This is a genomic window from Pseudomonas sp. 7P_10.2_Bac1 (assembly GCF_025465935.1).
GTDB lineage: Bacteria > Pseudomonadota > Gammaproteobacteria > Pseudomonadales > Pseudomonadaceae > Aquipseudomonas.
Genome location: NZ_JANLNV010000005.1, coordinates 1 through 57509, shown reverse-complemented (window position 1 = coordinate 57509; position 57509 = coordinate 1). Strand labels below are relative to the sequence as shown.

The 57509-nt window shown below is 58.9% G+C and carries 49 protein-coding genes (1 of these 49 running past the window's edge); 26 read left to right on the top strand and 23 right to left on the bottom strand.

Annotated features, from left to right (window positions below):
- The 12 genes from NTD86_RS00810 to NTD86_RS00755 form a co-directional block, all read left to right on the top strand.
- Nucleotides 1-1214, top strand: partial view of an SrfA family protein gene (locus tag NTD86_RS00810; RefSeq protein WP_262200240.1) — the 3' portion only. It extends 190 nt beyond the left edge of the window; the window shows 1214 of its 1404 coding nt (coding positions 191-1404); its start codon lies off the left edge, out of view; it ends in the stop codon at nucleotides 1212-1214.
- A gap of 18 nt (nucleotides 1215-1232) precedes the next feature.
- Entirely contained in the window at nucleotides 1233-4280 is a 3048-nt protein-coding gene (locus tag NTD86_RS00805) for a virulence factor SrfB (protein WP_262200239.1), read from the top strand.
- Nucleotides 4277-7027 carry a putative virulence factor gene (locus NTD86_RS00800; protein ID WP_262200238.1) on the top strand — a complete coding sequence of 917 codons (2751 nt, stop codon included), beginning with the start codon at nucleotides 4277-4279 and terminating at the stop codon, nucleotides 7025-7027. Before NTD86_RS00805 ends, NTD86_RS00800 begins: the two co-directional genes overlap by 4 nt.
- Nucleotides 7028-7030: 3 nt before the next feature.
- The gene (locus NTD86_RS00795; protein ID WP_262200237.1) at nucleotides 7031-8131 is read left to right on the top strand and encodes a hypothetical protein; all 1101 of its coding nucleotides are present in this window, start codon (nucleotides 7031-7033) and stop codon (nucleotides 8129-8131) included.
- Between the two features lie 41 nt (nucleotides 8132-8172).
- Nucleotides 8173-10116: a vWA domain-containing protein gene (locus NTD86_RS00790; protein WP_262200287.1), complete on the top strand. Its 1944-nt coding sequence runs from the start codon at nucleotides 8173-8175 to the stop codon at nucleotides 10114-10116.
- Between the two features lie 10 nt (nucleotides 10117-10126).
- Nucleotides 10127-10846 (top strand): ABC transporter ATP-binding protein, encoded by a 720-nt coding sequence (locus NTD86_RS00785; protein ID WP_262200236.1) that lies wholly within the window; start codon nucleotides 10127-10129, stop codon nucleotides 10844-10846.
- Complete coding sequence (locus NTD86_RS00780; RefSeq protein WP_262200234.1) at nucleotides 10830-12053, top strand: ABC transporter permease; 1224 nt, start codon at nucleotides 10830-10832, stop codon at nucleotides 12051-12053. Before NTD86_RS00785 ends, NTD86_RS00780 begins: the two co-directional genes overlap by 17 nt.
- Nucleotides 12043-13578, top strand: a complete 1536-nt coding sequence (locus NTD86_RS00775; RefSeq protein WP_262200233.1) for a formylglycine-generating enzyme family protein — start codon at nucleotides 12043-12045, stop codon at nucleotides 13576-13578. The genes NTD86_RS00780 and NTD86_RS00775 overlap by 11 nt, the downstream gene beginning before the upstream one ends.
- A gap of 32 nt (nucleotides 13579-13610) precedes the next feature.
- A complete protein-coding gene (locus tag NTD86_RS00770; RefSeq protein WP_262200232.1) occupies nucleotides 13611-14345 on the top strand; it encodes a hypothetical protein in 735 nt (244 codons plus the stop codon).
- Between the two features lie 4 nt (nucleotides 14346-14349).
- Entirely contained in the window at nucleotides 14350-14853 is a 504-nt protein-coding gene (locus tag NTD86_RS00765) for a hypothetical protein (RefSeq protein WP_262200231.1), read from the top strand.
- Between the two features lie 62 nt (nucleotides 14854-14915).
- Nucleotides 14916-16145, top strand: a complete 1230-nt coding sequence (locus tag NTD86_RS00760) for a VWA domain-containing protein (protein WP_262200230.1) — start codon at nucleotides 14916-14918, stop codon at nucleotides 16143-16145.
- A gap of 104 nt (nucleotides 16146-16249) precedes the next feature.
- Nucleotides 16250-17743: a YifB family Mg chelatase-like AAA ATPase gene (locus NTD86_RS00755; RefSeq protein WP_262200229.1), complete on the top strand. Its 1494-nt coding sequence runs from the start codon at nucleotides 16250-16252 to the stop codon at nucleotides 17741-17743.
- 11 nt (nucleotides 17744-17754) lie between these two features.
- On the opposite strand, the gene NTD86_RS00750 is transcribed toward NTD86_RS00755, so the two are convergent.
- Nucleotides 17755-18675 (bottom strand): LysR substrate-binding domain-containing protein, encoded by a 921-nt coding sequence (locus tag NTD86_RS00750; protein ID WP_262200228.1) that lies wholly within the window; start codon nucleotides 18673-18675, stop codon nucleotides 17755-17757.
- 151 nt (nucleotides 18676-18826) lie between these two features.
- Here NTD86_RS00750 and NTD86_RS00745 point away from each other — a divergent pair, with 151 nt between their 5' ends.
- Entirely contained in the window at nucleotides 18827-20197 is a 1371-nt protein-coding gene (locus tag NTD86_RS00745) for a NorM family multidrug efflux MATE transporter (RefSeq protein WP_262200227.1), read from the top strand.
- Nucleotides 20198-20472: 275 nt separating this feature from the next.
- Here NTD86_RS00745 and NTD86_RS00740 read toward each other — a convergent pair whose 3' ends face one another.
- Nucleotides 20473-22143, bottom strand: coding sequence for a putative bifunctional diguanylate cyclase/phosphodiesterase (locus NTD86_RS00740; RefSeq protein WP_262200226.1), 1671 nt, complete (start codon nucleotides 22141-22143; stop codon nucleotides 20473-20475).
- Nucleotides 22144-22404: 261 nt separating this feature from the next.
- Here NTD86_RS00740 and rep point away from each other — a divergent pair, with 261 nt between their 5' ends.
- Together rep and NTD86_RS00730 are read left to right on the top strand one after the other, a co-directional pair.
- Nucleotides 22405-24414, top strand: coding sequence for a DNA helicase Rep (gene rep, locus NTD86_RS00735; protein ID WP_262200225.1), 2010 nt, complete (start codon nucleotides 22405-22407; stop codon nucleotides 24412-24414).
- Between the two features lie 57 nt (nucleotides 24415-24471).
- The gene (locus NTD86_RS00730) at nucleotides 24472-25044 is read left to right on the top strand and encodes a xanthine phosphoribosyltransferase (protein ID WP_262200224.1); all 573 of its coding nucleotides are present in this window, start codon (nucleotides 24472-24474) and stop codon (nucleotides 25042-25044) included.
- Nucleotides 25045-25090: 46 nt separating this feature from the next.
- On the opposite strand, the gene NTD86_RS00725 is transcribed toward NTD86_RS00730, so the two are convergent.
- From NTD86_RS00725 to dadA, 6 genes are all read right to left on the bottom strand, one after another.
- Nucleotides 25091-27028, bottom strand: a complete 1938-nt coding sequence (locus tag NTD86_RS00725; RefSeq protein ID WP_262200223.1) for an acetyl-CoA hydrolase/transferase C-terminal domain-containing protein — start codon at nucleotides 27026-27028, stop codon at nucleotides 25091-25093.
- Nucleotides 27029-27185: 157 nt separating this feature from the next.
- A complete protein-coding gene (locus tag NTD86_RS00720; RefSeq protein ID WP_262200286.1) occupies nucleotides 27186-27608 on the bottom strand; it encodes a c-type cytochrome in 423 nt (140 codons plus the stop codon).
- Nucleotides 27609-27788: 180 nt separating this feature from the next.
- The gene (locus NTD86_RS00715) at nucleotides 27789-28337 is read right to left on the bottom strand and encodes a cupin domain-containing protein (protein WP_048372525.1); all 549 of its coding nucleotides are present in this window, start codon (nucleotides 28335-28337) and stop codon (nucleotides 27789-27791) included.
- A 127-nt stretch (nucleotides 28338-28464) separates the two neighbouring features.
- Complete coding sequence (alr, locus tag NTD86_RS00710) at nucleotides 28465-29538, bottom strand: alanine racemase (protein ID WP_262200222.1); 1074 nt, start codon at nucleotides 29536-29538, stop codon at nucleotides 28465-28467.
- 100 nt (nucleotides 29539-29638) lie between these two features.
- Nucleotides 29639-29992 (bottom strand): RidA family protein, encoded by a 354-nt coding sequence (locus NTD86_RS00705; RefSeq protein ID WP_262200221.1) that lies wholly within the window; start codon nucleotides 29990-29992, stop codon nucleotides 29639-29641.
- The gene (gene dadA / locus NTD86_RS00700; RefSeq protein WP_262200220.1) at nucleotides 29964-31265 is read right to left on the bottom strand and encodes a D-amino acid dehydrogenase; all 1302 of its coding nucleotides are present in this window, start codon (nucleotides 31263-31265) and stop codon (nucleotides 29964-29966) included. Before dadA ends, NTD86_RS00705 begins: the two co-directional genes overlap by 29 nt.
- A 156-nt stretch (nucleotides 31266-31421) precedes the next feature.
- Here dadA and NTD86_RS00695 point away from each other — a divergent pair, with 156 nt between their 5' ends.
- Nucleotides 31422-31910 carry an Lrp/AsnC ligand binding domain-containing protein gene (locus NTD86_RS00695; protein WP_003437842.1) on the top strand — a complete coding sequence of 163 codons (489 nt, stop codon included), beginning with the start codon at nucleotides 31422-31424 and terminating at the stop codon, nucleotides 31908-31910.
- Nucleotides 31911-32086: 176 nt separating this feature from the next.
- Here NTD86_RS00695 and NTD86_RS00690 read toward each other — a convergent pair whose 3' ends face one another.
- Nucleotides 32087-33028, bottom strand: coding sequence for an alpha/beta hydrolase (locus tag NTD86_RS00690; RefSeq protein WP_262200219.1), 942 nt, complete (start codon nucleotides 33026-33028; stop codon nucleotides 32087-32089).
- 109 nt (nucleotides 33029-33137) lie between these two features.
- Between NTD86_RS00690 and NTD86_RS00685 the strand changes: the two genes are divergently transcribed.
- Nucleotides 33138-33731: a DUF6436 domain-containing protein gene (locus NTD86_RS00685; RefSeq protein ID WP_262200218.1), complete on the top strand. Its 594-nt coding sequence runs from the start codon at nucleotides 33138-33140 to the stop codon at nucleotides 33729-33731.
- A 106-nt stretch (nucleotides 33732-33837) separates the two neighbouring features.
- Here the strand turns inward: NTD86_RS00685 and ubiA are convergent, their stop codons facing one another.
- Together ubiA and NTD86_RS00675 are read right to left on the bottom strand one after the other, a co-directional pair.
- Entirely contained in the window at nucleotides 33838-34728 is an 891-nt protein-coding gene (gene ubiA, locus NTD86_RS00680) for a 4-hydroxybenzoate octaprenyltransferase (RefSeq protein ID WP_262200217.1), read from the bottom strand.
- The gene (locus tag NTD86_RS00675) at nucleotides 34728-35291 is read right to left on the bottom strand and encodes a chorismate--pyruvate lyase family protein (protein WP_262200216.1); all 564 of its coding nucleotides are present in this window, start codon (nucleotides 35289-35291) and stop codon (nucleotides 34728-34730) included. The genes ubiA and NTD86_RS00675 overlap by 1 nt, the downstream gene beginning before the upstream one ends.
- Before the next feature lie 201 nt (nucleotides 35292-35492).
- Between NTD86_RS00675 and NTD86_RS00670 the strand changes: the two genes are divergently transcribed.
- From NTD86_RS00670 to NTD86_RS00655, 4 genes are all read left to right on the top strand, one after another.
- On the top strand, nucleotides 35493-35660 hold the full coding sequence (locus tag NTD86_RS00670; RefSeq protein ID WP_262200215.1) for a rubredoxin: 168 nt from the start codon (nucleotides 35493-35495) through the stop codon (nucleotides 35658-35660).
- 35 nt (nucleotides 35661-35695) lie between these two features.
- The gene (locus NTD86_RS00665) at nucleotides 35696-36844 is read left to right on the top strand and encodes an NAD(P)/FAD-dependent oxidoreductase (RefSeq protein WP_315974717.1); all 1149 of its coding nucleotides are present in this window, start codon (nucleotides 35696-35698) and stop codon (nucleotides 36842-36844) included.
- 190 nt (nucleotides 36845-37034) lie between these two features.
- A complete protein-coding gene (locus NTD86_RS00660) occupies nucleotides 37035-37310 on the top strand; it encodes an HU family DNA-binding protein (RefSeq protein ID WP_055104172.1) in 276 nt (91 codons plus the stop codon).
- A gap of 198 nt (nucleotides 37311-37508) precedes the next feature.
- A complete protein-coding gene (locus tag NTD86_RS00655) occupies nucleotides 37509-37889 on the top strand; it encodes a helicase (protein ID WP_262200213.1) in 381 nt (126 codons plus the stop codon).
- A gap of 81 nt (nucleotides 37890-37970) precedes the next feature.
- On the opposite strand, the gene NTD86_RS00650 is transcribed toward NTD86_RS00655, so the two are convergent.
- The 5 genes from NTD86_RS00650 to NTD86_RS00630 all read right to left on the bottom strand — a co-directional run bounded on the left by NTD86_RS00650 (nucleotide 37971) and on the right by NTD86_RS00630 (nucleotide 42191).
- Nucleotides 37971-39200, bottom strand: coding sequence for a nucleoside recognition domain-containing protein (locus NTD86_RS00650; protein WP_262200212.1), 1230 nt, complete (start codon nucleotides 39198-39200; stop codon nucleotides 37971-37973).
- 105 nt (nucleotides 39201-39305) lie between these two features.
- Nucleotides 39306-40619: a glutamate/aspartate:proton symporter GltP gene (gene gltP, locus NTD86_RS00645; RefSeq protein ID WP_262200211.1), complete on the bottom strand. Its 1314-nt coding sequence runs from the start codon at nucleotides 40617-40619 to the stop codon at nucleotides 39306-39308.
- A gap of 560 nt (nucleotides 40620-41179) precedes the next feature.
- Nucleotides 41180-41644, bottom strand: coding sequence for an inhibitor of vertebrate lysozyme family protein (locus NTD86_RS00640; RefSeq protein ID WP_262200210.1), 465 nt, complete (start codon nucleotides 41642-41644; stop codon nucleotides 41180-41182).
- A 2-nt stretch (nucleotides 41645-41646) separates the two neighbouring features.
- Nucleotides 41647-41811, bottom strand: a complete 165-nt coding sequence (locus NTD86_RS00635) for a DUF1328 domain-containing protein (protein WP_262200209.1) — start codon at nucleotides 41809-41811, stop codon at nucleotides 41647-41649.
- 80 nt (nucleotides 41812-41891) lie between these two features.
- Complete coding sequence (locus NTD86_RS00630) at nucleotides 41892-42191, bottom strand: hypothetical protein (protein ID WP_262200208.1); 300 nt, start codon at nucleotides 42189-42191, stop codon at nucleotides 41892-41894.
- Between the two features lie 455 nt (nucleotides 42192-42646).
- Here NTD86_RS00630 and algB point away from each other — a divergent pair, with 455 nt between their 5' ends.
- On the top strand, nucleotides 42647-43993 hold the full coding sequence (algB, locus tag NTD86_RS00625; protein ID WP_262200207.1) for a sigma-54-dependent response regulator transcription factor AlgB: 1347 nt from the start codon (nucleotides 42647-42649) through the stop codon (nucleotides 43991-43993).
- A gap of 10 nt (nucleotides 43994-44003) precedes the next feature.
- Nucleotides 44004-45791, top strand: a complete 1788-nt coding sequence (locus NTD86_RS00620) for a KinB sensor domain-containing domain (protein ID WP_262200206.1) — start codon at nucleotides 44004-44006, stop codon at nucleotides 45789-45791.
- Between the two features lie 63 nt (nucleotides 45792-45854).
- On the opposite strand, the gene NTD86_RS00615 is transcribed toward NTD86_RS00620, so the two are convergent.
- The 6 genes from NTD86_RS00615 to NTD86_RS00590 all read right to left on the bottom strand — a co-directional run bounded on the left by NTD86_RS00615 (nucleotide 45855) and on the right by NTD86_RS00590 (nucleotide 51851).
- The gene (locus tag NTD86_RS00615) at nucleotides 45855-46631 is read right to left on the bottom strand and encodes an N-acetylmuramoyl-L-alanine amidase (RefSeq protein ID WP_262200205.1); all 777 of its coding nucleotides are present in this window, start codon (nucleotides 46629-46631) and stop codon (nucleotides 45855-45857) included.
- 121 nt (nucleotides 46632-46752) lie between these two features.
- On the bottom strand, nucleotides 46753-47154 hold the full coding sequence (locus tag NTD86_RS00610) for a hypothetical protein (RefSeq protein WP_262200204.1): 402 nt from the start codon (nucleotides 47152-47154) through the stop codon (nucleotides 46753-46755).
- Nucleotides 47155-47442: 288 nt separating this feature from the next.
- The gene (locus NTD86_RS00605; RefSeq protein WP_262200203.1) at nucleotides 47443-49482 is read right to left on the bottom strand and encodes a GGDEF domain-containing protein; all 2040 of its coding nucleotides are present in this window, start codon (nucleotides 49480-49482) and stop codon (nucleotides 47443-47445) included.
- Nucleotides 49479-50354, bottom strand: a complete 876-nt coding sequence (locus NTD86_RS00600) for an endonuclease/exonuclease/phosphatase family protein (protein WP_262200202.1) — start codon at nucleotides 50352-50354, stop codon at nucleotides 49479-49481. Before NTD86_RS00600 ends, NTD86_RS00605 begins: the two co-directional genes overlap by 4 nt.
- A gap of 15 nt (nucleotides 50355-50369) precedes the next feature.
- On the bottom strand, nucleotides 50370-51032 hold the full coding sequence (gene dsbA, locus NTD86_RS00595) for a thiol:disulfide interchange protein DsbA (protein ID WP_262200201.1): 663 nt from the start codon (nucleotides 51030-51032) through the stop codon (nucleotides 50370-50372).
- A gap of 198 nt (nucleotides 51033-51230) precedes the next feature.
- On the bottom strand, nucleotides 51231-51851 hold the full coding sequence (locus NTD86_RS00590; RefSeq protein ID WP_262200200.1) for a c-type cytochrome: 621 nt from the start codon (nucleotides 51849-51851) through the stop codon (nucleotides 51231-51233).
- A gap of 506 nt (nucleotides 51852-52357) precedes the next feature.
- On the opposite strand from NTD86_RS00590, the gene yihA reads away from it, so the two are divergent.
- On the top strand, nucleotides 52358-53002 hold the full coding sequence (yihA, locus tag NTD86_RS00585; protein WP_262200199.1) for a ribosome biogenesis GTP-binding protein YihA/YsxC: 645 nt from the start codon (nucleotides 52358-52360) through the stop codon (nucleotides 53000-53002).
- A gap of 306 nt (nucleotides 53003-53308) precedes the next feature.
- Here yihA and polA read toward each other — a convergent pair whose 3' ends face one another.
- A complete protein-coding gene (gene polA, locus NTD86_RS00580; RefSeq protein ID WP_262200198.1) occupies nucleotides 53309-56074 on the bottom strand; it encodes a DNA polymerase I in 2766 nt (921 codons plus the stop codon).
- Between the two features lie 74 nt (nucleotides 56075-56148).
- Between polA and NTD86_RS00575 the strand changes: the two genes are divergently transcribed.
- Both NTD86_RS00575 and NTD86_RS00570 read left to right on the top strand, forming a co-directional pair.
- Nucleotides 56149-56439 (top strand): DUF2782 domain-containing protein, encoded by a 291-nt coding sequence (locus NTD86_RS00575; RefSeq protein ID WP_048372475.1) that lies wholly within the window; start codon nucleotides 56149-56151, stop codon nucleotides 56437-56439.
- 55 nt (nucleotides 56440-56494) lie between these two features.
- Nucleotides 56495-57445, top strand: coding sequence for a homoserine kinase (locus tag NTD86_RS00570; protein ID WP_262200197.1), 951 nt, complete (start codon nucleotides 56495-56497; stop codon nucleotides 57443-57445).
- Nucleotides 57446-57509 lie beyond the last annotated feature (64 nt).

Sequence of the window (57509 nt, the reverse complement as noted above, 5' to 3'; positions counted from 1 at the left end):
TCCAGGGAGATGTCGTGCCTTGGGGCAGCGCCACCGAAGCAGAGCGCGCACCTGCCCGTGCCCAACTCGAAACCTTCAAAGCCTTTTTGGCCGAGCAAAGCACGACGCTGCTGAGTGAGGGCGCCAGTTCGCCCCTCAGTGACAAGGCGGTCTTCGCCAAGCTGCTCACGCGCGTCATCGCCTTCCCTGATGAAAGCTTTGTGTACTTGGTCAACGGTACGCCGGTACTGACCTTTTGGGGGTTCGTGCACCCCAATGCCGATCGTTTTCTAGACCCGTTGTATTGCCTCTACCCGCGCACCGAGATGCCCGCAGCTGCGCCGTTGGCGCCAGTTACCGAGCCTGTGATTGAGCCGCCGCGTGCTCCGGTAGTGGTCAAACGCCCTTGGTGGCGCTGGTTGTGGTGGTTGTTGCCCTTGCTGTTGCTACTGCTCTTGCTGTTGTTCGGGCTGCGCTTTTGCACGCCGAATGCCTCGTTGCCCGATACGTCGGGCTCCGCGTGGGAATGGCCAAAGGTTGAGGTGCCTCAGGTGCTCAAGCCGATCATGGGCAAATTCGGCCTGGGTAATGGCCTGTCAGGTCCGGGCACTGACATGGGCGGCACTCTGCCGCCCAAGACGGGCTCGGACACCGTCCCAGTATCGACTCCCAACTCGGGCGATGACGCGACTGCGCCGCCTGCACCTGCACCTGCACCCGAGCCGCTACCTGAGCCGGCCGTACCTGCGCCAGTTCCTGAACCGGCCCCCGAGCCAGTGCCCGAGCCGGCACCCGAGCCAGTGTCCGAGCCGGCCCCGCCGCCGATCCCGGACTCCGGCTCAGACAAGCCTGAGGTGCCCGGCCAGTCATTGAGCATTCCCCCTGAAGCCGTGGACGGCCAGGCGGACTTCCTCAACGGTCGCTTCCGCGCCGGTGCAGGTATTCAGGACAAAACCACCGGCAAGCCTTTGCGCCTGGAGTACCAGTTCAAAGACGGCCAAGGCCAGGTCGTGGTGCGCAAGCCCGACGGCGTCAGTTGCACAGGCCCGGTCACAGCGGCCATGCACGGCGGCAATCTGTCGATCAACAGCCTGGGCCAGGCGGCCTGCGGCGACGGCAGCCGTTACGAAATGCCAAAGGTTGATTGCCGTCAGGGTGCCAAGAGCATTGCTGACTGCAGCGGAATTTATGAAGACAAGCAATTCCCCATCTCCATGCGGCAGATGGGCGAATAAGAACGGGAAGATTTCGACATGTTGCCAGAAGTTACCCAGTTTGAAGACGTCGTAAAACTGGTCAGTGATACGGGCATCCAGTTCATGGATTTCGCCTTCCGTCAGGACCAGATAACGTCCCCCAATGGCGCCTTTACGTTGATCGATGGCGATGTGTTGTGCCGCTTGCAGGTACATACCGACGAGTCGTACTTCTACGAAATTGACCATGAGAAACGGCAAAAAGCCGAGCCGGACTTCTGGCTGCCGATCAGTAAGAGCCTCACCCTGTTGGACGGGCTTTGGCTGCCTTTGCCGTTCTTCCGCTACATGCCGCCTTACACCTTTGATCAAGGCCCGAGCAACTGGGCGCGCATGCGCTTCGTCAAACTGGCGGAGCCGGACATTGATGGCAACACGCACCGCTTGACACTGGCTCTCGACACGCGAGTGATCGGCAAAAAGAACGGCATGGCTTATCTGGCGCCCAATGACGAGGACGTCAGTTCCGGGGTGTCATTCCGTGTGGCCTCCAAACTGGCGCAAATGCGCTGGTTCCAAGATCTGCCGTGGGTCAAGGAGTGGCTGCTGGAGGCGTTCCGTGACGCCAGCGTCCGTGTCGACCGTGACCTGCTGCAAGACCAGGAAGACGAAAAACACCCGCAAGCGCATTACCTCAACCTGCTGAGCCTGCTTGAGCGGGTCGAGCAAGTCGGGCCAAACCCGGCGCAGCCGGTGATTGTGATGCCAGAGCTGACGGTGATCGCCAACGGTGCAAAGAGCCAGACCAAACCAATACCGGTCGACCTGATTCTGGACGTCGGCAACTCCCGTACCTGCGGGATCTTGATTGAGAACCAGGGCGTGGATCGCATGGGCCTCAAGAATAACTACGTGTTGGAATTACGCGACCTGCTGGCCCCGGAGCATGTCTACAACCAGCCGTTTGAAAGCCGTGTCGAATTCTCCAAAACCTCGTTTGGCAAAGATCATTTTTCGAGCAAAAGCGGGCGCCACGATGCCTTTCAATGGCCGACCATTGCTCGTGTCGGCAATGAAGCCGGGCGCCTGGCCAGTCTGCGCCGTGGCACCGAAGGCTCAACCGGCCTGTCCAGCCCCAAGCGCTACCTGTGGGATGAAAACGCCTACGATCATGGCTGGCGCTTCAACAATTCCTACATCAAAAATGACAACGAGCCCCCCGCGACCGCTGCCCCGTTTTCGCACCTGATCAACAACCTCGGTGAGGCGCTGTACAGCCTGCCCGAAGACGACCAGATGCCGGTGTTCAAGGCGCTCTATTCGCGCAGCTCGCTGATGACGTTCATGCTGGCCGAGGTCTTGACCCAGGCGCTGGCACAGATCAACAGCCCGGCCCAGCGTGCGCGCCAGGGCAAAACCGGTATCCCGCGCCAGCTCAACAGCATCACCCTGACCGTGCCGCCCGGCATGCCACAGGCTGAACGCAGCATCCTGGGCAAGCGTATGTCGCAAGCCATTGGCCTGGTCTGGAAAAGCATGGGCTGGCACAGCAGTGACGAAGATCCCTATACCGATCAAACGACGCGTCCGACCACGCCGCTGCCGCTCATCAACATTGATTGGGATGAGGCCTCGTGCGGGCAACTGGTGTACCTCTACACCGAAATTGCCGAGAACTTTGCCGGTCACCCGGAAGAGTTTTTTGCCACCCTGGCGCGCCCTGACAAAGCCGACCGCGATCGCATTACCGTGGCCAGCATTGATATTGGTGGCGGTACCACGGACCTGGTGATTACCGAGTACCGAATCGATCCGGGTGTCCGTGCTGTACACGGCATGAACGTGCACATCGTGCCCAAGCAACTGTTTCGTGACAGCTTCAAAATCGCGGGCGATGACATCCTCCTGGACATGATTCACCGCGTCGTGCTGCCGAGCCTGGAGCAAGGCTTTCGCGAGGCCAAGGTCGAGTCGCCGGACTCGTTACTGTCTCGCTTGTGCGGCAGCGAAACCATCAGCACGCAAAACGAGGTACTGCGCCAGCAACTCAACCTGCAAGTGCTGACCCCGCTGGGGCTGGCGCTGCTCAGGGCCTACGAGCAATTCGACCCGCTGGCACCGGCTGCGCCTGTAACTTACACCTACCGGCAATTGCTGACCGAAAGCGACATCAACCTCAGCGTGCTGAACTACGTCAGTGGCGCGGTGCGCCGTGACACCGGCGGCGAAGTCTTCGACCTGCTGGACACTAAAATCACCTTCAACTTGCGCGCCATTCACGACATGTTCCTCAATGACGGCGTGAACATTGGCAAGCCGCTCAGTGCGCTCTGTGAAGTGATTGCACATTACCCGTGCGACGTCTTGCTGCTGACTGGCCGGCCTTCGCGCCTGCCCGGCGTGCAGGCGTTTATCCGGCAAAACCTGCCATTGGTACCGGGGCGCATCGTACCGATGCAGAGCTACCGCACGGGTGGCTGGTACCCGTTCCACAAAAACGGCTTGATCGACGACCCGAAAAGCACCGCTGCGGTCGGCGCGATGCTCTGCCTGTTGTGCGCCAACCACAGTGTTCACGGCTTCTACTTCCGTGCCGACAAGCTGGTGCCGTACTCGACCATCAAGCACATCGGGGTCATCGACCTGGAAAACAGCATCCGCGACCGCGACGTGTTGTTCCGCGATATCCGCACCGAACGCGGTTGCATCCAGCTGGCTGGCGACAGCGAAGAAGAACAAGCGGTAACACCGGCCCTGGCCATGCCTTCGGCCATCCGCTTGGGCTTTCGTCAGTTGAGTGTCGAGCGCTGGGCGGCTTCGCCGCTGTACAGCTTGAGTTTCACCGATGAAGGCAAACGCAAAATGGCCACCGGCACCCGTGATGGCAGCGGCGCTGTCGCCAGCGTGCGCTTCAAGGTTGCGAAGAACTCCGAAACGGCCAGCGCCGGGCTGGTCAGTGACCAGCTTGAGGTGCGCAGCGTGACTTCCAACACGGCGGAGCGCCTGGACAAGAATGACGTACACCTGCAACTCAACACCCTGCTGGTGTCGAGTCTGGGGGACAACACCTATTGGCTCGACAGCGGAACAGTGAAGCACTCATGAACGAACTGACCCCGGAACAAAATGCCCTGTCTGCTCGCTGGGCAGCCGTTCATGCCGGTGCGGCCAACGCTCTGGACTGGATTGAGCAAACCCGTCCTACAGCGCCGAGCCTGGACGGTCAGGCCGATGATCTGAGCTATGACCTGCATCGTGTGCGTAACGAGGCGGCAAACCATGAGCGTGCCGCCACGCGGCCGATGACCCTCGGCTTTTTTGGCATCTCGCAAGCGGGCAAGTCGTACTTGATCCTGTCGCTGGCCGCTGGTCAGAACGAGCGCCTGGAAACCCTGATGGGCGGGCGTCGTGTCGACTTCCTCAAGCACGTCAACCCTGCCGGCGTGGGCAAGGAAGCCACGGGCCTGGTGACGCGCTTCAGCCGGCACGCCAAGCCCTCGGATGACGATCATTACCCGGTCGAACTCAAGCTGTTGGGCGAAGCCGACCTGATCAAGATTCTGGGCAACTCCTGGTTCAAGGACTTTGATCAGTCGCGGGTCACCTTTCGCATTACCGATGAGGTGATCCAGGCCGCATTGAAACCCTTCGAAGGGCGTGAAAACGGGCCTGTGCTGCCGGGCATCAGTGCCGATGATGTGGTCTCGCTGTGGGACTACTTCAAAACCAGTTTTGCCAACGCCGTGAGCCTGCTCGACCACGGCTATTGGCCGCGCGTGCTCAAGCTCGCGCCGCGCCTCACGGTAGCAGAACGCACGCAGCTGTTTTCGCTGTTGTGGGGCAACGAACAAGCGCTCAAAGACGTCTACGCCTCGCTGGCCGGCAGCCTGCACCAGTTGGGGCTGCCAGCGACTGTGTTCGCACCGCTGCACGCGTTGTTCCGCCTTGATGACAAGGGCCGTGAAGTGCAGAGCGACAGCATCATGAGCGTCGATATTCTGGCCCGATTCGGCACCGCCAAAGACCATCCGATCGACGTGAGGCCATTGCTCAACGGGCAACTGCAAACACCACGCAACGTGCTGGTGTCGCACTTGGCGGCGCTGACCTCGGAGATGACCTTTCGGCTGGTTGAAACCCCCAAAGACCCGATTGTGAATGAGGTCGACCTGCTCGACTTTCCCGGCTATCGCGGGCGCATGTCGCTGACCGATTTTTCCAAGATCAGTGATCCTTCCTTGAGCGAAGGCGATAACCCTGTGTCGCAACTGATCTTGCGCGGCAAAGTGGCGTACTTGTTCGAGCGCTACACCGACAACCAGGAAATGAACGCCCTGGTGCTGTGCACCAACTCGAACAAAGGCATTGAAATCAACGAAATCGGGCCGGTCCTGACCCGCTGGATTGAAAACACCCAAGGCGCGACTCCCAAAGAACGTGCCACCCGCAGCAGCGGTTTGATCTGGGCCATGACCATGCTCGATCTGCGGATCAATGCCATGGTCAAAATGGCACCAGGGCTGCTTCCAGACAGTTGGGGCGGGATGATCCAGTCTGCGATGACCGAGCGTTTTGGCCGCCATGACTGGCTCAATGATTGGGCCGATGGAGCACCGTTCAACAACACCTACCTGGTGCGCAAGCCCCACGAAGATTTTGTCTGTGTGGGCTACGACAGCAACCGTTTCGAAACCGGCATCCTGCCTGAGTATCAGCCGGTGCTGGATGTCATCGGCAGTGCGTTTGAAGAAGCGCCACAGGTCAAACAGCACTTCAGCCAACCTGCCCAAGCCTGGCAAGCGGTGTTGGGCGGGGACGGTGGCATGACCCGCCTCATTTCGGGCATAAGAGCGGTTGCCAGCCTGGACTTCAAACTCCAGCGCCAGCGCGAGCGACTCGAAGAATTGCTGACTTCACTCACTACCCAGGGCGTGTCCGAATGGCACATGCCCGACGGTGACGGGGCCATTGAAGCCAAGCGCGCTCAAGCGCAAATGATCTATTCGGGCCTGCGCCTGCGCGGCCAGAAGCTGGGTGATTTCATCAGCCATCTGCAACTGCCGGTGGCCGCCGTGCGCGAGCTGTACCTGAGTGGTGAATACGACAACGAGGCGCTCGTCGCCCCGGCCGAGGTCGAACCAGACGCAGCGTCCGTTGCGCCGGTCAGCAGTGGTTGGGCGTTTGACGACGGCTACGACGATGAGCCAGTCAGCGGCAAGGCCGTGAAGGCCGATGCGCCTTTGGCCAAGCCCCAAGGCCCGCAAAACAGTGCCCAACGCTTTGCCCGTGCTGCGTTCAACATGTGGATCTCGCACTTGCGCCATTTGAGTAACAACACCGGCTTGCTGGCGCTGCTGGGCTTCGACAAAAAGCTGATGGATGCCGTGGTCGCAGAAGTGATCGTGGGGGCCTATCGCGCCCAGGTGCTGGAGCAACTGAGCGCTGCTGTCTCCAAGTGCTCAGAAACCAACGCGCGCCGCGAAAGACTGGCCGAACGCCAAGTGCTCGAAGTGCAGATCGTGCTGCGCGACTTTGTGTCCTGGTTTGGGTATTTCACCCAGCCGGTCTCGGAGCGCCCAGCCAGCCGCGCCCGCCATGGCAACCCGGTGTTTGGTTTCTATGCGCCGGTCAACACCGCCTTTGAGCAGGCATCGAATGAGTCTGAGCCTGAACACTATCTGCCGACGCTACCCGAACACGTGGGCATGCCCGCCATGACCTTCCTCACGGACTGGATGTCAGCACTGGCCGCTATGACCGAAGCCAATGCCGGACATGGCGCGGGTAGTGAAATAACCCCTGAACAAAATGAACGGCTGGGCCACGTGCTCAAAGCCTACAAGGCGATTTAAGCAATGCCGATTCGAGTTAATTTGCTCGCTTTAGAGCCACACGCCCACGGCTACGCCCGTCTGGTAATCAAAGGTTGGAAGGGGTCTCAGCAGCAGTTGGAGTTCACCCTTCAGCGCAACAGCGATGACCACTATCTGCACGAAGGCCAGAAGTGGAGCAACAACCCCTTCTGGTTCCAGGTGCCGGAGTTCCCGCTGGCCGCCGATGGTAAGAGCCTGGAAGTGCTGGTCGGCCCGCAAATCGTTGACACGTTGCTGGAGGGTAGCGTCGACACCACGTTCAGTTTCGTGCTTAACGAGCCCGCGACGGGGACCAAGGATCATGGCGTGGTACTGCCCGGCCGCGACGTGACTTCCAGAGCCGCAGGCGATGAAAAGGCTGCGCCGCCGGTCTGGAAAGGCATCATTCTGGCTGATGCGGTGGGCAGCGTGCCTGCGCCTGCTGCGCCAACGGAAGCACCGCCGGAGGTGGTTGCCGAACCCGCGCCAGAGCCAGAGCCAGAGCCTGAGCCCGCCCCTGTCCCTGCCCCGGAGCCAGTGATCGAACCGGTGGCGGCGGTGGTTGAGCCCGTGCGTGCTGAGCCCGCCCCGGTTGAGCCGAAATCTGCGGCGGCAGGCAAAAAGAAGGCTTGGCTGATCCCGTTGATCATCGCCCTGCTGGCAATCATCGTCGCCGGGGTCTTTTTCTGGCTCAAGAACCCGGCAACCGACACCGCCGCAAGCCCGGCCCCAGCGCCTGCCCCGCTGCCGACGGGCGCTGAAGCCTGCACGCTGGAAAGCATGAGCACGTTGCCTGAGCTGACCTTTGTTCAGACCTGCATCAAAAAGTCGCCGGGTAGCGCCGAGTTGCTGGAAATCATCAATGTCGCCAAGGCCAATAACCATTGCGGTGTTGCCCAGCGGCTGTACGCCAACCGTGCGCAAGCTGGGGACATGCAAATCGCGACCGCCTATGCCCATGAGTACGACCCGAAATTCCATCAGGCCAGCCAATGCTTTGCTGAGCCTGACAAGGCGACGGCTGCGTACTGGTACGAAACCATCCTCGGCCACGAGCCTGAGAATGCTGAAGCCAAGGCGCGTTATGAGGAGTTGAAGCCGTGAGCCGTTTTGCATGGGCTGCTAGCACCTTGCTGGCGTTGTGCATGGGGGGCAGCTCGCTGGCCCTCGCGGACGATAAGCCGTTGATTCAGGAGGGCAAGAAAACGCTGTATCAGCGTGTGCTGACCACGCCGGGCTGCATGCTCAGCAGCAGCGCAGGTGGCGCTCCGGGTGCCGCGCAGCCGACGTTCAGCCGTTTTTACGTGTACGAACGCGCCCATGCGGCGAATGCCGAGTGGCTCAAGGTCGGCCCTGACAGTTTCGGTAAAACGGTAGGCTGGCTGCCCGCTGCGTGTACCACTGACTGGAAAATGCAGCTCACATTGGCCTTCACTAACCCGGCGAACCGCGACCGGCTGATGTTCTTCAAAGACCGCGCCACTCTGGAAGGTATCCTCGATGCGCCAGACCCGGTGAGCAAGGTTGCGCCACTGCGGGCCAAGCTCAAGCAAGGCACGCTGGCGCCTGGCGTGCTGGCCCAGGAGCCGGAATACTTTGTCGACCTACACAAGCAGTTCTACCTGCTGCCGGTGCTGAGCGGTGAAGAAGTGATGACCGAAGAAGGCTTTCGCACGCGCCTGCTCAACGTCGCGTCGGTGAGCAAGGCCGACGACAAAGCCCAGCCAGCAGGCGCCGCCGCAACGCCCGATGCGGGTGCGGCCAAGGCCGGTCAATTGAAGGAATTCAGCGCTGCGGTGGTGTTCGTGATTGACTCCACGATCTCGATGGACCCGTACATCGAGCGCACCCGCGAAGCGATTCGCAAGGTCTATAAACAGATCGAAAGCGAGAACCTGGGCAATCAGGTCAAGTTCGGTCTGGTCGCGTTTCGCTCCAACACTAAGGCCGTACCGGGCCTTGAATACGTGAGCAAAATGTACGCTGACCCGAACAAGGTCACCGGCAGCCAAGACTTCCTGGCCAAGGTGGCGGATCTCAAACAGGCCAAAGTATCGAGTAAGAGTTTCGATGAAGACGCCTACGCGGGCGTGATGCACAGCATCGACAAAGTCGACTGGTCGCAATTTGGCGCCCGTTACGTGGTGCTTATTACCGACGCGAGCGCGTTGGACGGTGATGACAAGCTCAGCACTACCGGCATGAGCGCTGACCAGGTGCGGCTCGAAGCGGCCAACCCTGGCGTGGCGATCTACACCCTGCACTTGAAGACCCCGGCCGGGATCAAGGACCACGCCAAGGCTGAGACCCAGTACCAGAACCTGTCGACCTATCCGGGCACCAACACCTCGCTGTACTACCCGGTCAACGCCGGTGACGTACAGGCCTTCGGTCAAAAGGTAGACGCCCTGGCGAGCGCGATTACCTCGCAGGTCAAAGCCGCCTACATGGGTGAAGACGCCATTGGCAGCGCGCTAAACGCCAAGCAGGACGTCACGCCCAAAGACCCGGCCCAACAAAAAATGCTCGATGACGCCGCTTTGATCGGCCATGCCATGCAACTGGCGTACTTGGGCGAAAAAACTAACAGCCAGGCGCCACCGGTGTTTCAGGCCTGGATCACCGACCGAGACCTGATCAAGCAAAACATCCCAACCACGGATGTGCGGGTATTGCTGACCAAGTCGCAACTCAGCGATTTGAGTGACGTGATGAAGCAGATTCTAGATGCCGCCAACGAAGGCCTGATCTCACCGACCGAGATGTTTGATCGCTTGCGTTCGGTGGCCGCGACGATGGGTGCCGATCCGAATCAGTTGAAGCAGAACGGCAACGCCAAGCTAGCGCAAATGGGCGTGCTCGGTGAGTACCTCGAAGACCTGCCGTACCAAAGCGAAGTACTCAATCTGGACGAAGAAACCTGGAAGAGCTGGGACGGACTGGCGCAAGAGAAATTCATTCGTAACTTGAGCACCAAACTGCGCCACTACCAGCGTTACAACGCTGACGTGGACCGTTGGGTGGCCTTGGCTAACGACAGCGATGCGCGGGACAACGTGTACCCGGTGCCGCTGGAAATGATGCCTTAACGAGACGCCCATGCTCGATATCCAGGACATGCTCGTGCGCCGTGGCAGCGGCGCCCAGGCGCACAGCGTGCGTTTGCCCGCGCTGCAGGTGAAAGCGGGAGAGATCCTGGCCATTACCGGCGAGAGCGGGTGCGGCAAAAGCACCTTGCTCGAAGCCATTGGCCTGTTGTTGCAACCTGTTGAGTTGCGTCATTTCAGCCTCGGCCCAGGCCGCCATGAACCCCACACCGCACCGCTGGATATTGCTCAGCTACTGGCCAGCAACGACCAGCCAAGCCTGTCGGCGGTGCGTTCTAGGCACTTGGGTTTCATTCTGCAAAGTGGCGGTCTGCTGCCGTTTTTGAGCGTTCGCGACAACATCAGTTTGCCTCGGCGCTTGCTCGGCATGCCCGCTGCCAGCGAGCAGGTAGACCGCGCTGTTGACGCACTGCGCCTCACGGGGTTGCTCGGTAAATTGCCGCAGGCCTTGTCGATTGGCGAGCGCCAGCGCGTGGCCTGTGTGCGGGCCATCGCCCATGAACCGCAATTGCTGCTGGCCGATGAACCCACGGCATCCCTCGACCCGCACAGCGCCCGGCGCTTGTTTGAATTGCTGCTGAGCCTGGTCAACGAATTGGGCTTGAGCGCACTGGTCGTGTCCCACGACTGGGGGCTGGTGCGCGACTTTGATTTGCCGCGACTGGGGGCGATCAGTCGTCAGGGAGAAACACGCTTTGAAGCCATGGATTAGCCGCCTCGGCCTGCTCAGCTCGCTGGCGGTCGAAGACCTCTGGCATGACCGCAAGGTTTCGTTTTGCATCGCCGCGTCGCTGGTGGCGGTGATCGCCCCGCTGTTGCTGTTGTTCGGGCTCAAGCACGGGGTAGTCAGCCAGTTGCAAGACGAACTGCTCCGCGACCCGCGCAACCTTGAAGTGAAAATGCTCAGCAGCGGCAATTACGACACCGCGTGGATCGAGCGCTTGCGCGAGCAGCCCGAGGTCGGTTTTGCCATTGGGCAAACCCGCTCGCTGAACACTCAGGCCGACTTGTTGATGGGCTTGCAACGTTTTGTCGAAAACGCCGAAATAATCCCCACGGACGCCCACGATCCGCTGCTGAACCTGGCGCAAAGCCGTTTGAGTGACAACCAAGTGATCCTCAGCGCCCGTGCTGCGCAACGCTTGCAGGCCTCCGTCGGGGACAGCGTGCGCTTGCGCGCGCCGCGTCGTCTGGACGGCATCAACGAGCGCGGCGAGTTGAATCTGGAGGTGGTGGCGGTACTTGATGCGGCCCGCTTTGGCCGCGCTGCCGGGTTTGTCGCACCGCCGTTGCTGCTTGAACTGGAGCGCTTTCGCGATGGTTATCAGGTGCCCGCGTTTGGCCTGGACAGCGGCAAACCCCAGATCGACCTCAAACCGCTGTATGCCCGTGCCCGCGTGTATGCCCGCGACATAGACAACGTAGCGCCGCTGGAGCGCTGGCTGAACCAACAGAACATCGAAACCTCCAGCCGTCTGGCGGAAATCGACAACGTCAAAGCCATCAATCATGTGCTGGGACTGATTTTTGGCGTGATTGCCGGGGCGGCCTTGATCGGCTGCATAGCCTCGATGATCGGCGCGTTTCTAGCCAACATCGACCGTAAGCGAAAAAGCCTCGCGGTGCTGCGTCTATTGGGCTTCAGCAGCCCGGCCGTGGCTGGTTTCGTCATTGCGCAGGCCATGCTCTTGAGCTTGGTCGGCTATGTCGGCGGTCTGGGGTTTTATGGCGTGGGTAGCCTGCTGTTTGACCACCTGCTGGGCAGTAGCCAGGCCACCGGTACTTTTATCTGTCACATCACGATCTGGCACGGGCTGGCGGCCCTGTTGATCGCCTTATTGGTCGCCGCACTGGTCGCCGTGATCGGCGCATTGCGGGCCATAAGCATCCAACCTGCGGAGAGTTTGCGTGAGCTATAAACGTGTGCTGTTGCTCGCATCCCTGAGCTTTGGTTACTGGCTCAACGCGTCAGCGGCGAGCTGGGACGAGAAGTATTACAACCCGGCCCCTGACGCCAATGACGTGGTGTTGCCGATGCCGTGCGACGGCGCGATGGTCTTTCGCAAAGTGTTCATCCCGGTCACCGGGCCGCTGGATGACTACCCGATCAACATCGGCCAGGACAGCGCTGAGTGGGGCTATGTCGAGCAAAAGCGCCCGACCTTTATTGCGGGGAGCTTCACGGGCGCCAAGGGCGACAAGTCGCGTTACTACCTGATGGCCAAGTACGAGATGAGCCAGTTGCAGTACCAGGCGCTGACTGACGAAACCTGCCCCACGCCGTCGAACAAACTGCGCTTGCCGCAGGTGGCGATCAGTTGGGTGCAGGCCATCGAGGCGGGCGACAAGTACAACCTGTGGCTGCGCAAAAACGCGGCCGCTAAACTGCCCAAGGAAGACGGTGCGCTGGGCTTTTTGCGCCTGCCGACTGAAACCGAGTGGGAATTCGCTGCCCGTGGCGGGCTGGAAGTGGGCGCGGCTGAATTCAGTGACACGCGCTACCCGATGCCAGAAGGCTTGAACGCCTATGAGTGGTTCGGTGGCGCCCAGTCGTCCAACGGCAAATTGCAACTGAGCGGCCTGCAAAAGCCCAATCCGCTGGGCCTGCACGACATGCTCGGTAACGCCGACGAGATGATGTTTGAGCCTTTTCGCCTGAACAAACTGGACCGCCAGCACGGCCAGGCAGGCGGCTATGTGGTGCGCGGCGGCAACTACCTGACCCCGCAAGCCGACTTGCGCACGTCGTTGCGCAAGGAAGAGCCGTACTACAACGCTGACGGCCAGGTGAAAAACAAAACCACCGGCCTGCGGCTGGTGATGGTGTCCCCGACCCTGACCTCGCGTGAGCGTGTGGGCAGCATCGAGCAGAGCTGGAAAAAGCTCGGCAGCGGCCCCCAGGAAGGCGAAAAAGGCACCGTGCAGGAACTCAACACGCTGGCCCAAGGGGTTGAAGACAAGGCCCTCAAAGAGAAGCTGCAAACCCTGGAAAACCAGTTGCGCGCCAGCAACCAGCAACAAGAAGAAACCCGCGATCAGGCGATCCGCGCGAGCCTCAACCTGGGGGCGTTCCTGTGTACCAAGATGCTCGATGACGGCCAGTACCTGGACTTCCTGCAGAAAAATTACAGCCTCAACTGCGAGTCCGAAGACAAGGACCCGAGCTGCGACATGCGCAAGGGCAAGCTCGATGAGCAGAAAGACCGCCTGCACAAACTCAGCCGCTACTACGCCAGCAGCCTGGTGGAGTCAGCGTCCTTGTACGGTCAGCCGCTGCTGGAGGCGCAAGTGCCGGTGATGGAAGAAATCATCAGCCAGAACAAACAACTGCAAGAACTCAAACCGTATTTGCGCACCCACTGGGCCAATCAAAAGACCTACCTGCAAAAGCAGAAGATCGACACTGACGCCTGGTTGAAGAGCTGCAAATCGGTCACCCCCTAAGCCCACTACATGCTTCAACAAGGAGAAATACGATGATTCGCAGCCTGTTGGCCTCTTCTCGATACATGATGTCTTTCATGCTCATAGCCGGCGTTCTGTTGAGCGGCTGTGCGTCCACGGGCAGCAGCTCGCTGGGTATGGGGGCTCCGGCACCGGACCCGCGTTTGACTCAAGGCACGGATGCCCAGTTCTTTAGCAAGTCGGGCTATCAGGCGTGTGCGATGGGCGCGGGCGCGGCGATGTTGGCCTGTGTGCTGAGCAACCCCAACAACAAGGCGGTATGCATGATCGCGGCGGGTGTGGCCGCCTGTGGCGTGGCAATGGGGGCTAACTACTACGTGGACCAGCGTCGTAGCGAGTACGCCGACACTAACCAGCGTTTGCAGAAGTACAACAGCGACGTGCAGTTGGACACGCAAAAAGTCGTGATGCGCACTGCCACTGCTCAGCAGGTGATTGATGATGACAAGGCGCAGGTTGAGCAGATCAAGCGTGACCTGGCGAGCAAGAAAATCGACCAGGCCCAAGCGCAAAAACAGATCGCGAGCATCGACAGCAACATCGAGCAACTGCGTCGTGAAGTTAAAAACATGCAGAGCAAAGTCAGCGGTTACAACGAGGCCATGAAAGTTGAGCGCAGCCAGGGTGCCGGCCCTGAGATCCAGCAAATCGATGCCAATATCGCCAAGATGAACGAAAAAGTCGCCAGCCTGCAAAAAGAAGTCGATGGTTTGTATAGCCAACGCTCCGCGATCACCTTGGGTTAAGACCATGAACGCACGATTGATAGGGGTGTTGGGGGCTGTTCTAGTGTTGTCCGGTTGCGCCACCCAGCCGGGTGAGTGTGATGCTGGCAACCGCGACGTCGGGCTGTTCACCAAGGTGAACTGTGATGCGGGTGGTGGGTACAGCGCGCAGATTCGGCAAAACGAAATCGCGTTGGCCCAATCGCAGCAAGAGAACGCGATGTTCCATCAGGTTTACGAGGACATTGCCGCGCAACAAGCCGCCTCCAAGGCCAACTTGCAGGCTCAGCAACAATCTCAGGCGGCCTTGAACCAGTCGCTGAGCCAGTTACTCAGCTCGCTCAAGGCGCGCACCGGCAACAAGGCCCAGGTACAGCAGCAGATCGCAGGTCTGGAGCAACAGCTCAAGGCCGCGCAAGCGGCACCGGTGATAGCTTCGGACTCGGCGCAGATGGCAGCTAAGCAGCAGGAGCTAAAGGCGCTGCAAAAGAAAGTTAACCAATTGCAATTCAGCCTCGGTTACGAGTAGGCCTTGCCGGTTTCATCGTCGGTGGCTCAGTGCCGCCGACACTGTTTTCAGGAACCCAAACGATGCAGCGCATTACTCGGGATGAGCACGCCAGCCCCACGGGGTTAGGCGCACTGGAAGATAAAATTGCGCTGATTCTCAAGCACTTCCCGCCTTCGGTGGCGAGCGTTTATGCGATCCCGCGTATCGGCAGCGGCGAAGTGGTGGAGTGGTGGAGCGAACTGGGTGGCCAGCCCACGCGCTTTCATGATTTGAGCGAAGATCAGCAGACGGCCTTGCTGGCGCGTTATCACCAGCGCCAAGCCAGCCTGGGCTTGTTGGCCGATGAGTTAGTTGCGCGTGGTCAGGCCGAGCAAGCGGCCAGTTTGCGCGGGCTGATTGGTCCGCCGGACCTCAACAACCTGTACAGCATCAACGGTGATCCGGTGGTGGTGCGTTGGGGGCTCAAGCCATTTGCACCTGCTGCCGTTACGCCGCCTGCTGCTGGCCCGCGACCCGTGGTGGTGCGACGAGTGTGGCGCGGTTGGCCTTGGCTGTTTCTCGGGCTGTTGCTGTTGGGCCTGTTGCTGTGGGCGCTGTGGCATTGGCGATTGCCGCCGATGAACCTGTGGTCGAACTCAAACAGCTACGCCTGCCGCGTCAAAGCGCCGAGCCATCAGGAGTTGCCGCCTGAGTTTGTGGTGATTCTGGACACGTCCGGCTCCATGAATCTCAACATCAACGCGACCAAAGCGGATGAAGATTGGTACTTCGGCACGCGGCCCACACCGGACGATAACGATCCGCGTACGATCAAGATCTTCAGTCCGCAAACCCGTCTTGATGTGGCCAAGGCGTCGTTGTCGCGGATGATCAACAACCTGCATCCAGACATCGACACGCGTTTGATGACCTTCGCCGGGTGTTATCAACAGCCGGATCACGGTGTGTTCACAGCGGCACAGCGGTCACAACTGATTGCAGGTATTCAAGGGTTGCACGCTAACGAAGGCACGCCCTTGGCAGCGAGCCTGAAAAAAGCCGCGCGTAAGGTGGATGGTCGTGACCGGGATGCGGTGATTGTGATGTTTGTCGACGGCGACGATGGTTGTGATCAAAACGTGTGCAAAGTGGCGCAGAACATCGCCATTGAGCAACCGCGCCTGCACGTCAATGTGGTCAATATCGGTGACAGCTCGTTGTCCAACTGTATCGCTGAAAACACCGGCGGGAGCATTTATTCCAGCCGCAATGCCAGTGATTTGGCCGATGCGCTGCAAGCGGCAACGCAGGCGGTATCGGAGTGTGACTAAAGGAGGTTACCGGATGTTTTCAACACATCCGGTATCCATTCCATCCCTACCCTTGGCTTCCGATTCGCGCAGGATGCGTGCTTTGCGAACTCAAGGAATGAGTCATGTCTCTGGCCATCGTTTACAGCCGCGCCCAGGTGGGTGTCGAGGCGCCCGTGGTGACTGTCGAAGCGCATTTGGCCAATGGATTGCCTGCGCTGACGTTGGTCGGGCTGCCTGAAACAGCGGTCAAGGAAAGCAAAGACCGGGTACGCAGTGCGATCATCAATTCCAGCCTGGAATTTCCTGCGCGCCGTATCACGCTCAATCTGGCGCCCGCCGACCTGCCTAAGGACGGCGGGCGTTTTGATGTGGCGATTGCGCTGGGTATTTTGGCGGCGAGCGGGCAACTGCCCATACCGTCACTGGAGCACGTGGAGTGCCTGGGCGAGTTGGCGTTATCGGGGGCGATACGCCCGGTTCAGGGCGTGTTGCCTGCAGCGTTGGCGGCGCGGGCGGCGGGTCGGGTGCTGGTGGTGCCGCTGGCGAACGCCGAAGAGGCCTGTCTGGCTTCGGGCCTGACGGTGATTGCGGTGGAGCACTTGCTACAGGTGGTGGCGCATTTCGCCGGCCGCGAAGTCATTGAGCCGTATGTGGCCAGCGGTCTGCTGCACATGAGCAAGCCGTATTCCGATTTGAGTGATGTGCAGGGCCAACTCTCGGCCAAGCGGGCGTTATTGATTGCCGCCGCAGGCAGCCACAATCTGCTTTTTACCGGGCCGCCGGGTACCGGCAAAACCTTGCTGGCCAGCCGTCTGCCGGGCTTGCTGCCGCCGCTCAACGAGCAAGAGGCCCTTGAAGTGGCGGCCATCCAGTCGGTAGCCAGCCATGTGCCGTTGAGCTGCTGGCCGCAGCGCCCGTTTCGTCAGCCGCACCATTCAGCGTCCGGCCCGGCGTTGGTGGGCGGTGGCTCGAAACCACAGCCAGGCGAAATCACCTTGGCGCACCACGGGGTGCTGTTTCTCGATGAGTTGCCGGAGTTCGACCGCAAAGTCCTGGAGGTGCTCAGAGAGCCCATGGAATCGGGTTTTATCGTGATCGCCCGGGCGCGGGAGCGCATGCGTTTTCCGGCGCGCTTTCAGCTGGTTGCTGCCATGAACCCCTGCCCCTGCGGCTATCTGGGCGAGCCGACGGGGCGTTGTCGTTGCACGCCAGAGCAGATCCAGCGTTACCGAAACAAACTCTCCGGGCCGCTGCTCGACCGGATTGATTTGCACCTGACCGTGGCCCGTGAAACCACCTCGCTTAACCCCCCGCTCGCCTCAGGCGACACCACCGCCAATGCCGCCGCACTCGTCGCGGCTGCTCGGCAGCGGCAGATACTGCGCCAGGGGTGCGCCAACGCATTTCTCGATTTACCGGGCGTAAGAGCCCAGTGCCGGCTGAGTGACGTGGACAACACCTGGCTGGAAACCGCATGCGAACGCATGACCTTATCGCTGAGGGCTGCGCATCGGTTATTGAAAGTGGCAAGGACCTTGGCGGATCTGGAGCAGGTTGAGTCCATTGAGCGCAAGCATCTGGCAGAGGCGTTGCAGTACCGGCCAGCCAGCGGTTGAGTGTTACGGGTTTACTGCCGTTGTTCCACCGTAGGAAGCTCCATCACTGCGACTTCATGCAGTAAAAAATCACTCAATCGGCGCAAACGCTCGCAGCCGGGGCGGGTTTTGGGCCAAACCAAATAGTAGTTTTCGCCGCTGGCCACTGCCGTTGGGAAGGGCAGGCTCAAGCGGTTCTGGACGACGTCTTCGGCCACCATCAGCAAGTCGCCCATGGAAATGCCATAGCCGCGGGCGGCGGCGATCATGCCCAGCTCCAGGGTGTCGAACACCTGCCCGCCTTTGAGCGGGATCTGGCCGCCAAGGCCCATGCGGTCGAGCCAGCGACGCCAGTCTCGACGGTCGGGGGTTGGGTGCAGCAGTTCGGTCGCAGCCAGGCGCTTGGCGTCCCAGGGGTGATCGTCCAGCAGGTTGGGGGCTCCGACCGGAATCAGCATTTCCGGAAATAGCAGCGTGGCTTCCCAGTCGGGCGGGAAATGCCCTTTGCCCAGCAGTACTGCGCAGTCGAAAGGCTCCTGGTTGAAGTCCACGTGGTCGGCGTCCATCCAAGCGCTGGTCAGTTGCACTTCGTTGCCCGCTTGCAAGTGGCGAAAGCGACTGAGGCGAGCCAACAGCCAGCGAATGGTCAGGGTTGAAGGGGCTTTCATGCGCAAGGTGCCATCTTCGGCGCGCAAAGTGGTGCACGCGCGCTCCAGGGCACTGAACCCTTCACGCACACCCGGCAACAGCAGGCGGGCGGCTTCAGTGAGCTTCAAGGTGCGGCCGTTACGCTGGAACAGGCGGCAGGCGAAATGCGCTTCCAGGGTTTTGATATGTCGGCTGACGGCGCTTTGGGTGATCGACAGCTCTTCTCCGGCACGGGTAAACGAGCTGTGGCGGGCCGCAGCTTCGAAGGCGCGTAAGGCATAAAGTGGAGGGAGGCTACGAGACATGAGGATTATTCCTATTGCACGTCAGACACGGAAGGCGAGTTCCGCAGTGGTATGAGTATTAGTTATGCCAAGTATCGTTTTTATCCTTTTGCTTAAAACACTCAAGACGCCGAGAATCAAGCCCTTTAACGCACTCAAAGAAATCTGACCGATGACCAAACAGCATCCAGTACGTATCGAGCTATGGGCCATTTTGCGGCTGGCTGGGCCGCTGATCGCCTCGCAGTTGGCGCATATGCTGATGGTGCTGACGGATACGTTGATGATGGCGCGCCTGAGCCCGGAGGCCTTGGCCGGTGGCAGCCTGGGTGCGGCGAGCTATTCGTTCGTGTCGATTTTTTGCATCGGCGTGATTGCTGCAGTCGGTACGCTGGTGTCGATTCGTCAAGGCGCCGGGGATATAGAAGGTGCAGCCCGCCTGACGCAAGCCGGCTTATGGCTGGCCTGGGCGTTGGCGCTGGTCGCTGCGTTGATCCTGTGGAACATCAAGCCGCTGTTGCTGTTGTTTGGTCAAACCCCGACCAACGTTGAGGCGGCCGGGCAATTTTTGTTACTGCTGCCGCTGGCCTTGCCCGGTTATATGACGTTCATGGCCTTGCGCGGTTTTACCAGTGCCATGGGGCGGGCCACGCCGGTGATGGTGATTAGCCTGATCGGCACCGTGGCTAACTTTTTGCTCAATTATGCGTTGATTACCGGCATGTTCGGCCTGCCTAAACTGGGCCTGGTCGGCATCGGGCTGGTCACGGCAATTGTGGCGACCAGCATGGCGCTGGGCCTGGCGTGGCATATTCGCCGGCATCCGGCCTACGACGCCTACCCCATTCGCAAGGGGCTATCACGGATTAATCTGACTTACCTGCGCGAACTGTGGCGCCTGGGTTTGCCGATTGGCGGGACCTACGCCGTCGAGGTCGGGTTGTTTGCCTTCGCGGCGCTGTGCATGGGCACCATGGGCAGCACGCAATTGGCGGCCCACCAGATCGCCCTGCAGATTGTGTCTGTGGCGTTCATGGTCCCGGCCGGGATGTCTTACGCGGTCACCATGCGCATTGGCCAGCACTATGGGGGCGACGATTTGCTCGGTGCGCGCCTGGCGGGTCGGGTGGGTATCGGGTTCGGTGCGGCGGCCATGCTGGGTTTTTCGGTGGTGTTCTGGTTCTGGCCAAACCAGTTGATTGGCCTGTTTCTGGACTACAACGACCCAGCCTTCCGCCCGGTGTTTGAATTGGCGGTCAGCTTGTTGGCGGTGGCGGCCTGGTTCGAGTTGTTCGATGGCACGCAAACCATCGCCATGGGCGCGATTCGTGGGCTCAAGGACGCCAAGACCACCTTCTTGGTTGGCCTGTTCTGCTACTGGGTGATCGGCGCCCCGACCGCTTGGTTGATGGCCTTTACCTTCGGTTGGGGCCCGACAGGCGTTTGGTGGGGCCTGGCCTTGGGCCTGGCGTTTGCCTCGGTGGGCCTGACGCTGGCCTTCGAGTGGAAGATGCGGCGCATGCTCAAGCGCAGCGCGGCGTGACCGTAGGAGCGAGCTTGCCTCGCGATCTTTTGATCTTGACCTGGTTTTTGATCCAAGAGGCCCCGTTAAACCACGCTGGCCGAACGCGGCGGGCCTACGGTGTAAGGCCGGAACCCTAGGTGGTCGTTGCCGCAGCAATGGATAGGTGTATAAAAGCAAAAGCCCCCTCACCCTAGCCCTCTCCCGAAGGAGAGGGAACCGATTGGGTGATGCTGAAGATACTCGCTGACCTTTTTGCTGCGCGACAGTGTGGCGTCGAAAACGGGGCGGCCCTCCTACAGGGCTGCGCTCGACGCCGCGGCGGAGTGGCCCAACGCCAAAAAATCAATCAGTTCAGGCATCGGTAGCGGTTTGCTGATCAAGTAGCCTTGCACCTGATCGCAGCCAAACTCGCGCAAAAGCGCCAGTTGCTCACGGGTTTCCACGCCTTCGGCGACCACCTGCAGTTGTAGGTTCTGCGCCAGGTTGATCATCGCGTGGACCAGCTTGCGGTTTTCTTCGCGCTCTTCCATGCCGCCGACAAAGCTTCGGTCAATTTTCAGCAGCGCGATGGGCAAGCTGTTGAGATGCACAAACGATGAGAAGCCAGTACCGAAGTCATCCAGCGAGAAGCGCACGCCCAAACGGCCCAAGGCGTCCATGGTCTGTTTGACCATGTCACTGCGGCGCATGACAGCGGTTTCGGTCAGCTCAAACTCCAGCCATTGAGCGTCAATCCCGTGCTCGCTGATCAAGCGGCTGAGGGTCGACAGCAATTGGCTGTCCTGGAACTGGCGGAACGACAGGTTCACGGCCATGTGCAGGGCTGTCAGGCCGTGTTCGCGTAGCCGTTGCATATCGCTCAGCGCGCGAGAAATGACCCAATACCCCAGTGGCACGATCAGCCCGCTTTGCTCGGCCAGCGGCACGAACTCACTTGGGGCCAGCAGGCCGCGCTCTCCATGACGCCAGCGCACCAAGGCTTCGACGCCGACAATCAGGCCCGTGCCCAATTCCAGACGCGGCTGGTAGTGCAATTCCAGTTCGTCACGGCGCAGCGCTCGACGCAACTCACTTTCCAGGTCGGCGAGGCTGCGGGCATTGCGATTGATGCGCTCGTCGAACACGTGATACGTGCAGCCCTGAGTGCTTTTGGCCTGCTGCATGGCAATGTGCGCATGCCACATCAACGGATCTGCGCCGGCGTTGGCGCGCGCGTGAGCAATGCCCAGGCTGCAGCCAATCAATAGGCTTTCGCCGTCTATCCAGTAAGACTCGGCCATGATCTCGGTAATACGTTCGGCCATCCAGGCGGCGCGCTCAGGAGCGCGGCGGGTGTCGATCAGCAAGGCGAATTCGTCGCTGCCCAAGCGTGCCAACCGATCGCAGGCCTCAAGCTGGCTTTTAAGGCGTGCCACCACTTGCAGGATCAGGCGGTCGCCTGCCTGATGCCCCAGCGCATCATTGGCGTGGCGAAAGTTGTCGAGGTCCAAGTGCCCCAACGCGACGCCGTGGCCATCGTTCTCTGCCAGCCGTACTGCGAGCAGGGCCTGGAAGCCTTGACGGTTGGCAATGCCGGTCAGCGGGTCTTCTTCTGCCAGGCAATGCAGTGTGTGTTCGAGCACGCTGCGCTCGCGCACATGGCGCAGGCTACGGCGCAGCACGTCGGTGTTCAGGGTCGGGCGGACCAGCCAGTCGCTGACGCCATGCGGGGGCGAATCAGGCTCGGCGTCCAGTAACAAAACGGTAGATAAGCGGCATTGCCCGGCTGCGGGTTGCAGGGCGGGAGTGGTCAGGAGCAGTGCGTTTTGAGTGTTTTCAAATAGAAAACTAACCGACTCCCAGCTCGGCGCACATATCACGACGGCCGTGTTTCCCATGGGTGCCAGACACTCGCGCAATAACGCTGCCCAAGTCGGCTCTTTGGCCAGTAGCAGCAAACGCAAGGGTTCAACAGGCGTAGACAAGCTAGCTCCCTAGACTCTGCATAAATTCAGGCGGTAGGCATTATGACGTGCCATTAAGTAATGGCAAATGACAGCCGTTATCAAATACACCCAGGAAACGCTGATCGAACAGCCGACTTAAACGCTCAGGTATCCTGCGGCAAAGTAACAAAAGCGGCAAATTTAGATAGAGGGTTACGTCACACTGTCGCAGAGTGGCAGCAATATCTGCTCAGCCTGTTAAAATGCCCGCCCTTTTTGCAAGCGATCTTTAATTCCGTCATGTCCCGACTCAATCCCCGGCAGCAAGAAGCCGTGAGCTACGTCGGCGGCCCTCTTTTGGTGCTCGCCGGTGCTGGCTCCGGCAAAACCAGCGTAATTACCCGAAAAATCGCGCACCTTATCCAGAACTGCGGCATCCGTGCCCAGTACATCGTCGCCATGACCTTTACCAACAAGGCGGCGCGCGAGATGAAGGAGCGCGTCGGGACGCTGCTCAAAAAAGGTGAAGGCCGCGGGCTGACGGTGAGCACGTTCCACAACCTGGGGCTCAACATCATCCGCAAGGAACACGCGCGGTTGGGCTACAAGCCGGGGTTTTCGATCTTTGACGAGGCCGACGTCAAGGCGCTGATGACCGACATCATGCAAAAGGAATACTCGGGTGATGACGGGGTCGATGAAATCAAGAACATGATCGGCTCGTGGAAAAACGACCTGATCCTGCCGCCCCAGGCCCTGGAAAATGCCCGTAACCCCAAGGAACAGACGGCGGCCATTGTCTACACCCACTACCAGCGCACACTCAAGGCCTACAACGCGGTGGACTTTGATGACCTGATCCTGCTGCCGGTGAAGCTGTTTGAAGAGCACGCCGATATTCTGGAGAAGTGGCAGAACAAGGTGCGCTACCTGTTGGTGGACGAATACCAGGACACCAACGCCAGCCAGTATTTGCTGGTCAAATACCTCATCGGCAGCCGTAACCAGTTCACCGTGGTGGGTGACGATGACCAGTCGATCTACGCCTGGCGCGGCGCCCGTCCGGAAAACCTGATGTTGCTCAAGGACGATTACCCGTCCCTGAAAGTGGTGATGCTGGAGCAGAACTACCGCTCCACCAGCCGTATTCTGCGCTGCGCCAACGTGCTGATTTCCAATAATCCACACGCGTTCGAGAAGCAGCTGTGGAGTGAAATGGGCCATGGCGATGAAATCCGCGTCATTCGTTGCCGCAATGAAGACGCCGAAGCCGAGCGCGTGGCGGTCGAAATCCTGACCCTGCACTTGCGCACAGACCGGCCTTACAGCGATTTTGCGATTTTGTATCGCGGCAACTATCAGGCAAAGCTGATCGAGCTGAAGTTGCAGCATCACCAGATCCCTTACCGTCTCTCGGGCGGTAACAGCTTTTTTGGGCGTCAGGAAGTCAAAGACCTGATGGCCTACTTCCGGCTGATCGTGAACCCGGATGACGACAATGCCTTCTTGCGGGTCATCAACGTCCCACGGCGTGAAATCGGTTCGACCACGCTGGAAAAACTGGGTAACTACGCCACCGAGCGCAAAATCTCGATGTACGCGGCGACAGATGAAATCGGTCTGGGCGAACATCTGGACGCCCGGTTTACCGATCGCCTGGTGCGTTTCAAACGGTTTATGGACCGCGTGCGCGAGCACTGCGCGGGCGAAGACCCGATTGCCGCGCTGCGCAGCATGATCATGGACATCGACTACGAGAACTGGCTGCGCACCAACAGCTCCAGTGACAAAGCGGCGGATTACCGCATGTCCAACGTCTGGTTTCTGGTCGAGGCGTTGAAAAACACCCTCGAGAAGGACGAAGACGGCGCCATGACCGTCGAAGAAGCCATCGGCAAGCTGGTGTTGCGCGACATGCTCGAGCGCCAGCAAGAAGAGGAAGAAGGCGCCGAAGGCGTGCAGATGATGACGCTGCATGCTTCCAAGGGCCTGGAGTTCCCTTACGTGTTCATCATGGGCATGGAAGAAGAGATCCTGCCGCACCGTTCCAGTATCGAAGCCGACACCATCGAGGAAGAGCGCCGACTGGCGTACGTGGGCATTACCCGCGCACGTCAGACGCTGGCGTTTACCTTCGCGGCCAAGCGCAAGCAATACGGCGAGATCATTGATTGTGCGCCGAGCCGCTTCCTTGACGAGTTGCCCGCGGACGATCTGGTCTGGGAAGGCAACGACGACACCCCCACCGAAGTGAAAGCGGTTCGCGGAAATACGGCACTGGCCGATATACGCGCGATGTTAAAACGCTAAAATCGACTACTTTTTTACTCTACCTTCAGCGCATAGGCGCTATTTGAGGACGTTACGTTGGAAGCACTGCACAAGAAAATTCGCGAAGAAGGCATCGTGCTTTCCGATCAGGTGTTGAAGGTTGATGCCTTTTTGAACCACCAGATCGATCCACAGCTGATGAGAGAAATCGGCGATGAGTTCGCGCGTTTGTTCGCTGATGCGGGCATCACCAAGATCGTGACCATCGAAGCTTCGGGCATTGCCCCGGCTGTCATGACCGGCCTGAATCTGGGCGTTCCGGTGATCTTTGCACGCAAGCACCAGTCCCTGACCCTGACTGAAAACCTGCTGACCGCGACGGTGTACTCGTTCACCAAGCAGACTGAAAGCACCGTTGCCATTTCGCCTCGTCACCTGAAAAGCACCGACCGCGTGCTGGTCATCGACGACTTCCTGGCCAACGGCAAAGCCTCGCAGGCACTGATTTCGATCATCAAACAAGCAGGCGCGACCGTTGCCGGCCTGGGTATCGTGATCGAAAAATCGTTCCAGGGCGGCCGTGCCGAGCTGGACTCGCAAGGCTACCGCGTTGAGTCGCTGGCACGGGTGAAATCCCTGGCTGACGGTAAAGTGACCTTTATCGAGTAAATACCCGCGCTATCTGTAGCCGCAGCCTGCGGCAGCGACTACAGGGTCAGGGTTGTTTGTGCGGTTTGGTGGTTGCCTGCAAACCCGCCAGCAACACGCGCTGAAACACCTCTTCGCGCAGGCCGTCCGGGTCGGTCAGGTTCATGCGCGCCAGGTGTTCAGGGAACGCCTGCGGCGAGGGCGCTTCGAGCGTGGCCTTGCCGAGCTTGTAGATCTGCGTGAGTTTGAATTTGCTCTTGAGCCAATTCAAGGCTCGCAGCAGGTCTTGCTCCTGCGCGCTGAAATCGCTGCCCAGCGGGTACTCGCTGAATAAATGCGGATGGCGGGCGGCAATGGCCTGCAAGCGCTCCGGGCTGTTGTCGGCAAAGCGTGGGTCCAGGCAAAAGTCGTTGGGCAATTTGCCGATTTGCTGTGCCTGCACGATCAGGTCGGCCTGGAAGCGTGAGTCGGTGATATTGAGCAGCGCCTCGATGACCTGCCGATCCGTCTTGCCGCGCAGGTCGGCAATCCCATACTCGGTGACCACGATGTCGCGCAGATGGCGCGGGATTGTGCAGTGGCCGTATTCCCAGACAATGTTGGAGCTGACTTCGCCGCCGGACTCACGCCAACTGCGCAGGATGATGACCGAGCGCGCATCGTGCAGTGCATGAGCCTGGGCCACAAAGTTGTATTGCCCCCCTACTCCACTGAGTACCCGGCCATCCTCCAACTGATCCGCCACACCGGCGCCCAGCAAGGTCATGGTGAACGCGCTGTTCACAAAGCGGGCATCACGGCGTTGCAGGCGTTTGAGCGCTTCCTGGCCGTATAGCTCGTTGATGAAGCTGATGGCAGTCATGTTGAATTCGGCGCGCTTGCTGCGAGGTAGCGCGTTGAGACGCTGGTAAAAATCCTGCGGGCCCAGCAGAAAACCGCCATGAACGCTGACGCCGTCGGTGTGCTGGCTTTCGTCCAGGGTGCCCGCATTGGCCTGGGTCTGGCGTTCAATGTCGGGGTAGACCTTGCGCCGCACAATGCCCGCATCGGCCAAGACCATCAGCCCGTGCACAAACATTTCGCTGCAGCCATACAGGCCCTGGGCAAAGGGCTCGATCCCGCCTTCGCGTTCAATCAGGTTGCGCCACGGTGAAAGATCGAGGTCGTCGAGCAAGGCGCGATAGCCGTCGCTGTCGGCCTGGCGTGCCAGCAAAGAAGCGGTCAGTGCATCGCCCATCGAACCGATGCCAATCTGCAAGGTGCCGCCGTCCCGGATCAGCGTGCTGGCATGGTGGCCAATAAAGTGGTCTTGCAGGTTGACCGGCATGCTGGGCGTGGAAAACAGCGTGGTGCGCTCTTCGTCTTCGATCAGCAGGTCAAAATCGTCTGCATCGAGTTCTGAATCACCGGGCATGTAGGGCAAGTCGCTGTGTACTTGGCCGAACATGAGAATGGTTTCCCCTGCCGCCCGGCGTTTGGCGAGCATCGGCAGCAGGTCGAGGGTGATGTCAGGGTTGCAGCTCAGGCTCAGTCGGCTGGGGGTTTGCGGGTCGCGGGCGACCAGTTGCGCCACCAGGTTGAGGCCGTGGGCGTTGATGTCGCGGGCCGCGTGGCTGTAGTTGCTGCTGACGTAATCCTGCTGCGCCGGTGGGCTGTTGAGCAAGCTGCCCGGCTGCATGAAGAACTGTTCGACGCGAATGTTGTGCGGCAGGCTGTCGTGATGCAGATCGGCGAGGTAGTCCAGCTCGATATAGTCGCCAAACACGCGGTCTACGAAGGGTTGCAGAAAGCGCTTTTGCAGGCCGTCGCCCAGTGGCGGTCGCCCAAGGCTCAAGGCGGTGTAGATCGTCAGTTGGCGTTCGGGCAGTTGCTTGATGCGCTGATACAGCGCATTCACAAACCGATTGGCTTTACCCAGCCCCAGCGGCAAGCCCAAGTGAATGTGTGCAGGCAAGCGAGCCAGTGCTTCATCGACTGCGTGCTCGATCGAACAGGATTGCACCATCTGATCCTCCAAAAACGTCCGTGTCTGGTGAGTAGACCGAGAGTGACTGGAGTTGGTTGCAAAGAGCAAGGCGCAAACGGTTTCAACGTGTAGGAGCGAGCTTGCCTCGCGATCTTTTAAACCATCAAAACATCGCGAGGTAAGAGACGGCGGGGAGCTACAGGCCGGACATTTTCTGGATGGCGGATTTCAGCTCAGCGTCGCTGCATTCGCCGCAGGTGCCTTTGGGCGGCATGGCGTTGAGGCCGGTAATGGCCTTGGCCAGCAGGCCGTCCAGGCCGCCTTCTTTGTCGGCACGTGCTTTCCAGGCGGCGGTGTCATTGATTTTGGGAGCGTCTAGCAGGCCGATGCTGTGGCAGGCGGTGCAGTGTTTGGCAATGATTTCATCGGCAGGCATTCCGCCCCCGGCACTCTCACCCCCGGCTGCAGCCACGCCAGCGCCACCCCCGGCGCACGGCTGGCCTTGAACGCAGACTTTGCCGACCGGTTCGAGGCGTTTTGCGATCTCATCATCAGACGTCGCTTGGGCGTTGGCAGCCCAGAGGGCCAGCACTGTTGCTGGTACGGCCAGCATTTTCATAATTAGGTTCACGCGTACACCCTCAATGGTGGCTATTCACGCCCACAACCACGGTTTTGCGGGCGGCGAAAGTATACCGATTAGCCTGATGCACTGAAACAACCCTAAATTTAGAAGGGGAATAGGCGGGGCGAATAAGAACCGCGGGCGCCGCAAGAGTCGTGCAGGGCGCCGCTTTTCTTAGAAATTCGCGGGGGTGGCTGCGCTGATTAGTCGCGCCGCCACGTCGAACGGATTGCGGAAACGGTGCGGTTTCGAGCTTTCGAAGTAGTAGCTGTCGCCGGCTTCAAGCACGAACGTTTCCAGGCCGACCGTCAACTCGAGGCGGCCCTCGACGAGGATCCCGGTTTCTTCGCCTTCGTGGGTCAGCATTTCATCCCCGGTGTCAGCACCCGGCGGATAAATTTCGTTGAGAAAGGCGATGGCCCGGCTCGGGTGTGCCCGGCCGACCAGTTTCATGGTCACCGCGCCATCGGAGATGTCGATCAGCTCATTGGCTTTGTAGACAATCTGGGTCGGTTTCTCTTGAAGAATCTCTTCGGAAAAGAATTCGACCATAGACATGGGAATGCCACTCAGCACTTTTCTCAGGGAGCTTATGGATGGGCTCACGCTGTTCTTTTCGATCATCGAAATGGTGCTGTTGGTCACGCCGGCGCGCTTGGCCAGCTCGCGCTGTGACAAACCTTTAATTTTGCGGATGGATTGCAGTCGTTCACCGACGTCCAATGCAGGAGCCTCCCAGGGATCAGATTCAGGTCAAGATGGCGCCATCATGGCGATAGTGTTCAGTATTTACAACACTTTGACTTCAAACCTGGAGACCCAGTCGGCCCTGCATTTTGCATACACGCCATCAGCTACCGGAATAGAGGCGTGGCACTCGTTTCAGGTTGCAAAAAATCTGATAGGGAATGGTTTCCGCTTTTTCGGCGACTTCGCTGGCGAGAATGTTTTTGCCCCACAACTCAACGGTCGAGCCCAGACCTGCCTCGGGCACGTCCGTCAGGTCGATGCACAGCATGTCCATCGAGACCCGGCCCAGCAATTGGCTGCGCTGGCCCGCCACCAATACCGGCGTGCCGGTCGGTGCATGACGCGGGTAGCCGTCGGCATAGCCCATGGCAACCACGCCGATGCGCATCGGTTTGGGGGTAATGAATTTTGCGCCATAACCCACCGGCTCACCGGCGGGCAGTTCACGCACGCCAATGACTTTGGACTCCAGGGTCATCACCGGTTGCAGGCGTGCGGCCAGCGGATGATCTTGTTCAAATGGAGTGGCGCCGTAGAGCATCAGGCCGGGACGCACCCAGTCGCTCGGCACGCTTGGCCAACCAAGAATGGCAGGTGAATTGCGCAAGCTGACTTCGGCAGACAAATCATCACGGGCCGCCAGGAACACAGCCACTTGTTCGACGCTACGCAGGCTGTCCAGTTCATCGGCACGGGCGAAGTGGCTCATCAGTACGATCTTCGCCACTTTGTCGCTGGCTTGCAGGCGTTGGTAAGCGGATTTGTACTCGCTTGGGTGCAGGCCGACGCGGTGCATGCCTGTGTCGACTTTCAGCCAGACCTGAATCGGCTTAGCCAATTGGGCCTGCTCAATTGCTTCCAGTTGCCACAGTGATTGCACGACGCACCAGAAGTCATGCTCGACGATCAGTGGCAGTTCATCGGCTTCAAAAAAACCTTCGAGCAGCAGGATCGGTGCCCGTATGCCGGCGGCGCGCAGTTCCAGAGCTTCTTCGATACAGGCGACAGCAAAACCATCGGTCTCGGCTTCCAGGGCCTGGGCGCACCGGACGGCGCCGTGGCCATAGGCATCGGCCTTGATCACCGCGAGGGCCTTGGCCCCCGTTACTTCACGGGCCAGTTGGTAGTTATGTCGCAGGGCTTGAAGGTCGATCAGGGCACGGGCTGGGCGCATGGCGGCAGGCTTCTAACGGCAATTGAATAAAAAAACGGTGCGTACCGAGGTGTTAACCGCGTACCGCACCGCAAGAGGGACTTTGATAACAGCGGTGACGTTATGCCAATGCGGCTACAACGGACAACTCAACCAGGATTTCTGGCTCGCACAGTTTGGCTTCAACGGTGGCACGGGCCGGTTGCACGCCTTTTGGCAACCACGCATCCCACACGCTGTTCATGCCGGCAAAGTCGGCATCAATGTCTTTGAGATAGATGGTCACGGACAACAGATGGCTTTTGTCAGTGCCCGCCAGATCCAGCAAGTGCTCAATGTTTTTCAGGGTCTCGCGGGTTTGCTGCTCAATACCTGCGCTCATGTCGTCGCCGACTTGCCCGGACAGGTAAATAGTCCCGTTATGAGCCACGATCTGGCTCATGCGGTTATTGGTGAGCTGGCGCTGGATTGACATGTTTTGCTGTCTCCTGGTGGTTGCCATAACGAGAAATATCGAGGCCTTCGGCGCTGATTTGTGGGGTCTTTTTGGCCATCACGTCAGCGAGGAAGCGACCAGAGCCGCATGCCATGGTCCAGCCGAGTGTGCCATGACCGGTGTTCAGGAACAGGTTTTTGAACGGGGTCGCACCCACAATCGGGGTGCCGTCCGGCGTGGCTGGACGCAGGCCGGTCCAGAAGCTGGCCTGGCTCAGGTCGCCGCCTTGCGGGTAAAGGTCGTTGACGCACATTTCCAGGGTTTCGCGCCGTTGCTGTTTCAGCGACAGGTCAAAACCGGCGATCTCGGCCATGCCGCCGACACGGATGCGATTGTCGAAACGGGTGATCGCGATCTTGTAGGTCTCGTCCAGAATGGTCGAGGTGGGCGCCATGTCCGGGTTGGTGATCGGGATGGTCAGCGAGTAGCCCTTGAGCGGGTAAACCGGCGCCTTGATACCCAGCGGCTTGAGCATTTGCGGCGAGTAGCTGCCCAAGGCCAGTACGTAACGGTCTGCGGTTTCGAGCTTGCCGTCGATCATCACGCCATTGATGCGGTCGCCAGCGTAGTCCAGGCGCTGAATGTCTTGGCCGAAGCGGAATTCGACACCCAGTTTCACGGCCATTTCAGCCAGGCGGGTGGTAAACATCTGGCAGTCGCCGGTTTGGTCATTCGGCAGGCGCAGGGCGCCGGACAGAATATTGGTGACGCTGGCCAGCGCCGGCTCAACACGGGCGATGCCTTCACGGTCCAACAGCTCAAACGGTACACCCGACTCTTTGAGGACGGCGATGTCTTTGGCCGCGCCGTCCAGTTGGGCCTGGGTGCGGAACAGTTGCGTCGTCCCGAGGTTGCGGGCCTCGTAGGCAATGCCGGTTTCTGCGCGCAGTTCATCGAGGCAGTCGCGGCTGTACTCGGACAGGCGCACCATGCGCTCTTTGTTCACGGCGTAACGGCTGGCGGTGCAGTTGCGCAGCATCTGCGCCATCCACAGGTATTGGTCGATGTTGCCGGTGGCCTTGATCGCCAGCGGTGCGTGGCGTTCCATCAACCACTTGATGGCTTTGAGCGGCACGCCCGGAGCGGCCCACGGTGAGGCATAGCCGGGGGAAACCTGGCCAGCGTTGGCAAAGCTGGTTTCCATTGCCACGGCGGGTTGACGGTCTACGACGACCACGTCGAATCCGGCTCGAGCCAGATAGTAGGCGCTGGCTGTCCCGATAACGCCGCCACCCAATACCATAACGCGCATATTTTTATCCCTCATCGCGGCCCGCCGCAGACGTTTATTATTCAAAGCGAAGATGCGCGCAGTATAAGAAGCTTTAGCCAGTGAGTTTCACTGTATAACCAGCTATATTTGGCGACAATTCTCGGCTAAAACGCTTTTGACAAAGGAGAATCTCCTATGCGTACAAATCACCAAACAAAGCGTGAATTAGACAAGATCGACCGCAATATTTTGCGCATTTTGCAGGCGGACGGGCGCATCTCGTTTACCGAGCTGGGGGAGAAAGTCGGGCTGTCGACCACGCCGTGCACCGAGCGGGTCCGTCGACTGGAACGTGAAGGGATCATCATGGGCTACAACGCCCGTCTCAATCCGCAACATTTGCAGGGCAGTTTGCTGGTGTTTGTCGAGATCAGCCTGGACTACAAATCAGGCGATACCTTCGAAGAATTCCGACGTGCTGTGCTCAAGCTGCCGCATGTATTGGAGTGCCACCTGGTGTCCGGTGACTTCGACTATTTGGTCAAGGCGCGGATCAGCGAGATGGCGTCGTATCGCAAGCTGCTGGGCGACATTTTGCTCAAGCTGCCCCACGTGCGCGAGTCCAAGAGCTACATCGTGATGGAAGAGGTCAAAGAAAGCCTCAACCTGCCGATTCCGGATTAAAGCTGTAGGAGGGATATTCCCGTCTTCGACGCCGCGCTGTCAGGCCGCCGATAATCGAAAGCATCCCCCAATCGGTTCCCTCTCCTTCGGGAGAGGGCTAGGGTGAGGGTGCTTTTGATTTGAGAGATCAAGGTCAAAAGATCGCGAGGCAAGCTCGCTCCTACAGGGGGATTGGGTCAGAAGTGTTGATCCAGAAACGCGAAATACTGCGCCCGAATGTCGGCGGTTTCATTGGCCAGATGGTGTCGGGCCTTGGGGATCAGCAGTACCTGGGGGTGATTGAACTTGGCGTCCAGCACCTTGAGGTTGTGTTCCCAATCCACGGTTTTATCCGCCTGGCCCTGAATCACCAAGGGCTGGCGGGCGCACGGAGCCAAGGCTTCGACGCGGGGGATCCAGCGCGCCATGGCGCCGACCCAGGCGGTGGGCAGGCGCACGGGTTGCAGAGGGTCAGCCTGCAGGAACGGCATGAATTCCGGGTCGTTGGTGTTTTCGCTGAAGCGTCGCTCAATGCCTTTGACGAAAGGCCGGAGCAGGTAATAGCTGAACCTTGACCACTGCCAATCCTTGGGCCGCACCAGTGGCGCCATCAACACCGCCTGGCCTTGGGCCGGGGTCTGATCCCCGTGGCGCAGCAAGTGGTCGAGTACCACCGCGCCGCCGGTGCTTTGCCCGATCAAGTGCCAGGGCTGCGGCAAGGCCAAGGATTGAGCTTCGATAAACAGACCTTGCAGCGCCTCCTGATACTGATAAAAGTCGCCAATGCTGGCGCGCTCCCCACTCGACAGACCATGCCCCGGCAAGTCGCAGGAAATGACCACAAAGCCGTGGTCCAGGCCCCACTCGATCACGTGACGATACAAGCCCATGTGGTCGTAAAAGCCGTGGATCACAAATAGCGTGGCCACGGGCGTGGAGTCCGGCCACCAGACCTGGCTGACCAGGTCATAACCTGCCGCATTGAAACGGCCCAGTTGTCGCCGCACTGGCGCCGCGCGCTGCGGGAAGTCCAGCCCGTAAAAATGCTGATACGCCAGATCCTCGCTCGATAAAGGCTGACCTGCGACCAAGGGCTGCAAACGGGGGCGCAAGGACTCGGGGGAAAACGCAACAGACATAGGGGTTCCAAACAGAAGGGCATGAAGGCAGAACAGTCTTTATAGACCGACGATATTCTGCTGTCAGTTTAAGCATGGCAAGCTACGCGCCCTTTCAGGAGCATTTTGCATGCCTGTACCTGCTACCAAAACCTGGCTAGCCTGCCTGCTGGTGCTGACTTGCGCGGTGGGATTGTGGGCCGCTTACGACTGGTTTCAAGGGCGCTACATTCGCGCCTTCAGCGAGCAGAGCGCAGTGTTCGCTGGAGATGTACTGGCCCTGCCTGTTGAACTGTCCGGCCCGGGACCGATTCGCGTGGTGCACTTCTGGGACCCGGCCTGCCCGTGCAATGTGGGCAACCAGCAACACCTGAGCGAGTTGCTGGCGACCTACGTACCCCAAGGTGTCGAATTCTATGCCGTGCAAAAGCCCGGCAGCCAAGGCCAATTGCCTGCCAGCCTGGGCGCGATCAAACCCCTGACCACCCTGCCCGGCGCCGACCACCTGAGCGTCAGCCCGGCGGTTGCCATCTGGGACCGCAGTGGCCAACTGGCCTACTTTGGCCCCTACAGCGAAGGTGCCACCTGTAACGCCAGCAACAGCTTCATCGAACCTGTGCTGCAAGCCTTGACCCAAGGCCGCAGCGTCAATGCCACCCATGCACTGGCCGTGGGGTGTTACTGCCCGTGGTCGTTGAAACAGTCACCTCCCCTGCAGCGTTGAAAGCAATGATTGGCCGGGAAGGGCTCGAACCTCCCACCTCACCCTTACCAAGAGTGCGCTCTACCCGCTGAATCCCCTGCATCGCGCCAATTGCAGGGAGGTTGCGTTAATTCAGTGCGTAGTTCAGCACGATGCCCACAAAGATCGCCAATCCAGCCCAGTGGTTGTGCAGAAACGCCTGGAAGCAGCGTTGCGGTTCGCGGTTGCGGGTGTACCAGAATTCCCAGAGGTAGCAGCCCGCAGCCACCAGCAGGCCGAGGTGGAACCAGCCGCCGAGGTCGAATTGCCCGCCGGCCAGCAGCAGGCAACCCAGCGACAGTCCTTGCAGGCCAAGGATGATCACGCGATCGGCGTCGCCAAACAGGATGGCGGTGGATTTGACGCCGATTTTCAGGTCGTCTTCGCGGTCCGTCATGGCGTAATAGGTGTCGTACCCCACGGTCCACAGCAGGTTGGCGATGTACAGCAACCACGCCGCTGCAGGCACGCTGCCGGTCTCGGCGGTAAAGGCCATGGGCATGCCCCACGAGAACGCCGCACCCAGGACCACTTGCGGGTAGTAGGTGTAGCGCTTCATGAACGGGTAACTGGCCGCCAGCGCGAGGCCGCCGAATGACAGCCATATCGTTGTGGCATTTGTGCACAGCACCAGCAGGAAGCTGATGCCCATGAGTAGCGCAAAAAACACCAAGGCTTCTTTACTGGTGATTTTTCCGCTGGCCAAAGGCCGTTGTTCGGTCCGTTTGACGTGGCCATCAACCTTGCGGTCGGCAAAGTCGTTGATCACGCAGCCGCCTGCCCGTGTGAGGATCACGCCGAGCACAAAGATCAGCAGAAGACCTGGTGAAGGCACGCCCTTGGCGGCAATCCACAAAGCCCACAGGGTTGGCCACAGCAGCAGGTAAATGCCGATGGGCTTGTCCATGCGGCTCAGTTGGATGAAGTCCCAGGCACGCGGGTTCAAGCGATTGAGTGATTTGAGCAGGCTCACGTACATCAGTTGTTCTCCGACCGGGCACTCAGGGCGGCCCACATAGAAGGTAAGAAGACTTCAGCCACCAGTACGCTCAGCGGGCCTCGGGAGAAACGCGAGCGGCGTGCCCACAGGCCGTCTGTCTGATCGGTCACAGGTAACCCGCTGCGCGGGTATTGGCATACCTGCATGGGCCCGCGTTCAAAGGCGTTATCACTAAACAGCAACCCGCCCAATGAGCGAGCCCCCAGCGCTTCCATGTCAAAGCCACCTATTTGCAGAACACTTTCTGCGGCGACACTGCGGGCAAATACCCAGGGTTGCTGATGCCCGCGTAAATGGACTTCGCGCACCCAGCCGTGGCTGTTGTCTGGCAAGTCGAGGGCGGCACATTCGTCGGCACGCAGCGTCTGCCAGCCTTCGAAAAGCGGAAGCACACTAAAGGAGCCGTCTGAAAGTGCGGTAAGGCGTTGTGTCAGGGAGCCTTGATCGAACAACCAGTCGAGGGTCAGTTCGTCAGGCGGCGCAGGAAGTTCGCTTTGCTCAAGCCAGGCAGGCGAGAGCAGCGTAGAAGTTATGTGCGGCACAGTGGGTCATAATTGGCAGCCATTGAGGCCGGCGAGCTTATCACGCTGATCCTTGGTTGAGCGCCAAAGGGCCACCAGGCAGTGTTCGTGCTTGCATCTGGCGGTATTGATCAGTACAAACGCCCTGAATTCCGCGAGCAACACAGCCATTTCACAAGAGCCTGTGCCCTCGCCCAAGCCTGAACGAAAGGAAATACCCCCATGAAAAAGTGGCAATGCATCGTCTGTGGACTGATTTACAACGAAGCCGATGGCTGGCCGGATGATGGCATCGCCCCCGGCACGTTGTGGCAAGACGTACCTGAAGACTGGCTGTGCCCTGATTGCGGCGTCGGCAAAATGGATTTCGAAATGATCGAAATCGACTGATTCCCTTATTTAATTGATTGAACCTGGAGATTGGCATGAGCGCACCTGTTGTGATCGTTGGCACAGGCCTGGCGGGCTATAACCTGGCCCGGGAGTTTCGCAAGCTGGACAGCGAAACACCGCTGCTATTGATCACCGCTGATGATGGGCGCTCCTACTCCAAGCCAATGCTGTCGACCGGCTTTGGCAAGAACAAAGAAGCTGACGGCTTGAGCATGGCCCTGCCCGGCGCCATGGCCGAGCAGCTCAAGGCGCAGGTGCGCACGCATACCCGTGTCAGCGGGATTGATCCGGGCCACAAGCAACTGTGGATCGGTGAAGAAGCCGTCCCTTATCGCGATCTGGTGCTGGCCTGGGGCGCACAATCGGTGATGGTGCCGGTAGAGGGCGATGCCCAGGACGCGATTTTTTCGATCAACGACCTTGAAGACTACGCTCGCTTTCGCGCGGCGGCAGCAGGCAAGCGTCGCGTGCTGATCTTGGGGGTCGGTCTGATCGGCTGTGAATTCGCCAACGATTTGATCGCGGGTGGGTATGAGGTCGATCTGGTGGCGCCTTGTGAGCAAGTGATGCCTACCCTGCTTCACCCTGCCGCCGCGGCTGCCGTGCAATCGGGGCTGGAAAGCCTGGGCGCACGCTTTCATCTCGGGCCGGTGCTCACGCGTTTGCAGCGCACCGAGGATGGGCTTGAGGCGCACTTGTCGGACGCCAGCGTCATTCGCTGTGATGTGGTGGTGTCGGCCATTGGCTTGCGCCCGCGTACTGATCTGGCGGCCGCTGCTGGCCTTCGGGTCAACCGCGGTATCGAAGTGGATCGCCACCTCAAGACCTCCCACGACAATATCTACGCGCTGGGTGACTGCGCGCAGGTCGATGGCTTGAGCTTGTTGTATGTGATGCCGTTGATGAGCTGTGCACGGGCGCTGGCGCAAACCCTGACGGGCAACCCGGTGGCGGTCAGCTACGGGGCCATGCCGATCACGGTGAAGACTCCGGTATGCCCGCTGGTGGTTTCGCCGGTTCCGCAGGGCTATGAAGGTGTCTGGACCGTGGAGGGCCAAGGTGCAGACATTAAAGCGCTGTGTCGCGATGCGCAGGGCAAATTGCTTGGCTATGCCCTGACGGGTGAGGCGGTTCGCGAAAAATTGGCGCTTAACAAAGAGCTCCCCGCGTTGTTGGCGTAAATGCTCTATCTTTTGTCGTATACGCCATTGCCTTGACTCAACAAAGCGACTGTAGAGGGTGGCGCGTGTCTTGGTCGCGTGCCATCCTCACACCGGTCTGCCGCAGAGTAGAGCCTGCGGCGCCTTGGTCGCTGCTCCATAGAAGAGCAGCACGGACATAACAACAAAAAACCGTCAAAGAGGCTTCATCATGCGTAAACCAGAACTCGCCGCCGCTATTGCTGAAAAAGCTGACCTCACTAAAGAGCAAGCCAGCCGCGTGCTGAATGCAGTGCTCGAAGAAATCACCAACGCGCTGCATCGTAAAGACAGCGTCACGCTGGTCGGTTTCGGTACTTTTATCCAGCGCCATCGCGGTGCGCGTACCGGGCAAAACCCGCAAACCGGTGAACCGGTGAAAATCAAAGCCAGCAACACCGTGGCCTTCAAACCTGGCAAATTCCTCAAAGACAGCGTCAACCCATAAGCCGGGCACGGCCGCGATGCGAAGCGGCTTTGAGGCGCGGGCAGGCTGGCTTGCCCGCGCTGGGTGATAAATTGGCTGATCATGCGGCCATAAGTGGCAAAAAACCGTCTATCTGCGCCTAATTCTTCGGATATATGGCGTTCTTCCTGCAAATCGTTACACTGCGCCGGCTATTTATTTTTTCCCGAGGCCGCGTACATGAAATTTCGTTTTCTGCTCTGGATGCTGGGCTTGCTGATGAGCAAAGCCAGCCGTAAAAACCCGGCTTTTCAACAGCAGTTGGTTGATAAGGACATGGTTTTCCAGCTGCAAACTCTCGACGGCACAGTGGCCCGTCACTTCAAGGTTAAAAACCAGCGTATTACCAGCCATTCGGGCGTATACCCGGATCCGGTGTTTGCCATCGCTTTTAAAGACGCAGCCTACGGCTTCGCCACGATGCAAGCCAAGAACAAGCAACTGGCGTTCATGACCGGGATTCAGGACAAGTCGATTCAGATCAAGGGCAACCCGGCGCAGGTCATCTGGTTCCAGGGTCTGACCAAGTACCTCAAGCCGCGTAAAAAGCCGAAGGCTTGATCCCCAATCCGCAGGAGCGAGCTTGCCTCGCGATCTTCTTTAAGATCAAAAGATCGCGAGGCAAGCTCGCTCCTGCGCGGTTTAGCCAAAGAACCAGTAGCACACGGCAATCGCCGCCACGACGCCTGCGAATTCGGCCAACAGGGCGCAGCCTACGGCGTGGCGCGCGCGCTGGATGCCGACGGCGCCGAAGTACACCGCCAGCACATAGAAGGTAGTCTCAGTACTGCCCTGCACCGTCGCCGCCACCAGCGCCGGGAAGCTGTCCACGCCTTTGGTCTGCATGGTTTCAATCAGCAACGCCCGTGCTGCGCTTCCCGAAAACGGTTTGACCATCGCCGTCGGCAACGCATCGACAAAGCGCGTGTCCCAGCCCAGCCACTCGACCAGATGACGAATGCCGTCCAGGCCAAAGTCCAGTGCCCCTGAAGCGCGCAGGACGCCCACCGCGCAGAGCATCGCCACCAGATACGGCAGCAGGTTCTTGGCCACGTCGAAGCCTTCTTTGGCGCCCTCGACGAACGCCTCGTAGACCTTGACCTTGCGCAGTGCGCCAATCACCAGAAACAGCATGATCAGCCCGAACAGCGTCAAGTTGCCCAGGATCGAGGACAGGCTGGCCAGCGCCGCCGCTGACAGGCTCCCCAGCAACGCCATGAAGCCGCCCAGAATCAATGCCCCCGGTACCAGATACGCCAGTACTACCGGGTCCCAGAGCCGCAGGCGCTGCACGATGGCCACCGAGAGCAACCCCACCAGGGTCGAGGCGCTGGTGGCCAGCAGAATCGGCAGGAACACCAGCGTGGGGTCTGGCGCGCCTTGCTGGGCGCGATACATAAAGATCGTGACGGGCAGCAGGGTCAGCGACGAGGCGTTGAGCACCAGAAACAGGATTTGCGCATTACTGGCGCTGGTCGGGCTGGGGTTCAGCTCTTGCAGCGCGCGCATGGCCTTGAGGCCGATCGGCGTGGCGGCATTGTCCAGGCCCAGGCCGTTAGCGGCGAAGTTCAGGGTAATAAAGCCCAGGGCTGGGTGGCCGGGCGGGACTTCAGGCATCAGGCGCTTGAACAGCGGCCCTAGCGCCCTGCCCAGCCAGTCGACGATGCCGGCCTTTTCGGCAATGCGCAGAAACCCCAACCACAGGGTCAGCGTGCCAAACAGCAGCACCATCACCTCAACCGACAGCTTGGCCATGGCAAAAATGCTTTCAACTATCGCCGCGAAGATCCCGGCATCGCCCCCTACCAGCCATTGGGCAAACGCCGATACGGTGGCGACAAAAAAAAAGCTGAGCCATAGGCCGTTAAGCATCGGGAAACTCCTGAAAAGTACGGCAAATGATACCGGTCCCACCTCAGAAACAACAAACCCCGGACAAGTCCGGGGTTTAGGGAGGTGAAGCGCCTGCTCAGGTGATTAACCCTTGGCGGCTTCCTTGCTGCGCCAGTGTGGCAGCGAGTTCCAGTAACGCTGGCCTTTGGCGTCGTCGTACATGCCTTCCCAACGCGAGATCACCAGTACCGCCAGGGCGTTACCAATCACGTTCAGGGCGGTACGCGCCATGTCCATCACACGGTCTACACCGGCGATGAAGGCCAGACCTTCCAGCGGGATACCGACGCTGCCCAAGGTGGCCAGCAGCACCACGAAGGACACGCCCGGTACGCCGGCGATGCCTTTGGAGGTGACCATCAAGGTCAGGACCAGCAGCAGTTGCTGGCTGATCGACAGGTCGATGCCATACAACTGAGCAATAAAGATGGCCGCAATGCTCTGGTACAGGGTCGAGCCGTCCAGGTTGAACGAGTAGCCGGTCGGTACGACGAAGCTGCAGATCGCTTTCGGACAACCGTAGGCTTCCATCTTCTCGATCACGCGTGGCAATACGGTTTCGGAACTGGCGGTGGAGTAAGCCAGTACCAGCTCATCCTTGAAGATGCGCATCAGCTTGATCACCGAGAAGCCGAACAGCTTGGCGATTATGCCCAGTACCGCGAAGGCGAAGAAGATAATGGCCGCGTACACCAGAATCACTAGCTTGGCCAATGGCAGCAGCGAGGCGAAACCGAAGTTGGCAACGGTCACGGCGATCAGCGCAAACACACCGATTGGTGCGTAGTTCATGATCATGTGAGTGACTTTGAACATCGACTCGGACACGCCCTGGAAGGTTTTCACCAGCGGGTCGCGCAGCTCGGCGTTCAGGCTCGACAAGCCAAGACCGAAGAGTACCGAGAAGAAGATGATCGGCAGCATTTCACCGCGTGCCATGGACGCGAAAATGTTGGAAGGGATCAGATTGAGGATGGTCTCGATGAACGCGTGTTCATGCTGGACCTCTGCGGCAGTGGCTTCATATTTGGAGATATCTACCGTGCCCAGGGTGCTCATGTCGATCCCGGCGCCCGGGTGGAACACGTTGGCCAGCACCAGGCCGACCAAGATCGCAATGGTGGTAACCACTTCGAAGTAGATAATTGTTTTAAGACCGATGCGACCGAGTTTCTTCGCATCTCCCACGCCTGCAATCCCGACAACCAGTGAAGAAATCACGATTGGGATTACGATCATCTTGATCAGACGGATAAAGATATCGCCTGCAGGCTGCAGGACGTTACTGATCCACCAGGCCTTTTCAGCACTGAAATGGTTGAGCAGTGCGCCGATTGCAATCCCGAGGACCAGACCGATTAGGATCTGCCAGGCGAGGCTGAGTTTTGCCTTCTTCATGTCATTACCCTTACTTCAAGTGGACTCGGGTACAGGCTCGGACTAGAGCGCTCAAGAGCGCAAAAAAGCCCAGTCTGTACCCCCGTAGAAGGTCGCCCAAATCGAGCCCGAATGGCTCTTTGGCAGGCGAAAAAAGGCGCAACTATTCCCATGCACGGCGTTACCGTCTAATGCCGTAAACGCCTACCCTATGCCGAATCGGCATGGGTTTTGTCCGACAAGACATCAAAATTCAGACGGGTTGCAGTGACAAAATAGATGACATAACCGCCGTAGACCGGCTGTTTCAAGGCCTTTTTGGCAGTAAAGAAGGCACACCTACAGCGCTACTTTTTAGGAAAAACCTCACAAGATAAATCGGAAATCAAGAAGCAATGATTTTGTCGATAGTCGATATACGGTCGACGTTTTCAAGGGTAGTTCAAGCCACAACATTTTGAAAAAAAATGAGTTGAAATAAGTAATTACCGACGAAAGGCAGTGTCCGACAGACGCAAAAAAACCAAGGTTAAACCTTGGCTTTTGGTGCTCGAAAAACAGCGTTTGCCCCCACGCACAACTCAATACCAGTTGGGGTCTTTCTTTAATTGTTCTTTGAGCAGCGTTTGCATACCCGGATCAGGCTGACCCAAGTATCTGAAATCGGCATGACGTGTCGGGGATTTGTCGGTCGGCAAGCCAGCAGGCACCTCCACGAGCAAGGCGTAGGCATGCTTCTTGTCAAAACTGACCGCAACGATCAGCCGCTTGTTGGAGCACGATTGCTCCGTTTCACACAAAGGACCCACCAAATAGGGATCGCCGTCTTCAGTGACCGCGTTCATTTGTTCAGCACTGCCGGAGAGGTTCAAGACCCACTCAGGCAAGCGTTCCTCTTTTTTAACCACTTTTTGCCACGCCTGACGGTAGTCCGGATCGCTCAACAGTTGGTTGGCGCGTGACTGTCCGTCGTTTGCGGCAAGGGTCATGGCACTGCTGCCCATCAACAGGGCAGCTGCCATTGCCTTAAAGGATCGACTGAACATCGTTAGCTTCGACCACGACGACCAAAGATGAAGGACACAACGAACATCACCAGGAAAACGACAAAGAGGATTTTGGCGATACCGGTAGCCGTGCCCGCGATACCACCAAAGCCCAGAACAGCTGCGATGATGGCGATAATCAGGAAGGTAATTGCCCAGCTCAACATGGTGAATCTCCTTATTTCTGTGCGATAGGGTGATGCCGTTTTGCATCTCAAGGCCCAAAGGGTCTTAAGGGTGTGAACTCTTAAAACACCCAGCGTTCCGGTTCCGGTTGTGAGTCAGCCGTTTGCGTGTCTTCGGAGGCTGCCAAGTCATAACGTGCGCTCGGGGTGTTTGCGTTCAAAGCAGTAGAGCGAATGGCGCTGAAGTGGGACTGTTGAGCAATGCTGGCATGGGCCGGCATAGAGGGCTCAGCCGCGGGCTGCTGCCAATGCGCCCATTGCTGGCCGCCGATGAGCGTCATGACTAATGCCAGGCTGGTGAAAAGCCCTTGCTGCAGGTGCCGTGGTGAAATACCCAGACTGGCGAAACCTTGACGATTCATGCTCAAACTCCTGCCACTCAGTGCTTGTTATAAGGAGGTTGGCGCTGCGCTGCTGAGGGCTGCAGGGCGCGGCAACTGCTGTGCAAGAGAGGTTGCAGGCTGCATGCCAGTTTTTATAAAAGAATTAATTCGTTATAAATCAATAAGTTACTGATTTTTTTGAAAGATCGTCACACGCAACCTGCACGATACGCCTTGATGGCACCGTGCGTTCTGCACGATCGGCAAAGGTGTAGCCGATGGCTGCCCCAGGGAGGATTGATAAAGCAGGCTGCGGGAGATTTAAACGGCGCCGAAACTGCCGTGGGGTGTAGGGTTAAAATCTTGAAAATCAGTGCGTTACAGGAGGCGTCCGTTGCCCTTCCCTGTTAGCCTCTGAATCATTCCTGAAAAATCATGCAACTTGCCCGATTATTCCGACACTAACCAAGATCACTCATAAAGGAACGCCGGATATGGAATCATCCAAAGAGCAACAGGGCCGCATTCTGCTGGTCGATGATGAGTCCGCTATCTTGCGCACATTCCGCTATTGCCTTGAGGACGAGGGTTACACCGTCGCCACGGCCAATAGTGCGGCCCAGGCCGATGCCCTGCTGCAACGTCAGGTGTTTGACCTGTGTTTTCTGGATCTGCGCCTGGGTGAGGACAATGGCCTGGATGTGCTGGCCCAGATGCGTATTCAAGCGCCCTGGATGCGCGTGGTTATCGTGACCGCCCACTCGGCTGTCGACACCGCCGTGGATGCGATTCAAGCCGGTGCTGCGGATTACCTGGTCAAACCCTGCAGCCCGGACCAACTGCGCCTGGCGACTGCCAAGCAACTGGAAGTGCGCCAACTGTCCGCCCGCCTCGAAGCGCTTGAGGGCGAAGTGCGCAAGCCCAAGGACGGACTCGACTCCCACAGCCCGGCGATGATGGCCGTGCTGGAAACGGCTCGTCAGGTAGCCGGTACCGACGCCAACATCCTTATTCTCGGCGAATCTGGCACGGGCAAAGGTGAGTTGTCGCAAGCTATTCACGGTTGGAGCAAACGCGCGAAAAAGTCCTGCGTGACGATCAACTGCCCATCGCTGACTGCGGAACTGATGGAAAGCGAGTTGTTCGGCCATACCCGCGGCGCCTTTACCGGCGCCAGTGAAAGCACCTTGGGCCGAGTCAGTCAGGCCGACGGCGGAACGCTGTTTCTCGATGAGATCGGCGATTTTCCGCTGACTTTGCAGCCCAAATTGCTGCGTTTCATTCAGGACAAAGTCTACGAACGTGTCGGTGACCCGGTCACGCGCCGCGCCGATGTGCGCATTCTGGCCGCGACCAACCTCAATCTCGAGGACATGGTGCGCGAGGGACGCTTCCGTGAGGACTTGCTCTACCGCCTGAACGTCATCACCTTGCACTTGCCGCCTCTGCGCGAGCGCAGTGAAGACATTCTGACCCTGGCTGATCGGTTTTTGGCACGCTTCGTCAAGGAGTACGCGCGCCCTGCCCGCGGCTTCAGCCCGGAGGCGCGCCAGGCGCTGTCCAACTACCGCTGGCCGGGCAATATCCGCGAGCTGCGTAACGTGGTTGAACGGGCAAGCATTATTTGCCCGCAAGAAATGGTCGAAGTCAGTCACTTGGGTATGGCTGAACAAAGCGCCCCGAATACACCGCGTATTGGGGCGGCCTTGAGTCTCGATCAGTTGGAAAAAGCACATATCGGTGCGGTTTTGGCGACCAGCGACACCCTGGACCAAGCAGCAAAAACCCTGGGTATTGACGCCTCGACGCTGTATCGCAAGCGCAAGCAATACAACCTGTGAGCCTTATCCGATGAAACTTGCGATCAAGCTGCGTACCCGGTTATTCCTTAGTATTTCGGCACTGATCACGGTGGCGCTGCTCGGCCTGTTGCTTGGCGTGGTCAGCGTGATGCAGATGGCCAAATCCCAGGAGGCGTTGATTCGCAACAACTTCATCACCTTGGACTTGGGCCTCAAGCTGCGTCAAACCCTGGGTGATCAGCTGATATTGATGCTGCGCAATCACCCTGATCCCAAGGCCCTTGAAGCGTCGGCCAATGAGTATCTGGCCCTGTTGGATGAAGGGATTAAGCATGAGCGCAAGAACAACCTGAAAAATGGCTTTACCCAGGCTCGTGTGGACTACGAGTTGTTTTTGGAAGCTTTCAAACAAGCTCACGCCAACGCGCTGGATATCAGCAGTGACAAGGAGCTGTCTGACCGCTTCAACCTATTGCGCAATGGCTTGATCGAAGAACACCGCAAGGCGCTGGATCATATTTATACCGCGCAGGCCTCGGCCCGCGACCGAGCGATCATTATTGCTTCGCTGTTGGGGCTGGTCGGGCTGGCGGTGCTGATCATCGGCTTTATCACGGCCCATGGGATTGCCCGTCGATTTGGTGCCCCTATCGAAGCGCTGGCCAAGGCTGCCGACAACATCGGCAAAGGCAACTTTGAGGTGGTGCTGCCGCTGTCATCTGCGACGGAGATGAACCAGCTGACCCGCCGCTTCGGGATCATGGCAGAGTCGCTGCGCCAGCATCAGGCAACCAATGTCGATGAGTTGCTGGCAGGTCAGCAGCGCCTGCAGGCAGTGCTCGACAGTATTGATGACGGCCTGCTGATGATTGATCAACAGGGCCGCCTTGAGCATTTGAACCCCGTGGCCCAGCGCCAGTTGGGCTGGGATGAAGGTCGTCTGGGCCAATCGCTGGGCGAGGCGCTGGGGCGTCCGGAACTGGACCAGCAACTTTTGACGGTATTGCGCGGCGGCAGCCTTGAGCGTGCGCCTGAAGACTTGAGTGTCGACATTGAAGGTGAAACCCGGTTGTTGACCTACAGCCTGACACCGGTCAGTCAGCCTAAAGGGCCTATTCTGGGCGCCGTGATGGTGCTGCATGACGTGACTGAGCAGCGGGCCTTTGAGCGAGTACGCAGTGAGTTTGTGTTGCGGGCTTCCCACGAACTGCGCACACCGGTCACGGGGATGCACATGGCGTTTGGCTTGTTTCTGGAGCGTGCACGCTTTGACCCGCAGTCGCGTGAGACCGATTTGCTGAACACGGTTAACGAAGAAATGCAGCGGCTGATGCAACTGATCAACGACTTGCTGAATTTCTCGCGTTACCAGAACGGCATGCAAAAGCTGACGCTGGCGCCGTGTGACCTTGAGCAGATGCTCAATGAGGCTCGCGCACGGTTTGCGGATCGAGCCAAAGCCAAGGACATCGCCTTGTTGATCGATCTGCAGCCGCCGCTGCCTGTACTCAACGCCGATCAGGCGCAGCTAGAGCGGGTGCTGGACAACTTGCTGGACAACGCCTTGCGCCATACCGCCAGCGGCGGTCAGATTCGCTTGCAGGCGCGGCGTCATGGTGAGCGGGTGATTATCAGCATCGAAGACAGTGGTGAAGGTATCGCCTACGGCCAGCAGGGTCGTATCTTCGAGCCTTTTGTTCAGGTGGGTCGCAAAAAAGGTGGCGCGGGCCTGGGCCTGGCGCTGTGCAAGGAGATAGTGCAATTGCACGGTGGACGCATCGGCGTCTATTCACGTCCGGGCCAGGGCACGCAGTTCTATATGGCGCTGCCGTTGTAGCGCTATAGCCGCTGCCTCAACCTTCGGCAGCGGCTACAGGGATATGTGTCCCCTTGGCGCGCATTATTTCTGTGTGTTCAACACCGTCAGAATCGCCGCGCTTTCGGCATCGGGCGTGCCGTCGAAGCGCGAAGGCCGGAAATGCATCTGGAAGGCTGCCAGTACGTGGCGCGTGGCAACGTCAAGTTCGCCGGTTTGCGGTGTTTCATAGCCCAGCAAGGCTAATTGCTGCTGGAACCAGGTGATGCTAGGCATCGCGTTGGCATAGCGAACCTGCTCGCGTGCAACAGCCTGGGCGTCGGGCCAGACCCCGAAACCGGCTTCAGCCAGGCGTTTCCAGGGGAACATCGGGCCCGGATCAAGTTTACGCAACGGCGCAATGTCGCTATGCCCGATGATGTTGCTCGGGTCGATCTTGTAGCGTGTCGAGATGTCTTTCAACAGCGCGATCACGGACTGGATTTGACCTTCGGTGTAGGGGTACCACACGCGCCCGGTTGGAGTGTCGTGGTAGCCCGGGTTGACGATCTCGATCCCAATTGAGCTTGAGTTGAGCCAGGTACGGCCTTTCCATTGGCTTTCGCCCGCGTGCCAGGCGCGCTGGTTTTCATCGACCAGCTTGTAAATGGTCGGCGGCGTGTCGCCAATCAGGTAATGGCTGCTCACAGGCCCGCTGGTCAGCAATTGCAGCGAACGCTCCAGCGAGGTCGAGGTGTAGTGCAACACGATGAACTGCACGCGGCTGTCATGGTTGGCTGAGGGATGGCTAGTGTCCATACGCGGGCCGCTGGCGCAACCGGCCAGCAGTAAGAGAGACAAAATCAGAGCAGAAAATTTCATGGCATAGGCTCATGTGAGCAATTAATGCGCCAGCATACATCACTGGTCCGGAACGAGCCTGAATGAAACCTGCCCCCGCAGGCGCGAGTGGGGCGTGAAGCGCCTGCAGAGGCCTATTCCATTATTTGCCGCACACCAGGTAAAAACTCATCGACGAATCCCCTGAGGGCCTGTCGAGCCCTTGCATCAGGCCAACCACATTGACTTCTTCGCGGCTGGGTTTGCTGGATAACTTGGCAACACCATAAAAGGTATGTTCGAAACTTGAATTGTCAAAGGTTGAAACATGGCAGTACTTGGGTGCTTTTTGAAACGCACCCGGCATGAGTTTGATTTTATAGTTGGCGCTGTAATTTTCTTGGCTGAAGTACTCGGTTGAATGAATCCAGTTGGGTGACTGAGCCTCCACTTTCCCGTCATGAGTAATAGTGGCTGAGTAGAGTGTAGGTTTTGTCGCTGCACTTGCCTGCATGGCACTGAAGATGAGTGCAAGCATGGACAGCACGGAAATAACAGTTTTCATATTGTTCCTTGATAGTAAACAGTGGCGTGATATCGGCTCAGGGCATGCCGCAGCGGCTGTCAGCAGGGCAATGATGGGCGCTTAATGATGTGGGAAAATTAACTGATGCAGTGGCCGATAAAGTTAAACCCTTTTAACCGCCTGCTTTTTTATATAAGTCGTGAAAGAGTTAAGCGTCAAGTTGGTGAAACTTAATGTGGTCACTTAGATGATTAATAAGATATGGACTACTCGGTGGGTAGAAATAAACTACGGCGTTTTTCAACGTAAGTATTAAGGGGGATAAACTTAAGTGTTCGGCTGACTGGCTTCTATGCTGTTGCGGCCATTGCTTTTGGCTCGATACAACGCTTCGTCAGCCCGTTTGAGGACCTGTTCGCTGCGTTCGCCCAGTTTGAATGACGCCACACCCATGGACGCGGTGAGGGTCACCGGTTCGCCCTTGAAGTGGAACGGGCAGGCCTGGATCGCCGCGCGCAGTTTTTCGAGCAGTTGCAGGCCAGCGTGCAGGGACGTATCGGGGAGGAGCAGTACAAACTCTTCGCCACCAAAGCGGGCTGCAAAGTCGGTGGGTCGCAGGTGTTTGGATAATTGAGCCGCGATGATTTTGAGCACTTTGTCGCCGGCCAGATGGCCATAGCCATCGTTGATGCGTTTGAAGTGGTCAAGGTCGAGCATAGCGATCAGTAGTGAGTTGCCGTGGGCTTGCCACTGCGCCACTTCATGGGCCAGCCGTTCGCCCCAGGCTGCCCGATTTGGCAGCCCGGTCAGCGGGTCGATCATGGCCTTGAGGCGCTGCTCTTCGAGGTGCTCTCGGTAGCCTTGAGCTTGCTGTTCCATGAAGGCTACGCGTTCGGACAAACCTTGCAGATGGCTGCACAGCTCTTGCTCGCGGGCATCGCGTTGCTGGCGATGCTGGTCCATCGTGCCCAGCAAACCTTCGAGGCGGTTTTCAAGGAGGTGCTTGAGGCTGTTCAGGTCGACGGCTTCTTGCACGCTGCTTTGCAGGCTATCAACGTGTTCACGTATCTGGTTGTCCAGTTGCTCAGCCTCCGAGCGCCCCAAGGCGTGGCCGGCACTTGCTGCCTGGAGGTTGCTCTGGAACGACTCGAGGCGCTCATTGAGCTGCTTGAGGTAGGTTTCGAACTCATGCTGGCCACTGTCGGTAACGGCCAGCATCAACACCGCCAGATCGTCGAGAATGGGCAGCAATTCGTACCAGTTCAGCCCTTTTTCGAGGCGTACCCGCATGGACTCGGCGTGTGGTCGGTGATGTTCGGGCAGCGACAGGTCATTCAACAAGCCGAGCAGGGTGGATTCAATATGCTGCGCCACCGAGCTGTAGCTGGGCTCGGGGCTTTCGGGCAGGGCATAAGTCGGCTCGTCATCAGAGGCCAGAGGCTCGATTTTTGATTCTGGCTCTGGCTCTGGCTCTGGCTCTGCTTCTGGCTCCGGGGCGGGCTCAAAGGCGGCTGGCGTTTGCGCCTGAGGCTCATCCCCTTGCTCGGTGCCTGCCCGCTCAGACGGCTTAACGGTCTCCTGGAGGCGTGCGTTTTCTGCGTCGACGAGCGCCACAACTGACTCGAGGGCACCGCTGACGGCCTCTTCGTCATCCAGCACTTGCGCCAACTGTGCAGGCGGCTCAGCGTGCTCAATTGCCTCGGCAACAGGCTCAGGTAGTGTTTCAGCTGGCGCATCATTAGTGGGAGATGCCGAAGCGGCTACTGGCCGGGAGGGCGTCGCAGCCGCCGGTATGGGCTCAGGCGCCAGAGGGCTCGCGGACGAGTCAGGCTTTTCGGTGTCCTGAGTGCCGAACAGGCGCTGCAACAGGCCTGGCTTGGAAGGTTCAGCGTTGTTGAGTTGAGGCGCCAGCGCGCGGCTTTGCAGGCTGCTCAATTCGCTGAGCAGCAGCGGGATCTCGCGTGCCTGAGTTACCCGGCTGTCGAGCTGCTTGGCGAATGCCTTCAGTGGTTTGCTGACTTCACGGGGCAAGGGCAGGGCTTGCAACTGGGTGACCAGCGCGTTGAGCGCGACACTCATTTGGTCGATACGGGTTTCGCGACGCTGTTCGGAGTCCAGTACGGCTTTTTCAAGGCGCGGGAGCAGGGCTGCCAGGGCGGCGTCCATGTCATCGGTGCGCACGGCCTCGCGCATTTCCTTCATGCACTGGTCGACGGTGCGGTCAGTGCCCTCGGCCGCCAGAGTGCTGCGCACCAGGCCGCGTCGTAACAGATCAAGGCGAGCATTCCAGCGGCGCTCGAGCTTGTCTTGCTGCTCGACGCTCTTCAGGTATTTTTCTTTCCAGCGTGTGGCGTCATTAGCGCTCATGCCAGCGGCTCATTGGGCGAGCTCAGCACCGGCAATGAGTCGACACCGACAGAGCCGGGCAGGCGGATTTCAACTGCTACCGGCAAGTGGTCGGAAATAGGCTGGTCGAGTACCTGCACGCGCTCAAGCGTGAGGCTGGGGCTCAGCAGAATATGGTCGAGGCACCGTTGCGGGCGCCAACTGGGGAAGGTGGCTTGCATTTGCGGCGCCAGCAAGCCGAGATCGCGTAGGGGCGAGGTGTCGAGCAGGTCACTGGCTTGCGCGTTCATGTCGCCCATCAGGACCTGATGCTGGTAGCCGCCAACCAGTTCGCGAATGTACGCCAGCTGTCGCGTGCGGGTTTTCACACCCAGTGCCAGATGCATCACGACCACAATCAGCGCATCGGGGCCGTCCCCGAAGCGCACTAAAATAGCGCCACGCCCCGCAGGGCCCGGCAAGGGGTGGTCTTCAATTGCGGAGGGCCGCAAACGGCTGAGTAGCCCGTTGCTGTGCTGTGCCAAGCGACCCAGGTTGCGATTGAGTTGTTGATACCAGTAGGGGAATTCGCCCTGTTGGGCCAGGTACTTGACCTGATTGATGTAGCCAGATCGATGGCTGCCGCCATCAGCTTCTTGCAGCGCGACCAGGTCGAAGTCGCTCAACAGGTCGCCTATTTTCTCCAGGTTACCTGCCCGCCCTTTGTGTGGCAGCACGTGCTGCCAGCTGCGGGTCAGGTAATGGCGGTAGCTTTGTGTGCTATTACCAACCTGGATATTGAAACTGAGCAAACGCAGACGTCGATCATCCGGCAGGCCGCTGCCATCCAGATGATCTTCGTTGACCTGCGGTTCGTGCAGGCCAACGATTCGTTCGCTCTTCCAACGCCGCACGGGAGAGGGCGCCGATCAGTTTTTGGCCGCTTGTGGCGCCGCTTTCTCGGCGGCACGTTCTTTGGCGATCAGTTGGTCAGCCACGTTCAGCGCCTGCTCCGGACCGCCTGCGGTGCCCAGGTCGAAGCGGTATTTACCGTTCACGATCAGGGTCGGTACGCCAGAAACTTCATACTTCTTGGCCAGCTCACGGGCCTTGACGATTTGGCCTTTGATGGCAAAAGAGTCGAAGGTTTGCAGGAACTTCTCTTTATCGACGCCTTGAGTGGCTACGAAATCTGCCATGTCATTCTTGTCGGTCAGACGTTTGCCTTCTTTCTGGATGGCATTGAAGACCGCGGCGTGTACTTTGTGCTCGACGCCCATTGCTTCCAGAGTCAGGAACAGTTGCCCGTGGGCGTCCCATGGGCCGCCAAACATGGCCGGGATGCGCACGAAATGCACGTCAGACGGCAGTTTTTCTACCCATGGATTGATGGTGGGCTCAAACGCGTAGCAATGCGGGCAGCCGTACCAGAACAGTTCAACCACTTCGATTTTGCCAGGCTCTGCAACCGGAACGGGATTCGCCAACTCAACGTAGGTCTTGCCGGCTTCAAGCGGGACATCGGCAGCTTGAGCGGTCATGCCAAACAGGGAGGCACTGACGAGAACGGCGCTGAGAATCAGATTACGCATGCTTTACTCCTGGACAAATAAGGTCGCCTGACTTGGCCTGTTTTGAGACAGGTCTGTTCTGGCTTGAGTTCGGTAGTGTAGCGGCAGATAGCACGAAAAAGGGCAGCCTCGGCTGCCCTGACACGCTTACATTCAAAGATTAAACGACCGTTAACGTCAATAAACCCGTCGCCGGCAAGCCGCATCGCCCTTGGTCGATCAGTGTAGACCTTGAATGTAGCTGGCCAACGCCTTGATGTCTTTGTTGCTTAGTTTGGCCGCAATGGCGCGCATGATCATCGAATCGCCATCGTTGGTACGATTGCCCTCGCGGAAATCAGTGAGTTGTTTCTCGATGTAATTTGCGTGTTGGCCGCCCAGGTGCGGGAAGCCGGCAGGTGAGTTGCCCTGACCATCTGGCGAGTGGCACCCGGTGCAGGCGGGCATGCCTTTTTGCAGGTCGCCACCGCGAAAGAGGGCTTCACCGCGGGCAACCAGCGCGGGGTCGGCAGCACCGACGGAGCTTTTCTGGCTGGCGTAGTAAGCGGCGATGTCGGCCAGATCCTGATCATTCAGGGCGGTTAGCTGGCCGGTCATTTCGAGGACCTGGCGTTTGCCGTCCTTGATTTCATGCAGTTGCTTGAGCAGGTAGCGATCACCTTGCCCAGCCAGTTTGGGGAAGTTGGGGGCCATGCTATTGCCGTCGGGGCCGTGACACGCACCACACACAACGGTTTTTGCCTGACCGGCTGCGGCATCACCCACCAGGGGAGTGTCTGCGGCCTGGGCGATACCACTCACGCCCATGGTCAACAGCAGACTCATGAAAAGTTTGTTCATCAGCTAATCCAACTACGGCTAAGGGTTAAGAGTTAGGGCCGGGCTTACTCATTCATCCTCTGGATGATTGGCTGGTAATCCTCGACACTGCAGTCCATGCACAACCACGCGGCGGCATCGCCTTTTCACCCTGGAGCGCGTGTTGTACCAACGTCTGCTTAACTCACCCTCGGCCTTTACACCCGGTTTCGGTGTTATGAATCGCTGACCTTCATGGCAGGCAATACAAACGCGGTTGTACACGGCTTCCGGATCCTGTGTAGCCTGAACGCTGTACAGGCGGTATCAAGACACCGGCAGCAGCCAATTCGTCTAAAACGATTTTTTTCAGGGTTGGGAGCCTGATGCGTTCTAATGCGCAACCTAGGTCTGATCGCTCCCATGTTCTTCGTCCTACGCTGGGACAAAGCACACACAAAATCTGCGGCATTATATACTGGCGCCACTGAAACGGAAACGACACGCACGCCGCGTCCATTCCTGACGCCGCTCACATCGGAAATCCCATGCAACTCAAGAACCCCATTCTCGGTCTGTGCCAACAGGCCACTTTCATGCTCAGCGCTGCCAAGGTTGAACAGTGCCCTGACGACCAAGGCTTTGAAGTAGCCTTCGCCGGGCGTTCCAACGCCGGCAAGTCCAGTGCTTTGAACACCCTGACCCACGCAAGCCTGGCGCGCACCTCGAAAACCCCGGGGCGTACTCAGTTGCTGAACTTCTTCAAACTGGACGATGAGCGTCGTCTGGTCGACCTGCCGGGTTATGGCTACGCGAAGGTCCCGATCCCACTGAAAATGCACTGGCAGCGTCACCTCGAGGCGTATTTCGGTAGTCGCGAAAGCCTCAAGGGCGTGGTGTTGATGATGGATGTTCGTCATCCAATGACTGATTTCGACCGTTTGATGCTCGACTGGACCGCCTCCAGCGGCATGCCGATGCACATTTTGCTGACCAAAGCCGACAAACTGACGTACGGCGCGGCCAAGAACACGCTGCTTAAAATTCAGTCAGAGATACGCAAGACCTGGGGCGACAGCGTCACCATCCAGCTGTTCTCCTCGCCAAAACGCATGGGCCTGGAAGAGGCGTACACCGTGCTGGCGCGCTGGTTGGAATTGCCAAGCAAAGGCGAAGAAGAAAGCGCCGAGTAAGCAATTACAGGCAAAAAAAACCCCGGACTTCGTATGGGGGAGGGAAGTTCGGGGTTCAAGTACTGGACCGCTAGGGCGGGGTCCAGAATCTGCCAACACTTAACACAACATTAGGAGCATTGAAGGGCTTCACCAGCCATTCAAGTTCTCTGAGTCCTGAGGAGCGGGTTTAGTTCCTTGGGCTTAACAACTAATTTTGATGCCAAGGTAAAAGGCGAACGGTGTAGCCGCTGCCGCAAGCTCCTCAAAAGGCAGCGCCGCTGCGCAGCCCATCGCAGCCTGCGGCAGCGGCTACAGGTCTAGCGTTTAGTGCGCCTCATCCCAGTTATTGCCCACGCCCACTTCGACCACCAGCGGGACATCCAATGTAGCTGCTTCGCTCATGTGCACGCGGATTTCATCGCGCACTTGATCGACCAGGTCTTCACGCACCTCAAGCACCAGTTCGTCGTGTACCTGCAGAATCACGCGAGCATCCAGGCCTGAGGCCGCAAGCCAGTTATCCACAGCCACCATGGCTTTCTTGATGATGTCAGCCGCCGTGCCCTGCATCGGAGCGTTGATCGCGGTGCGTTCAGCGCCTTTGCGCAGCGCCGGGTTCTTTGCGTTGATCTCGGGCAGGTACAGGCGACGACCAAAAATGGTCTCGACATAACCCTGCTCGGCCGCCTGGGTGCGCGTGCGTTCCATGTACTCCAGCACGCCCGGATAGCGCGCAAAGTAGCGATCGATATAAGCCTGCGACTGCTTGCGATCGACTCCGATCTGCTTGGCCAGGCCAAAGGCGCTCATGCCGTAGATCAAGCCGAAGTTAATCGCCTTGGCGCTGCGGCGCTGGTCGGTGGTGACATCGCTCAGGTCCACGCCAAAGACTTCAGCGGCGGTGGCGCTGTGCACGTCCAGGTTGTTGCGGAAGGCGTGCAGCAGGCCTTCGTCCTTGGCCAGGTGGGCCATGATCCGCAGTTCGATTTGCGAATAGTCGGCCGCCAGCAGTTTGTAGCCTTCAGGGGCAATGAACGCCTGACGGATCCGACGCCCTTCGGCGGTACGAATCGGGATGTTCTGCAGGTTTGGATCGCTGGACGACAAACGCCCGGTGGCCGTCACCGCTTGGTGATACGACGTATGAATACGTCCGGTACGCGGGTTGATCTGCTCGGGCAGACGGTCGGTGTACGTGCTTTTCAGCTTGCTCATGGAGCGGTACTGCATCAGTACCTTGGGCAGCGGGAAGTCTTGCTCGGCCAATTCGGCCAGCACGGCTTCGGCTGTCGACGGCTGGCCTTTGGCGGTTTTGCTGATGATCGGCAGGCCGAGTTTTTCGTACAGGATCACGCCCAATTGCTTCGGTGAGCCGAGGTTGAATTCTTCACCGGCAATCTCGAAGGCCTCACGCTCAAGCGCGACCATCTTGTCGCCCAACTCGACGCTTTGTACGCCCAGCAGTTTGGCGTCTACCAGAGCCCCTTGGCGCTCAATGCGGGCCAGTACTGGCACCAGCGGCATTTCGATGTCGGTCAGTACGCTGTTCAGGCTTGGGATCGCTTGCAGTTTTTCGTGCAGCGCGTGGTGCAGGCGCAGGGTGACGTCAGCATCTTCAGCGGCATATGGCCCGGCCAGCTCCAGCGAGATCTGGTCGAAGGTCAGCTGTTTGACGCCTTTGCCGGCAATGTCCTGGAAGCTGGTTGTGGTGTGCCCCAGGTATTTGAGGGCCAGGCTGTCCATGTCATGGCGGGTGGCGGTGGAGTCGAGTACGTAAGACTCCAGCATGGTGTCGAAGGCAACGCCCTGCACCGTGATGCCATTGGCTTGATCGCCGCCAATAGCACAGTTGGCCAAGATATTGATGTCGAATTTGGCGTGCTGACCGACCTTGGCCTTGTTCGGGTCTTCGAGCAGCGGCTTGAGCGCTTGCAGCACGGTGTCGCGGTCCAGCTGGTCCGGCACTCCCATGTAGGAATGGGTCAGCGGGATGTAAGCAGCTTCGCCCGGCTTGACCGCAAACGACACACCGACCAATTGCGCTTGTTGCGCGTCCAACCCGGTGGTTTCGGTGTCAAAAGCAATCAGCTTGGCGTCGTTGAGCTTTTTCAGCCACACCTCGAAACGGGCCTGGTCGAGGATGGTTTCGTATTGCAGTTCTTCGGTTGGCGCGGCAGGGGCTTCGTGGGTAATCACCTGACCGGCGCGCTTGGCGTCGCGCTCTACTTCGGCGATCCAGCTTTTGAATTCCAGCTCGGTGTACAGCTCGATCAGCTTCTCGCAATCGGGCTCTTTGAGGTGCAAGTCGTCGAGGCCGATGTCTAACGGCACGTCGATCTTGATCGTGGCCAGTTGGTACGACAAAAACGCCATTTCACGGTGTTCTTCGAGCTTCGCGGGCAGGTTTTTCGCGCCACGGATCGGCAGGGTCGGCACGATGTCGAGTTGTTCGTACAGTTCGACCAACCCACCGTTGACGCCTACCAGCAAGCCAGACGCGGTTTTGGGGCCAATGCCCGGAACGCCCGGAATGTTGTCGGACGAATCGCCCATCAGCGCGAGGTAATCGATAATCTGCTCGGGCGTGACGCCGAACTTCTCTTTGACGCCTTCAACGTCCAGCGTGCTGCCAGTCATGGTGTTGACCAGTGTGATGTGGCCATCCACCAGTTGCGCCATGTCTTTGTCACCGGTCGAGATGACCACTGGTCGGTCCGCTGCCGCGCTGCTGCGCGCCAAGGTACCAATCACGTCATCTGCTTCTACGCCTTCGACGCACAGCAACGGGAAGCCCAAGGCGATCACGCTGGCGTGCAAGGGCTCGATTTGAACGCGCATGTCATCAGGCATGCTCGGGCGATTGGCCTTGTATTCGGCGTACATGTCATCGCGAAATGTCCCGCCCTTGGCGTCGAACACCACGGCGAACGGGCTGTCCGGGTACTGCTTGCGCAGACTCTTCAGCATGTTCAGCACGCCCTTTACGGCGCCCGTCGGCATGCCTTTGGACGTAGTCAGCGGCGGAAGCGCATGGAAGGCGCGGTACAAATATGAAGAACCGTCCACCAGGACGAGGGGTGCTTGGCTCATGAGCAGGATCAACCTTTTCGGCGAGTCCGGCGCTAGAATGTCCGGACCAATGACGACAAAGGGACAAGGTTATCATGCGCACACTTAATCGCCTGTTGTTGACCGGCTTGTTTGCATTCTCACCGCTGGTAACCTTTGCGGCAGATAGTGCACCTACCGGTGACCCAGAAGTAACCATTCGCACGGAAGGCGATAAAACCATTCAGGAATACCGTCAAAACGGGTTCCTTTATGCCATCAAGGTGACCCCAAAAGGAGCGCCGCCGTACTTTTTGGTACGCGCTGATGGTACTGATGCCAACTTCATCCGTTCCGACCAGCCGGATATGCTGATTCCTTCGTGGAAAATCTTCGAATGGAAATAGCGTCTTAACTTTAATCGGCGCCGCCCACGCGGCGCCCGCACTGGCAATTTAAACCATGTCTGTATTCACCCCACTGACTCGCCCGGAGCTGGAGACTTTTCTTGCGCCTTATGAACTCGGCCGTTTGCTCGATTTCCAGGGGATTGCCGCGGGTAGCGAAAACACCAACTATTTCATCAGCCTGGAGCAGGGCGAATATGTCCTGACCCTGGTAGAGCGTGGCCCGATCAAAGAAATGCCTTTCTTTATCGAGCTGCTGGATGTGCTGCACGACGCCGATTTGCCGGTGCCTTTTGCCCTGCGCACCGTCGACGGCCAGGCCTTGCGCGAACTCAAAGGCAAGCCTGCACTGCTGCAACCGCGCCTGGCGGGCAAGCATATTCGCGACGCCAACGCGCAGCACTGTGCACAAGTCGGCGAGTTGCTGGGGCATTTGCACGTGGCCACGCGTGACAACGTGCTGGAACGCAAAACCGACCGAGGCCTGGACTGGATGCTGGCCGAAGGGCCCGCATTGATGGCTGATTTGTCGCCGGATGCGGCCAATATGCTGCAAAAGGCCCTGGCTGAAATTACCGATCGCAAGGCGCAGATCCTGGCGCTGCCGCGGGCGAATCTGCATGGCGATCTGTTTCGCGATAACGCGATGTTTGAAGGGACGCATCTGACTGGCTTGATCGACTTTTACAACGCTTGCTCGGGGCCGATGCTGTACGACGTGGCAATTGCCCTGAACGACTGGTGTGCCGATGAAGACGGCCAGCTGGACGGCCCGCGTGCTCGTGCGCTGCTGGGCGCCTATGCCGCGCTGCGGCCGTTTACTGCCAGCGAAGCCGAGCTGTGGCCGACCGTCCTGCGTGTGGCGTGCGTGCGTTTTTGGCTGTCGCGTTTGATTGCGGCCCATACGTTCGCAGGCCAGGACGTGCTGATCCACGATCCGCGCGAGTTCGAGCGTCGTTTGGCATTGCGCCAAACCGTGACCGTCCCGCTGCCGTTCGCGCTCTAACCCGCTAACCCCCTGCAGGAGCGGGGGGGGGGGGGGGGGGTTTTTTTTTTTTTAAATATTCCGG

What these genes read in the sequence shown, in the direction of transcription:
- NTD86_RS00720 (WP_262200286.1), bottom strand. Translation starts at nt 27,608, where the DNA reads ATGAAAATGCTGGCCGTACCAGCAACAGTGCTGGCCCTCTGGGCTGCC.
- NTD86_RS00685 (WP_262200218.1), top strand. Translation starts at nt 33,138, where the DNA reads ATGCCTGTACCTGCTACCAAAACCTGGCTAGCCTGCCTGCTGGTGCTG.
- NTD86_RS00575 (WP_048372475.1), top strand. Translation starts at nt 56,149, where the DNA reads ATGCGCACACTTAATCGCCTGTTGTTGACCGGCTTGTTTGCATTCTCA.
- NTD86_RS00615 (WP_262200205.1), bottom strand. Translation starts at nt 46,631, where the DNA reads ATGAAATTTTCTGCTCTGATTTTGTCTCTCTTACTGCTGGCCGGTTGC.
- rep (WP_262200225.1), top strand. Translation starts at nt 22,405, where the DNA reads ATGTCCCGACTCAATCCCCGGCAGCAAGAAGCCGTGAGCTACGTCGGC.
- NTD86_RS00790 (WP_262200287.1), top strand. Translation starts at nt 8,173, where the DNA reads ATGGGGGGCAGCTCGCTGGCCCTCGCGGACGATAAGCCGTTGATTCAG.
- alr (WP_262200222.1), bottom strand. Translation starts at nt 29,538, where the DNA reads ATGCGCCCAGCCCGTGCCCTGATCGACCTTCAAGCCCTGCGACATAAC.
- NTD86_RS00750 (WP_262200228.1), bottom strand. Translation starts at nt 18,675, where the DNA reads ATGTCTCGTAGCCTCCCTCCACTTTATGCCTTACGCGCCTTCGAAGCT.
- NTD86_RS00755 (WP_262200229.1), top strand. Translation starts at nt 16,250, where the DNA reads ATGTCTCTGGCCATCGTTTACAGCCGCGCCCAGGTGGGTGTCGAGGCG.
- NTD86_RS00765 (WP_262200231.1), top strand. Translation starts at nt 14,350, where the DNA reads ATGAACGCACGATTGATAGGGGTGTTGGGGGCTGTTCTAGTGTTGTCC.
- yihA (WP_262200199.1), top strand. Translation starts at nt 52,358, where the DNA reads ATGCAACTCAAGAACCCCATTCTCGGTCTGTGCCAACAGGCCACTTTC.
- NTD86_RS00745 (WP_262200227.1), top strand. Translation starts at nt 18,827, where the DNA reads ATGACCAAACAGCATCCAGTACGTATCGAGCTATGGGCCATTTTGCGG.
- NTD86_RS00695 (WP_003437842.1), top strand. Translation starts at nt 31,422, where the DNA reads ATGCGTACAAATCACCAAACAAAGCGTGAATTAGACAAGATCGACCGC.
- NTD86_RS00590 (WP_262200200.1), bottom strand. Translation starts at nt 51,851, where the DNA reads ATGAACAAACTTTTCATGAGTCTGCTGTTGACCATGGGCGTGAGTGGT.
- NTD86_RS00655 (WP_262200213.1), top strand. Translation starts at nt 37,509, where the DNA reads ATGAAATTTCGTTTTCTGCTCTGGATGCTGGGCTTGCTGATGAGCAAA.
- gltP (WP_262200211.1), bottom strand. Translation starts at nt 40,619, where the DNA reads ATGAAGAAGGCAAAACTCAGCCTCGCCTGGCAGATCCTAATCGGTCTG.
- NTD86_RS00795 (WP_262200237.1), top strand. Translation starts at nt 7,031, where the DNA reads ATGCCGATTCGAGTTAATTTGCTCGCTTTAGAGCCACACGCCCACGGC.
- NTD86_RS00760 (WP_262200230.1), top strand. Translation starts at nt 14,916, where the DNA reads ATGCAGCGCATTACTCGGGATGAGCACGCCAGCCCCACGGGGTTAGGC.
- NTD86_RS00635 (WP_262200209.1), bottom strand. Translation starts at nt 41,811, where the DNA reads ATGTTGAGCTGGGCAATTACCTTCCTGATTATCGCCATCATCGCAGCT.
- NTD86_RS00650 (WP_262200212.1), bottom strand. Translation starts at nt 39,200, where the DNA reads ATGCTTAACGGCCTATGGCTCAGCTTTTTTTTTGTCGCCACCGTATCG.
- NTD86_RS00660 (WP_055104172.1), top strand. Translation starts at nt 37,035, where the DNA reads ATGCGTAAACCAGAACTCGCCGCCGCTATTGCTGAAAAAGCTGACCTC.
- NTD86_RS00665 (WP_315974717.1), top strand. Translation starts at nt 35,696, where the DNA reads ATGAGCGCACCTGTTGTGATCGTTGGCACAGGCCTGGCGGGCTATAAC.
- NTD86_RS00640 (WP_262200210.1), bottom strand. Translation starts at nt 41,644, where the DNA reads ATGTTCAGTCGATCCTTTAAGGCAATGGCAGCTGCCCTGTTGATGGGC.
- NTD86_RS00620 (WP_262200206.1), top strand. Translation starts at nt 44,004, where the DNA reads ATGAAACTTGCGATCAAGCTGCGTACCCGGTTATTCCTTAGTATTTCG.
- NTD86_RS00605 (WP_262200203.1), bottom strand. Translation starts at nt 49,482, where the DNA reads ATGAGCGCTAATGACGCCACACGCTGGAAAGAAAAATACCTGAAGAGC.
- NTD86_RS00770 (WP_262200232.1), top strand. Translation starts at nt 13,611, where the DNA reads ATGATTCGCAGCCTGTTGGCCTCTTCTCGATACATGATGTCTTTCATG.
- NTD86_RS00570 (WP_262200197.1), top strand. Translation starts at nt 56,495, where the DNA reads ATGTCTGTATTCACCCCACTGACTCGCCCGGAGCTGGAGACTTTTCTT.
- dadA (WP_262200220.1), bottom strand. Translation starts at nt 31,265, where the DNA reads ATGCGCGTTATGGTATTGGGTGGCGGCGTTATCGGGACAGCCAGCGCC.
- ubiA (WP_262200217.1), bottom strand. Translation starts at nt 34,728, where the DNA reads ATGTACGTGAGCCTGCTCAAATCACTCAATCGCTTGAACCCGCGTGCC.
- NTD86_RS00785 (WP_262200236.1), top strand. Translation starts at nt 10,127, where the DNA reads ATGCTCGATATCCAGGACATGCTCGTGCGCCGTGGCAGCGGCGCCCAG.
- NTD86_RS00670 (WP_262200215.1), top strand. Translation starts at nt 35,493, where the DNA reads ATGAAAAAGTGGCAATGCATCGTCTGTGGACTGATTTACAACGAAGCC.
- NTD86_RS00690 (WP_262200219.1), bottom strand. Translation starts at nt 33,028, where the DNA reads ATGTCTGTTGCGTTTTCCCCCGAGTCCTTGCGCCCCCGTTTGCAGCCC.
- NTD86_RS00610 (WP_262200204.1), bottom strand. Translation starts at nt 47,154, where the DNA reads ATGAAAACTGTTATTTCCGTGCTGTCCATGCTTGCACTCATCTTCAGT.
- NTD86_RS00805 (WP_262200239.1), top strand. Translation starts at nt 1,233, where the DNA reads ATGTTGCCAGAAGTTACCCAGTTTGAAGACGTCGTAAAACTGGTCAGT.
- polA (WP_262200198.1), bottom strand. Translation starts at nt 56,074, where the DNA reads ATGAGCCAAGCACCCCTCGTCCTGGTGGACGGTTCTTCATATTTGTAC.
- NTD86_RS00705 (WP_262200221.1), bottom strand. Translation starts at nt 29,992, where the DNA reads ATGTCAATCCAGCGCCAGCTCACCAATAACCGCATGAGCCAGATCGTG.
- algB (WP_262200207.1), top strand. Translation starts at nt 42,647, where the DNA reads ATGGAATCATCCAAAGAGCAACAGGGCCGCATTCTGCTGGTCGATGAT.
- NTD86_RS00800 (WP_262200238.1), top strand. Translation starts at nt 4,277, where the DNA reads ATGAACGAACTGACCCCGGAACAAAATGCCCTGTCTGCTCGCTGGGCA.
- NTD86_RS00630 (WP_262200208.1), bottom strand. Translation starts at nt 42,191, where the DNA reads ATGAATCGTCAAGGTTTCGCCAGTCTGGGTATTTCACCACGGCACCTG.
- dsbA (WP_262200201.1), bottom strand. Translation starts at nt 51,032, where the DNA reads ATGCGTAATCTGATTCTCAGCGCCGTTCTCGTCAGTGCCTCCCTGTTT.
- NTD86_RS00725 (WP_262200223.1), bottom strand. Translation starts at nt 27,028, where the DNA reads ATGGTGCAATCCTGTTCGATCGAGCACGCAGTCGATGAAGCACTGGCT.